This is a genomic window from Acidiplasma sp. MBA-1, from assembly GCF_000949015.1.
GTDB classification, from domain to species: Archaea; Thermoplasmatota; Thermoplasmata; order Thermoplasmatales; family Thermoplasmataceae; genus Acidiplasma; species Acidiplasma aeolicum.
In genome coordinates this window covers 1-57,671 of sequence record NZ_JYHS01000004.1, presented here as the reverse complement: position 1 = coordinate 57,671, position 57,671 = coordinate 1, and the positions used below count along the sequence as shown (strand labels likewise).

General features: G+C 32.3%; 57 protein-coding genes (1 of these 57 running past the window's edge). 32 read left to right on the top strand and 25 right to left on the bottom strand.

Going from position 1 to position 57,671, the window contains the following annotated elements; all coding sequences use genetic code 11:
* Window positions 1-225: the 5' portion of a hypothetical protein gene (locus TZ01_RS07730; protein ID WP_048102252.1), read on the bottom strand. Its footprint begins 60 nt before the window's first position; the window shows 225 of its 285 coding nt (coding positions 1-225); the start codon lies at window positions 223-225; its stop codon lies off the left edge, out of view.
* Between the two features lie 79 nt (window positions 226-304).
* Here TZ01_RS07730 and TZ01_RS09620 point away from each other — a divergent pair, with 79 nt between their 5' ends.
* A complete protein-coding gene (locus TZ01_RS09620) occupies window positions 305-475 on the top strand; it encodes a hypothetical protein (protein ID WP_156150341.1) in 171 nt (56 codons plus the stop codon).
* Between the two features lie 11 nt (window positions 476-486).
* Complete coding sequence (locus tag TZ01_RS07725; protein WP_048102250.1) at window positions 487-1,077, top strand: FkbM family methyltransferase; 591 nt, start codon at window positions 487-489, stop codon at window positions 1,075-1,077.
* A 5-nt stretch (window positions 1,078-1,082) separates the two neighbouring features.
* Here the strand turns inward: TZ01_RS07725 and TZ01_RS07720 are convergent, their stop codons facing one another.
* Complete coding sequence (locus tag TZ01_RS07720) at window positions 1,083-2,144, bottom strand: glycosyltransferase family 4 protein (RefSeq protein WP_048102249.1); 1,062 nt, start codon at window positions 2,142-2,144, stop codon at window positions 1,083-1,085.
* Between the two features lie 713 nt (window positions 2,145-2,857).
* Between TZ01_RS07720 and TZ01_RS09870 the strand changes: the two genes are divergently transcribed.
* On the top strand, window positions 2,858-3,121 hold the full coding sequence (locus TZ01_RS09870; RefSeq protein ID WP_054963890.1) for a hypothetical protein: 264 nt from the start codon (window positions 2,858-2,860) through the stop codon (window positions 3,119-3,121).
* 114 nt (window positions 3,122-3,235) lie between these two features.
* Window positions 3,236-4,129 carry an NAD-dependent epimerase/dehydratase family protein gene (locus TZ01_RS07710; RefSeq protein ID WP_048102247.1) on the top strand — a complete coding sequence of 298 codons (894 nt, stop codon included), beginning with the start codon at window positions 3,236-3,238 and terminating at the stop codon, window positions 4,127-4,129.
* On the opposite strand, the gene TZ01_RS07705 is transcribed toward TZ01_RS07710, so the two are convergent.
* Window positions 4,123-4,911 (bottom strand): glycosyltransferase, encoded by a 789-nt coding sequence (locus TZ01_RS07705; protein ID WP_055040871.1) that lies wholly within the window; start codon window positions 4,909-4,911, stop codon window positions 4,123-4,125. The genes TZ01_RS07710 and TZ01_RS07705 overlap by 7 nt on opposite strands.
* Window positions 4,912-5,422: 511 nt before the next feature.
* On the opposite strand from TZ01_RS07705, the gene TZ01_RS07700 reads away from it, so the two are divergent.
* The 5 genes from TZ01_RS07700 (at window position 5,423) to TZ01_RS07680 (ending at window position 12,160) form a co-directional block, all read left to right on the top strand.
* Complete coding sequence (locus TZ01_RS07700) at window positions 5,423-7,342, top strand: DUF2079 domain-containing protein (protein WP_048102246.1); 1,920 nt, start codon at window positions 5,423-5,425, stop codon at window positions 7,340-7,342.
* Window positions 7,343-7,605: 263 nt separating this feature from the next.
* Window positions 7,606-9,216: a DUF2079 domain-containing protein gene (locus TZ01_RS07695; protein ID WP_162216769.1), complete on the top strand. Its 1,611-nt coding sequence runs from the start codon at window positions 7,606-7,608 to the stop codon at window positions 9,214-9,216.
* Window positions 9,217-9,334: 118 nt separating this feature from the next.
* A complete protein-coding gene (locus tag TZ01_RS07690; RefSeq protein WP_048102243.1) occupies window positions 9,335-10,000 on the top strand; it encodes a hypothetical protein in 666 nt (221 codons plus the stop codon).
* 64 nt (window positions 10,001-10,064) lie between these two features.
* Window positions 10,065-11,540 carry a cytosine permease gene (locus TZ01_RS07685; RefSeq protein ID WP_048102242.1) on the top strand — a complete coding sequence of 492 codons (1,476 nt, stop codon included), beginning with the start codon at window positions 10,065-10,067 and terminating at the stop codon, window positions 11,538-11,540.
* Window positions 11,516-12,160, top strand: a complete 645-nt coding sequence (locus TZ01_RS07680) for a hypothetical protein (protein ID WP_048102241.1) — start codon at window positions 11,516-11,518, stop codon at window positions 12,158-12,160. Before TZ01_RS07685 ends, TZ01_RS07680 begins: the two co-directional genes overlap by 25 nt.
* Before the next feature lie 341 nt (window positions 12,161-12,501).
* Here the strand turns inward: TZ01_RS07680 and TZ01_RS07675 are convergent, their stop codons facing one another.
* From TZ01_RS07675 to TZ01_RS09240, 4 genes are all read right to left on the bottom strand, one after another.
* A complete protein-coding gene (locus TZ01_RS07675) occupies window positions 12,502-13,572 on the bottom strand; it encodes a glycosyltransferase (protein ID WP_048102240.1) in 1,071 nt (356 codons plus the stop codon).
* 133 nt (window positions 13,573-13,705) lie between these two features.
* Complete coding sequence (locus TZ01_RS09245) at window positions 13,706-14,608, bottom strand: glycosyltransferase family 2 protein (protein WP_052656850.1); 903 nt, start codon at window positions 14,606-14,608, stop codon at window positions 13,706-13,708.
* Window positions 14,609-14,664: 56 nt separating this feature from the next.
* A complete protein-coding gene (locus TZ01_RS07665; RefSeq protein ID WP_048102239.1) occupies window positions 14,665-15,768 on the bottom strand; it encodes a glycosyltransferase family 4 protein in 1,104 nt (367 codons plus the stop codon).
* Between the two features lie 53 nt (window positions 15,769-15,821).
* Window positions 15,822-17,120 carry a glycosyltransferase gene (locus TZ01_RS09240; protein WP_052656849.1) on the bottom strand — a complete coding sequence of 433 codons (1,299 nt, stop codon included), beginning with the start codon at window positions 17,118-17,120 and terminating at the stop codon, window positions 15,822-15,824.
* A gap of 694 nt (window positions 17,121-17,814) precedes the next feature.
* Between TZ01_RS09240 and TZ01_RS07655 the strand changes: the two genes are divergently transcribed.
* Window positions 17,815-18,627, top strand: a complete 813-nt coding sequence (locus tag TZ01_RS07655; RefSeq protein WP_048102238.1) for an isoaspartyl peptidase/L-asparaginase — start codon at window positions 17,815-17,817, stop codon at window positions 18,625-18,627.
* A gap of 9 nt (window positions 18,628-18,636) precedes the next feature.
* Here TZ01_RS07655 and TZ01_RS09865 read toward each other — a convergent pair whose 3' ends face one another.
* The 4 genes from TZ01_RS09865 to TZ01_RS07635 all read right to left on the bottom strand — a co-directional run bounded on the left by TZ01_RS09865 (window position 18,637) and on the right by TZ01_RS07635 (window position 23,239).
* Window positions 18,637-19,737 carry an amino acid permease gene (locus tag TZ01_RS09865; RefSeq protein ID WP_082180481.1) on the bottom strand — a complete coding sequence of 367 codons (1,101 nt, stop codon included), beginning with the start codon at window positions 19,735-19,737 and terminating at the stop codon, window positions 18,637-18,639.
* Window positions 19,703-20,998 (bottom strand): zinc ribbon domain-containing protein, encoded by a 1,296-nt coding sequence (locus TZ01_RS07645; RefSeq protein ID WP_048102237.1) that lies wholly within the window; start codon window positions 20,996-20,998, stop codon window positions 19,703-19,705. Before TZ01_RS07645 ends, TZ01_RS09865 begins: the two co-directional genes overlap by 35 nt.
* Entirely contained in the window at window positions 20,995-21,579 is a 585-nt protein-coding gene (locus tag TZ01_RS07640; protein ID WP_052656853.1) for an IS607 family transposase, read from the bottom strand. The genes TZ01_RS07645 and TZ01_RS07640 overlap by 4 nt, the downstream gene beginning before the upstream one ends.
* 352 nt (window positions 21,580-21,931) lie before the next feature.
* On the bottom strand, window positions 21,932-23,239 hold the full coding sequence (locus TZ01_RS07635; protein ID WP_048102236.1) for an MFS transporter: 1,308 nt from the start codon (window positions 23,237-23,239) through the stop codon (window positions 21,932-21,934).
* A gap of 235 nt (window positions 23,240-23,474) precedes the next feature.
* On the opposite strand from TZ01_RS07635, the gene TZ01_RS07630 reads away from it, so the two are divergent.
* Genes TZ01_RS07630 through TZ01_RS07620 form a run of 3 tightly spaced genes read left to right on the top strand, consistent with a single transcriptional unit; the run spans window position 23,475 to window position 25,169 of the window.
* The gene (locus TZ01_RS07630; RefSeq protein WP_048102235.1) at window positions 23,475-24,524 is read left to right on the top strand and encodes an NAD(P)-dependent alcohol dehydrogenase; all 1,050 of its coding nucleotides are present in this window, start codon (window positions 23,475-23,477) and stop codon (window positions 24,522-24,524) included.
* 46 nt (window positions 24,525-24,570) lie between these two features.
* Window positions 24,571-24,804, top strand: a complete 234-nt coding sequence (locus TZ01_RS07625; protein ID WP_048102234.1) for a KEOPS complex subunit Pcc1 — start codon at window positions 24,571-24,573, stop codon at window positions 24,802-24,804.
* Window positions 24,798-25,169 carry a prefoldin subunit beta gene (locus TZ01_RS07620; protein WP_048102233.1) on the top strand — a complete coding sequence of 124 codons (372 nt, stop codon included), beginning with the start codon at window positions 24,798-24,800 and terminating at the stop codon, window positions 25,167-25,169. The genes TZ01_RS07625 and TZ01_RS07620 overlap by 7 nt, the downstream gene beginning before the upstream one ends.
* On the opposite strand, the gene TZ01_RS07615 is transcribed toward TZ01_RS07620, so the two are convergent.
* Complete coding sequence (locus TZ01_RS07615; RefSeq protein WP_048102270.1) at window positions 25,166-25,585, bottom strand: adenylyltransferase/cytidyltransferase family protein; 420 nt, start codon at window positions 25,583-25,585, stop codon at window positions 25,166-25,168. The genes TZ01_RS07620 and TZ01_RS07615 overlap by 4 nt on opposite strands.
* A gap of 158 nt (window positions 25,586-25,743) precedes the next feature.
* Here TZ01_RS07615 and TZ01_RS07610 point away from each other — a divergent pair, with 158 nt between their 5' ends.
* The 3 genes from TZ01_RS07610 (at window position 25,744) to TZ01_RS07600 (ending at window position 28,546) form a co-directional block, all read left to right on the top strand.
* Window positions 25,744-26,454 carry an asparagine synthase C-terminal domain-containing protein gene (locus TZ01_RS07610; RefSeq protein WP_048102231.1) on the top strand — a complete coding sequence of 237 codons (711 nt, stop codon included), beginning with the start codon at window positions 25,744-25,746 and terminating at the stop codon, window positions 26,452-26,454.
* Between the two features lie 80 nt (window positions 26,455-26,534).
* A complete protein-coding gene (locus TZ01_RS07605) occupies window positions 26,535-27,308 on the top strand; it encodes an S-methyl-5'-thioadenosine phosphorylase (RefSeq protein WP_048102230.1) in 774 nt (257 codons plus the stop codon).
* Window positions 27,309-27,319: 11 nt separating this feature from the next.
* Window positions 27,320-28,546, top strand: a complete 1,227-nt coding sequence (locus tag TZ01_RS07600) for an MBL fold metallo-hydrolase (RefSeq protein WP_048102269.1) — start codon at window positions 27,320-27,322, stop codon at window positions 28,544-28,546.
* A 24-nt stretch (window positions 28,547-28,570) separates the two neighbouring features.
* Here TZ01_RS07600 and TZ01_RS07595 read toward each other — a convergent pair whose 3' ends face one another.
* Entirely contained in the window at window positions 28,571-29,119 is a 549-nt protein-coding gene (locus tag TZ01_RS07595; protein ID WP_048102228.1) for a hypothetical protein, read from the bottom strand.
* A gap of 87 nt (window positions 29,120-29,206) precedes the next feature.
* On the opposite strand from TZ01_RS07595, the gene TZ01_RS07590 reads away from it, so the two are divergent.
* Window positions 29,207-29,806, top strand: a complete 600-nt coding sequence (locus TZ01_RS07590) for a histidine phosphatase family protein (RefSeq protein ID WP_048102226.1) — start codon at window positions 29,207-29,209, stop codon at window positions 29,804-29,806.
* A gap of 3 nt (window positions 29,807-29,809) precedes the next feature.
* Here the strand turns inward: TZ01_RS07590 and TZ01_RS07585 are convergent, their stop codons facing one another.
* The gene (locus tag TZ01_RS07585) at window positions 29,810-31,039 is read right to left on the bottom strand and encodes an MFS transporter (protein WP_048102225.1); all 1,230 of its coding nucleotides are present in this window, start codon (window positions 31,037-31,039) and stop codon (window positions 29,810-29,812) included.
* Between the two features lie 26 nt (window positions 31,040-31,065).
* A complete protein-coding gene (locus tag TZ01_RS07580) occupies window positions 31,066-31,737 on the bottom strand; it encodes a DedA family protein (RefSeq protein ID WP_048102224.1) in 672 nt (223 codons plus the stop codon).
* 109 nt (window positions 31,738-31,846) lie between these two features.
* Between TZ01_RS07580 and TZ01_RS07575 the strand changes: the two genes are divergently transcribed.
* Both TZ01_RS07575 and queC read left to right on the top strand, forming a co-directional pair.
* Window positions 31,847-32,788, top strand: a complete 942-nt coding sequence (locus TZ01_RS07575; protein ID WP_048102222.1) for a D-glycerate dehydrogenase — start codon at window positions 31,847-31,849, stop codon at window positions 32,786-32,788.
* A gap of 33 nt (window positions 32,789-32,821) precedes the next feature.
* Window positions 32,822-33,544: a 7-cyano-7-deazaguanine synthase QueC gene (queC, locus tag TZ01_RS07570; protein WP_197065869.1), complete on the top strand. Its 723-nt coding sequence runs from the start codon at window positions 32,822-32,824 to the stop codon at window positions 33,542-33,544.
* Window positions 33,545-33,548: 4 nt separating this feature from the next.
* On the opposite strand, the gene TZ01_RS07565 is transcribed toward queC, so the two are convergent.
* A complete protein-coding gene (locus tag TZ01_RS07565) occupies window positions 33,549-33,938 on the bottom strand; it encodes a trehalose synthase (protein ID WP_231563445.1) in 390 nt (129 codons plus the stop codon).
* Window positions 33,939-34,009: 71 nt separating this feature from the next.
* Here TZ01_RS07565 and TZ01_RS07560 point away from each other — a divergent pair, with 71 nt between their 5' ends.
* Window positions 34,010-34,378 carry a NifB/NifX family molybdenum-iron cluster-binding protein gene (locus TZ01_RS07560; protein ID WP_048102221.1) on the top strand — a complete coding sequence of 123 codons (369 nt, stop codon included), beginning with the start codon at window positions 34,010-34,012 and terminating at the stop codon, window positions 34,376-34,378.
* A 29-nt stretch (window positions 34,379-34,407) separates the two neighbouring features.
* The gene (locus tag TZ01_RS07555; RefSeq protein ID WP_048102219.1) at window positions 34,408-35,193 is read left to right on the top strand and encodes a carbon-nitrogen hydrolase family protein; all 786 of its coding nucleotides are present in this window, start codon (window positions 34,408-34,410) and stop codon (window positions 35,191-35,193) included.
* A gap of 2 nt (window positions 35,194-35,195) precedes the next feature.
* Here the strand turns inward: TZ01_RS07555 and TZ01_RS07550 are convergent, their stop codons facing one another.
* The gene (locus tag TZ01_RS07550) at window positions 35,196-36,770 is read right to left on the bottom strand and encodes a polysaccharide biosynthesis C-terminal domain-containing protein (protein WP_055041194.1); all 1,575 of its coding nucleotides are present in this window, start codon (window positions 36,768-36,770) and stop codon (window positions 35,196-35,198) included.
* Window positions 36,771-36,895: 125 nt separating this feature from the next.
* Window positions 36,896-38,719: a glycosyltransferase gene (locus tag TZ01_RS07545; RefSeq protein WP_048102216.1), complete on the bottom strand. Its 1,824-nt coding sequence runs from the start codon at window positions 38,717-38,719 to the stop codon at window positions 36,896-36,898.
* A gap of 167 nt (window positions 38,720-38,886) precedes the next feature.
* Between TZ01_RS07545 and TZ01_RS07540 the strand changes: the two genes are divergently transcribed.
* The 3 genes from TZ01_RS07540 to TZ01_RS07530 all read left to right on the top strand — a co-directional run bounded on the left by TZ01_RS07540 (window position 38,887) and on the right by TZ01_RS07530 (window position 43,009).
* Entirely contained in the window at window positions 38,887-40,473 is a 1,587-nt protein-coding gene (locus TZ01_RS07540) for a thermopsin (protein WP_048102215.1), read from the top strand.
* Between the two features lie 85 nt (window positions 40,474-40,558).
* Window positions 40,559-41,716 carry an AAA family ATPase gene (locus tag TZ01_RS07535; protein WP_231563444.1) on the top strand — a complete coding sequence of 386 codons (1,158 nt, stop codon included), beginning with the start codon at window positions 40,559-40,561 and terminating at the stop codon, window positions 41,714-41,716.
* A gap of 6 nt (window positions 41,717-41,722) precedes the next feature.
* Window positions 41,723-43,009 carry a VWA domain-containing protein gene (locus tag TZ01_RS07530; RefSeq protein ID WP_048102213.1) on the top strand — a complete coding sequence of 429 codons (1,287 nt, stop codon included), beginning with the start codon at window positions 41,723-41,725 and terminating at the stop codon, window positions 43,007-43,009.
* Here TZ01_RS07530 and TZ01_RS07525 read toward each other — a convergent pair.
* Both TZ01_RS07525 and TZ01_RS07520 read right to left on the bottom strand, forming a co-directional pair.
* On the bottom strand, window positions 43,001-43,453 hold the full coding sequence (locus TZ01_RS07525) for a DUF1641 domain-containing protein (protein ID WP_052656847.1): 453 nt from the start codon (window positions 43,451-43,453) through the stop codon (window positions 43,001-43,003). The genes TZ01_RS07530 and TZ01_RS07525 overlap by 9 nt on opposite strands.
* Before the next feature lie 10 nt (window positions 43,454-43,463).
* Window positions 43,464-44,597 (bottom strand): NAD(P)/FAD-dependent oxidoreductase, encoded by a 1,134-nt coding sequence (locus TZ01_RS07520; protein ID WP_048102263.1) that lies wholly within the window; start codon window positions 44,595-44,597, stop codon window positions 43,464-43,466.
* Window positions 44,598-44,701: 104 nt separating this feature from the next.
* Here TZ01_RS07520 and cobA point away from each other — a divergent pair, with 104 nt between their 5' ends.
* The 4 genes from cobA to cobM are packed head-to-tail and all read left to right on the top strand — an operon-like array spanning window position 44,702 to window position 48,585.
* Window positions 44,702-45,994, top strand: coding sequence for a uroporphyrinogen-III C-methyltransferase (cobA, locus tag TZ01_RS09455; protein ID WP_082180478.1), 1,293 nt, complete (start codon window positions 44,702-44,704; stop codon window positions 45,992-45,994).
* Window positions 45,987-47,177 (top strand): precorrin-6y C5,15-methyltransferase (decarboxylating) subunit CbiE, encoded by a 1,191-nt coding sequence (gene cbiE, locus TZ01_RS07510; RefSeq protein WP_048102212.1) that lies wholly within the window; start codon window positions 45,987-45,989, stop codon window positions 47,175-47,177. The genes cobA and cbiE overlap by 8 nt, the downstream gene beginning before the upstream one ends.
* Complete coding sequence (locus tag TZ01_RS07505) at window positions 47,174-47,824, top strand: precorrin-2 C(20)-methyltransferase (protein ID WP_052656846.1); 651 nt, start codon at window positions 47,174-47,176, stop codon at window positions 47,822-47,824. Before cbiE ends, TZ01_RS07505 begins: the two co-directional genes overlap by 4 nt.
* Window positions 47,821-48,585, top strand: a complete 765-nt coding sequence (gene cobM, locus TZ01_RS07500; RefSeq protein WP_048102210.1) for a precorrin-4 C(11)-methyltransferase — start codon at window positions 47,821-47,823, stop codon at window positions 48,583-48,585. The genes TZ01_RS07505 and cobM overlap by 4 nt, the downstream gene beginning before the upstream one ends.
* A gap of 53 nt (window positions 48,586-48,638) precedes the next feature.
* Here the strand turns inward: cobM and TZ01_RS07495 are convergent, their stop codons facing one another.
* A complete protein-coding gene (locus TZ01_RS07495; protein WP_156150340.1) occupies window positions 48,639-49,076 on the bottom strand; it encodes a hypothetical protein in 438 nt (145 codons plus the stop codon).
* 190 nt (window positions 49,077-49,266) lie between these two features.
* On the opposite strand from TZ01_RS07495, the gene TZ01_RS09775 reads away from it, so the two are divergent.
* Genes TZ01_RS09775 through TZ01_RS07475 form a run of 4 tightly spaced genes read left to right on the top strand, consistent with a single transcriptional unit; the run spans window position 49,267 to window position 53,041 of the window.
* Window positions 49,267-50,226 carry a YrhK family protein gene (locus TZ01_RS09775; protein ID WP_197065868.1) on the top strand — a complete coding sequence of 320 codons (960 nt, stop codon included), beginning with the start codon at window positions 49,267-49,269 and terminating at the stop codon, window positions 50,224-50,226.
* Window positions 50,227-50,255: 29 nt separating this feature from the next.
* Window positions 50,256-50,498 carry a phosphoribosylformylglycinamidine synthase subunit PurS gene (gene purS, locus TZ01_RS07485; RefSeq protein WP_048102209.1) on the top strand — a complete coding sequence of 81 codons (243 nt, stop codon included), beginning with the start codon at window positions 50,256-50,258 and terminating at the stop codon, window positions 50,496-50,498.
* Window positions 50,491-52,752: a phosphoribosylformylglycinamidine synthase subunit PurL gene (gene purL / locus TZ01_RS07480; RefSeq protein ID WP_048102208.1), complete on the top strand. Its 2,262-nt coding sequence runs from the start codon at window positions 50,491-50,493 to the stop codon at window positions 52,750-52,752. Before purS ends, purL begins: the two co-directional genes overlap by 8 nt.
* A 34-nt stretch (window positions 52,753-52,786) precedes the next feature.
* On the top strand, window positions 52,787-53,041 hold the full coding sequence (locus TZ01_RS07475; protein ID WP_048102207.1) for a hypothetical protein: 255 nt from the start codon (window positions 52,787-52,789) through the stop codon (window positions 53,039-53,041).
* A 115-nt stretch (window positions 53,042-53,156) separates the two neighbouring features.
* On the opposite strand, the gene TZ01_RS07470 is transcribed toward TZ01_RS07475, so the two are convergent.
* From TZ01_RS07470 to TZ01_RS09770, 4 genes are all read right to left on the bottom strand, one after another.
* Window positions 53,157-54,776: an amidohydrolase gene (locus TZ01_RS07470; RefSeq protein ID WP_048102205.1), complete on the bottom strand. Its 1,620-nt coding sequence runs from the start codon at window positions 54,774-54,776 to the stop codon at window positions 53,157-53,159.
* Between the two features lie 4 nt (window positions 54,777-54,780).
* Complete coding sequence (locus TZ01_RS07465) at window positions 54,781-55,998, bottom strand: M20 family metallo-hydrolase (protein ID WP_156150342.1); 1,218 nt, start codon at window positions 55,996-55,998, stop codon at window positions 54,781-54,783.
* Between the two features lie 8 nt (window positions 55,999-56,006).
* Entirely contained in the window at window positions 56,007-57,344 is a 1,338-nt protein-coding gene (locus tag TZ01_RS07460; RefSeq protein WP_255350875.1) for an MFS transporter, read from the bottom strand.
* A 54-nt stretch (window positions 57,345-57,398) separates the two neighbouring features.
* Window positions 57,399-57,671: hypothetical protein (locus TZ01_RS09770; RefSeq protein ID WP_048102203.1), on the bottom strand; the 273-nt coding region annotated here is incomplete at its 5' end.

Here is a 57,671-nt window from a genome sequence, read left to right as displayed (position 1 = left end):
ATCTAATAATAAGATTTTATCATAAACTGCTTTTTTAATTCCTGTTATCTTTGCTTCAAATTTATTTAAATCCTCAATTATGAGATTTGCATTGTTTATATTGTAATCATTTATATTGCATACTGCAACTATTTTCTTTTCTATTTCAGTGTTTAAATCTAAATTATTAACTAAATTTCTTAATTCTGAAGTTTTATATGCCCTTGTTATAATCGATATTGGCATAATATGTTATATAAATGCAATATAAAAATTATTATATTATTATGGCAAAATTTTTTAAAGAATTAAATATAATCCTTTAATGATTATAGACACTAAAAGTATTTTTAAAGATTTTCCTGAATTTAAATTAGAATTAAAAAGACATGATGATTTTTCTGCATTTTATCAGGTTATTTTAGAAAATACATATAAAGAACTATTTAAAAATATTAAAAGCGGCGATACTATTATAGATGCGGTGCGAATATAGGTGCATTTACTGTGCCAGCGGCGAAATTAATAGGCAATAATGGAATAATAATATCTATAGAACCAAATAAAGAAAATTTTTTAATTCTTAAACATAATATTGAATTAAATAAATTAAAAAATGTGGTATCTGTTAATAGAGCTATTTATAATAAATCGGATGAAGATATAAATGTAAGTGGAGAAGGTGTATTCGCTAAATTGGATAAAAACGGTAATGATAATATTGTAAAAACCATAACGTTAAATGACATTGTGGAAACATATAAAGTATTTCCAAAAATTATGAAAATTGATATAGAAGGCAGTGAAATATATGCCATGCAATCGGCAGAAAAGGCATTAAAATCAATGAAGTATATAGAAATGGAGATACATAATAATATTGCAGATGATGAAGTAAGCCTTGTACTAAATGATTTTAATAAATTTTATAAAAATGCTGAAAATAATAATTATAAGGAAATAATAAAAAAGCATCCATTTTACTTCTTTAATTTAGAACTGCATAATAAATTTAAAACATCATTTAGAATGTTAAAACAAAGAAATAATGTTAATACAGATAATTATCCAAAAATTGGCTATTTTTACAGGAAATAATTAATTCAGTCATTATTTAATAACTTATACCACATTTCAGCTGTTTTATCCCATGTAAAGTCTTCAGCGAATTTTCTGGAATTTTTAATAAATAAATCCTCATTTTTAATAATATACAATATTTTATCCCTAAATTCACTAATATCATTTACCAAAAAACCATTAAAATTATTTTTTATGGTATCTATAACACCGGGAACCCTAAATGCAACAGTGGGTGTTCCTGATGCAGAAGATTCCAGTATAGAATATCCCCAGCCCTCAGTAACTGAGAAATGAAGATTAACCCATGATTCCCTTATTATTTTTGACAATTCATTATAATCTATTTTACCCAAAAAATCAATATTATAATTCTTATTTTTTACATCATCTTTCATTTTATTTAACATTGGCCCGTTTCCGGTTATAACCAATTTTAAATTTTGTATTTTATTATATAATTCCTCATAGACCCTTATTGCATACTCAGGTCTCTTATATTTTCTTAAGCCGCCAAAGTATAATAACTGAACATTTTTTGTTTTCTCCCCGGCATGAAATAAATTTAAATCAACACCGGGAGGTATTCTTACTATATTCTCCTTTTTTATTCCTAAATGAATTAAATCATCTTCTGATGTATCCGATTCTGTCACAAATATATTATTTTTATATATAAACGGATACATTTTCTCAATAAATGTAATTATCTTTGCAAGAAAAATATTTACCTGGCCCGGCAAAGATCTAGCATGCAAATGCCTGAAAAATACTATTACTTTTTTATGGGTAAACCATGGGGAGCACCATGGAATGGCGTGCCCCATATCGTCTATTATTACGTCTGGATCAATTTTTTTAATCATTTTTTTTACATTTAAATGTGCCTTAATATTTCCTTTTATTCTGTATGTTTTTATTCCATCAAAAATTTCATAATTTAATAAATGACCAGAATTTACAGTAACAAGATTTACATCAGCACCTAGTTTTACAAATCTTTTCCCCACCTCATAAATTGTCCTTTCTGCACCTCCTGCCTTTGGATGTTTTATATCACGGTGGGCGAACCATAAAATTTTCATTGATGCCTTATAGCTATTATGTTTATAAAACTCACTTCTAAACGACAAACTTATTTATACAAACATTGGATTACCTTCCATGTCAATTAGGAATAAATAAATTTTAGTTACAGGCGATGCAGGATTCATTGGCTCCAATTTGGTAAACACACTTTGAAGGGAAAACCATGTGTATGCACTTGATGACTTTCAGACAGGGTATGTGCATAATCTAGATAAGTCAATAGGAAAAGTAGAATTCATAAATCATAAAGTCAAAAATCTAAATGACTATCAAATAAATTCTGATTACATATTCCATATTGGAATATATTCATTATCTCCAATGTATAATAACAATCCATATTTTTATGGCAAATGTCATGGATGATTTAATGACAGTATTAGAGTATCCCAAGCTTAAAAGAATGCCCATAGTGCAAGCATCCACATCATCAGTATACAATGGAATAGAGAAACACGGGGGGATGTCATACCTAATGTATCTGATTACTACACTGAGGCAAGAATAGCAATGGAGAAAATAGCTAATTTATACTGTAACCTCTACGATATGAGCGTATCCGGACATGAGGTTCTTCTTAGTGTATGGATAATGAAAGATCAAAGAAAATCTATGCAAATTTAGTATCACAGTACCTCTGGTCAATGCATGACAACATGGTGAGCAGAAGAGGTATTTTGTCTTTATAGAGTATTTAGTAAATGCATTAATGCTTGTGGCAGGTAACAATAAGAAGTTCAATGTGTACAATGTTGGAATAGGAAAGAACTATACATTGAAGGAACTGGTAAGGATAAGAAATAAGCATTTAAACAAAGACATAAAGCCTGAGTACATAGAGAACCCAATGAAGGATACATACGTTTACTACACAAAGGCAGATATAAGGAAGACAGAGAAGATGATAGGCTTTAAGGCGAAGATATCACTGGATAAGGGTATTGACAAACTAACAAAATATTATAATTACTGATATTCTTATTAAAATTTGTTATTTTAGACTATTCTCATTATTATTAAAAGTTATTAGTAGCATAGAAATTTAATTATATACAAAAAAATATATGTAGATTTACAATCCCAATTTATGAAATCTCTGGTAATAGGTGGTTCAGGTTTTATTGGAAGGAACATTATAGAATTATTGAACAAAAAAGGACATTATACCATATCATATGACATAGCAAAAAAAGATAATAATGCAAATGAACACATAATTGGGAATATATCCGATTATGATAAATTAAATAATTCTATGAAAGGTATTGATTACGTTTTTAATCTTGCTGCGGTTACAGCTCCGCCAGAATTTGAGGATATAGATTCACATGGTTATGAAATTAACATAATGGGAACATATAATATACTTAAGGCGGCGTATAAAAATAATGTAAAGAAAGTTATATTAGCATCATCGTCAGCAGTATATGGAAACATAAATGTTCCTGTTAAAGAGGATATGTTGACTGATGCATATCCAAATTTATATGCAGTCACAAAGTATACAAATGAAATAACAGCAAGGTCATTCTCTCTGTTAAGGCATTTGGATTCAGTTTATTTAAGGTATTTTAATACATATGGTCTGGGAGAGAACAGCAAGGGAGCTTATTCAAGCATAATATATAAGTTTATAGAGGATTTAAAAAATAAAAGAAATCCGGTAATATTTGGGGATGGCACACAGAGAAGGGATTTTATTTATATAAAGGACAATGCAAGGGCATCCGTTCTGGCAATGGAGAAAGGTAAAACAGGAGAGGCATACAATATTGGAACAGGAATTTCAACTGATTTTAATACAATATATAAAATAATAAAGGAGGAAATGAATTCTAATATAGAGGCCAAATATGAGAAAAACCCATTTTCTAGCTATCAGATGTTTACACAGGCAGATATAGAGAAGGCAAAAAATGATTTGGGATTCACACCAGAATATGATATAAGATCGGGAGTCCGCGAAATGCTAGGTCAATAAAAATTAAACTTTGATACAACTTTATATAAAAATTTTGGAACATATTCCTTAATTCTTGAATTCATTATTTTAATTGCCAAAATTGTAACAAACATTGGAATTATTGCAGCCTTTATCGGCATATTTGAATTTTTATCATGGTTCCATGTTACAGGGACCTCATTAATTTTGTAACCTGCCCTTTTAACATGGTATAATATAGAAACATCGAATGTCCGGTTTCTTACATATACAGCGGGAAGTATTTTGTCTATAACCTTTTTATTGAAAAACTTTGCACCGCACTGGGTATCTTTAACATGAAGCCTAAAAAGTGCATTTACAAGGAAATTAAAACCCCTGCTGGATATTCTGTTAAATAATGGTTCTTTATTAATCCATTTGCTATTTTTAAGATACCTTGATGCAATGGTACAGCAGTTAGTTTTCATGCTTGAAAGTAAATTTTCAAAATCTTTTGCACTTAAGCTTCCATCTGCATCTACATATCCCATATAGCTATATTTGGCAAGCAAAAATCCCCTTTTAACGGCTCCACCTTTACCTAGCCTCATTAAAGGTTTGTAATAACTTAAATTTTTAATTCCATTTAATAAATTTTCTGTACCATCTTCTCCATCTATTACCACTATAATTTCATATTTTAGACCAGTAGATTCGAGAACAGGTATATATTTATTTAGGCTTTTCATGATCCTATTTTTTTCATGGTAAGCAGGTATAATCAATGATATTCCCTCTTCGCATTTAATAGGATTTGCATTATATTTAAAAGATTCCATTATATCCAAATAGCCAATAAATACTTGTATATAAACATTGGTATAAAAAACCTTGATTTTACAGTATTTGTAAGATAATATTGAAATATTACATAAATCAAATTATGCTATTCTTTTGAATAAATGTAATACCACGAATTGAATTAGATTCTACCATTACCGTTTATTGATAAAAGGAAAAATAGCAATGGTTTAATGTATTATTATAGAAGTTTATTAAAGAACATTAATAATGCTTACAGAAGAAAACATAATTATTATAAGATGTTGATAATAATTTCTCATGAAATGTAAAGATTTTTGTTTAATAATCAATATCCAAGATCAATATAGAAAAAGTTCAATATTAAAAAATGTCAGATAAATCCATAAAAGTGCCAAGAACTTTTAGCTTAAAAATAATCTTTTAGAATATTTAAAAACAATAGATAAGTTATATAGATCATCTCAATAATTTCTTAAAAATAAAAAAATGAAAATTTTTTAATGTCAGTTTAATATAATCATTACAATGGGTATATTTAATTCAAAATTACAACAGAAATGCAAACTGAAAAAGCACATAATTTCACTCGCAATAATTGCCATTGGTATAATATTATATAACTACATATGGGATATTATAACATCTGCAAAGATATATTCATTTGGGGCATCTGTTTTTGACCTTGGTGTTTTTTATCAAAGCCTGTGGATTACCCTCCATGATCCATTAAAGGTTTTTATTTCAAACCTTAAAAATGCCCCAATAAATTTTATGCTCTCTCCATTGTCCCTGGATGATAACATGTTCTTTTTTGTGCATCTGCAAACCCTCTGGCTATCATTGACGGCAATACCGTTATATTTTATATCAATAAAAAAATTAAATTCCAGATTTTTGGGCATACTAATATCATTATCCTTTTTGGCATTCTTTGGGTTAGCAGGTATAAACTGGTTTGATGTTCATAGGCAGTCATTATTTATACCTTTGTTTATATCAGGCTATGCATTATTAATTTATAATAAAAACAGGGGTGCAATAATTTTACTTGTATTATCAGGCCTTGTCAGGTTTCCATATATTATCTTCCCTCTTATATTTGGCCTTTCATATATTATTGAAAATTTTTATTATAAAAATTTTAATTTTAAATCAAATAAGGTGTATTATTATATATTTTTTATTTCACTGATTTTTTTTATAATAGGCATAGTGCATATCGGTTCTGCAGGTTCAGTGATATCAGAGGCGCATGGGAATACAAATTATTTTAATAATTTTAAATCCAGCCTTGATAATAAAATTTTTACGGTATTCCTATTCTTAGCACCCTTTTTTATGCTTCCAGCATTATCAAAGAGATGGTTACTATTAATGCTTCCATTCTTTTTTTTATCCTTCTTCTCAGGATATCCAGATTATGCATTCCCAAATGGCCAGTTTTACCAGTATTACAGCGCAATAATTCCATTTTTATACCTAGGTTTTATTGATGTACTGTCCAATTTAAAATTTAATGATGACCATTTAATAAAAGAAAACATTTTTAGGATAAAAAAATATGTTTCTGCAAAATATAAAATTGTAATTGCCATGTTCATTATAATTATATTACTGGCACTGTTCTATGAGCCCTACGGAATATTTAACAATGATACCCAGGCTAATTTTGACCTTAAGGGAACATTGGATTATAACCTTACAGAATATCACGACCTTAAAAATGTTGTTAACCTAATACCCGGAAATGCCCCATATATAATCTATCAGAATAGCATGCCAGAGGTTAGCTTTAGGGATCCAATGGCGCAAACTAGCTATGTTTGTTATATTCCAGATAACCATACATTTTACATTAATAATCAATGGACAAAAAACATTAATTATGTTGTAATAGATCCAAATTCCTGGTTTTGGTTTGCTAATAACGGTGCAAACAACAGCATTTACTCTGCATTTAATTATTATATTTTAAGTGGTGATTACAGGGTTAAGGCCGAAGATAATAATGTTGTGCTTCTTGAAAAAAATTATAACGGAAAGCCAGTTATTTATGATCCAGACAATTATGTAAATGCTTATAAAACTCCTCTAAAAATTAATAATACAAGCGGAAGCACATTTTTAGCAAATTACATTTCGTTACAGCCCGGAAATTATACACTTAGTTTATGTGTGTATACCAATAACATATCAGAGCAAAATTATATTGAATTAAATCTTACATATTTATATGAGTTTAATCATAAAAGCTGGACAAAAGTTCCACTATTTAATATAAGCTCTGAAAACATTAAAGTTAAAAATACGTTTGAAGACATAAAATTTAATTTAAATATACCAGTGGAAATGGCAGGTGTCAATCTATACATAAATAAATATAATGGAACAAATTATTTTGAAATAAAATCAATAAAAATGCATCAGGATAATTATATAGTGTAATATCTTTAATGTAAATTCAAATAGCCCTTTACTATCCTTAATTTACGTCCATATTTATGTATTTCCTTATCAGCCATTACTCATTTATATCCATTGCTATGACATAATTAGTCTTGATAATGAATCATTGCTTGGAAATGCACCTATGTTTTAGTCCTTCTCTTTAAATTTAATACATTCTTTTTGATGTACAAATTAAATATTAAGATCTAATGAAATTGAACGGACATAATTTTATATTTAAATTTACATACACAATTTATATGAACGGGATTTTTAACAATCAACATTTAGTTCTTAAGCGCAGGAAGTTCGATAAGAACCTAATTATAACTTTAATAACAGGAATTATATTTTCTGTAATATTCTCGGCATATTCCATTTATAAATATTATTCACTTGATGCATCTGCATATGACCTGGGCCTTCATTCAAATATATTATGGAATGCAATTCATGGAGAATCATTTTATACCGGGCTTTTGGGAGGTAATTTTTTAGCTGAACATTTTGCACCATTTGAATATCTGCAGCTTCCATTATATTATTTATATCCAAGCCCGGTTTCCCTGCTTTTATTCCAGGACATATTCCTTGCAATCTCTGTAATACCATTATATGAGATTCTTAAATTCCTTTTAAAGAATAAAATAAAAAATGATTTTCTTTATTCGATAATAATTTTCATAACATTGTTTTCGTATGAACTATCACCGTTTACTGCAAGCATTTACTCCTTTGATTTTCATAACATGGCATTTCTTCCATTCTTCATTTTTATGGCTATATATGCATATCTTTACAATAAAAAGATATTAAATATTGCAATGTTGATATTTATAGTTACACTTCATTCAAATTTTGTTTACATTTCACTAATGATTATTCTTTTTGAAATGGTATACAGCAGGAAATATAAGAATCTAAATTTAATGTTTTCAGAAATAAGACCTAAATGGTTATTATTGGTATTATTTATTTTATTTACATTAACAGGATTTGCCTATATTGAGTTTGCAGGAATAATGAAGGGAATTATTTCAGGACATGTATCATCTGTCACACTAACCACCGGCGAATCAGGAACTGTTCCCGGCGGATTAATGGGCATGGTCAGGGCATTATTCACAGACCCGGCATATTTATTTTCGTTTATATCCGCAAATTACATGCTCAAAATTTCATATTTAGTTTTATTATTTGCAACAACCGGTTTCATGCCGTTGTATTTTCCTGAAATATTAATAATAGGTCTTCCTTATTTTGGGTATGCATTTACATCTTCATATGGATCATATTACACATTGGGATACCAGTATGCCGCAATGATATATCCTGTTATGTTCTTGGGCATTGCCTTTGGAATCTCAAAAATTATTGATAATTTAAATTCAAATAATAAGAACAGGTTAACGCCAAAAAAAATATATAATTATTATAAAAGCCATGGACAGAACAACATTATAAAGGTGATAATAGTTATATTAATAATTGGATTAATTCTTGGCCTTGTATATAATCCACTGGTTCCATATGATTCAATGGCACCAAATGATATATCTGGAATACACATGACGCCTGATACAAGATTCCTATTGAATGAGAGAAAGTATATACCTGAAAATTCAACAATACTCGTTGAGAACAATTTAATGCCCTTATTTTCTGATTATAAGAATGTTTACTCACCACCGTTTTCCCCACTGCCCAACTATACAGAATTTGACTATATAATATACATGAACAATACCTTCTGGGCGGATACAGGTGGGAACAACAGTTTAATTTACATAGCAACATATCTGCTTGACCATGGTTATATAACGCCATATGCAGAGTACAATAATCAGGTAATAATCCTTAAAAAGGCTTAAAATAAATCAATGGTATTTTTATAGTATAAACAAAGATAAAATATGTATTATTTCATAATTTTACCATGATATTCCGAAAGTTTATTTATTCAAATATTAATTACATGATGGTGTTTTCTTGATAAGAATTGGCGTGATTGTTCCTGCCGATAATGATACTGTTCTTGAAGACTTAAAAATTGGCCTGAATAATAAATATGAGATAATTGACTACAGAATGGAGGAAACCGGGACCAATGGATATCCTGAAAATTGTTATGAAGAGAATAAATTCATTGATGATTTAAACAATGCCGGAAATTATTTTAAAAGAAATAATGTAAAATACATTGTTTACGGCCGTGGATATGGCACATATAATGATATGGGCAGGGAATCAATAAAGGCAATTCTTAAAAAGTATGCAGAGGGTGTTTTGCTCCCAACTGATCTTATAATGCATAGAATTATTGATTCAAATGTAAATACTATTTCAATTGTTTTACCATATACAAGGGAAAGAGGGATAACAGATATAAAGATGTTTGATGAAAAAAATATAAAAGTTGAGCATGATTTTTATTTAAACACAGATGACGGAAAAATAATCTCAGGCATTGATGGTGATAGGTTATGCAATTTATTTAAAGAAAATTCGGATTTGATAAAAAATAGCAAAATCATAGTAATACAGTGCACCGCACTTCATACTGCGGATATAATTGAAAAACTAAAATTATTGGCCGGCACTGAGGTATTATCATCAAATTCGGTCATAATTGATTATTTAAGCCAAAAAATTTAAAAATATGCAAATTTATTTAATTAATTCATTAAAAGTTTTAAGTATACATTAACTATATATCACCATGAATAAAGACCATGACAGGTTATTATGGAATCCTGATATAGCCCCGGTAAATAAAAATGTAAAGAACTGGGGATATCTACCGCTTCTTGGTGTTTGGGCAAGCATAGCCGCACCAAACTCCATGCTTGTTGGCAGTGCTGGAATAGTGTTTGGGTTTAATGTTGTCCAGGTTATTTTAATAGCCCTAGGCGGTGACCTAATAACATTGATACCCTTAATTATACAGAGCCATGGCGCTGTTAAGTATGGGCTTGCAGAGCCACAGCTTGACAGGACAAGGTTTGGTATATGGGGCACATACATCCCTTCATGGATCAGGTTCTTTGCCGCCATGGGGTATTTTGGGGTGCAGACATTTCTTGTCACGGAGGCGGTCATGGGATTTGTGCTTGAGATTACTGGAAAGGCATCAATACTTGCAGCTTATAAATCTGTTACACCCTCACTTCTTGTATCTCTATTTCCAGATCTTTTCTGGATTACATTTATATCAATAATTATTGTTCAGACGATAATTCTGATACTTGCAAAACCCATTAGGGGATCGCCATCGCTGAAAATGCTTGGCTATGTAATGCCGTGGGTTTCCATTATTGCATTGACATTCACATTCGTTTACTTTGTATCATTATATCCATCCGCCCTTGTATCGGCACTGCATCAGCCATATGCACCGATATCAATATCCATAATACCAATATTATTGATATTTCTTGTATCAAACATACATGCAACCCAGATTATTAGCTGGCCTGATATGATGAGGTTTGGCACGGATTTCAAGCACATGGTTGTTGGCCAGATAGGCCTTCCTATATTCTATACACTTGTGGTGGCCTATGGTGCAATAATGTCGGCAATAACAGAGGTTTTAACAAACAGTGCAACCTATGATCCGAGCCTTCTAATAATAAGATTCATAACTGTACCGGCAATAGCCATATTCATACTGATCTTCTATTCATTTACAATGCTTAACACAAATATATTCAGCAATGTGGTCCCGCCAATATATGACCTGAACAATACATTTCCATCCAAATTAACATGGTTCAGGGGGACAATAATCATCACGGCGCTGGGAATATTAATAGGTGCATGGTCGCTTTATTTAAAGGGCATTTATGTGTATTTCAGCACGTGGATTTTATTTATATCAGGCCTTCTCGGGCCAATAGCCGGAATTATAGTTGCAGATTATGCAGTATTAAAAAGGTTTAAATTAAATATAGATGATGTTTATAAAAGAAATGGATCATATACGTATTTAAAAGGCTTTAATCCTGTTTCAATAATCACGCTTATAATAACATTCCTCATAGTTTTTGCACCGTTGTATGGAATAAAATATTATATATTTATAATTCTTAAGGATGCCTCGTGGATATCAGGGTTTATCATAGCATTCATATTATATTTAGTATTGAGCATTATCCTGAGGGATAAAAAATGGGAAAAAGCATCGGAATTATAATATCATCGGAGCACCCAAGGTTTGATGAGGAATATAAAAAAACATTCATTAATCTTGGTTATGGAGTAAAAAAATACATCATGGATTTTGTTCCGGGCCATGGCCTTAATGATGATGAAAAAGAATTAATAAAGAACCATATGGAAATTGCAGGCAAATCATTGGCGGATTGCGATGCCATTCTCTACGCAAGATCCTACGGTGCATTTTATGATGATGGCATTAAATATATAAGATCATTTTTTGATATGCCCGTAATATTTTCCACCGAGAGCATCATCAAAAATATCAAAAAATATGGAAATAAAATATATACAATAACACCTTATGCGCAGAAAAGGCATGATCTTGAGATAAGGTGGCTCAACCATTATAAGATCAGGTCATCGGCATCAATGTCCCTTGGCCGTGATGATGGCTATCTTAAATTTATAGAGCCGGATGACCTTAACGAGGCTGTAAAAATTGCAAACAAGTCGTTAAATATTGATGCAATTTATATAGCATGCACATTTATGCCGGGGATATCCGGAAGGAATGTTATTGAGAGGGGTTCAAAAATACCCGTGATTTCCGCCAATGGTGCCATGTTAAATGACTTCCTGGAATTAAATATTTAAAATCATTTTACTCACAATTTATTTGTATGATATTCGGAAATGGATACCTTAATAAACTTATTGTTTTACAAATAACTTGCCCTGTTTTCCTTATATTCCATTAATGGTGTTGCCACAAATCTATTATTTATGGATAATGATGTGTGTTCTATCCTATAATTATAATATTCCATTCCTTTAATTGGAAAAGAATTATATACCATATTCCGTTATTATTGCTTTAGGTTTGCCATATATTTGTATTGATTTTATTAGTCTTATTAATCTCAATAATAAATAGCTCATGAAATGGAAGGATTTTTGTTTAATTATAAATAGCCAAGATCAGTTGAGCAATTAGGTTAATTTATAACATCATTTATAAAATTCAACATGCTTTCTTCAAAATTTTTTTGAGAAAATCTGTTTACAGATTCATGTATATTTTTGGCATCTTCATAATTTATGCCTTTTATAATATCAGGGCATTCGTATATATTTTTATATGAATACCCGAATTTACCCCTTGATACTATATCAATCCAGGGACCACCACTTTCCGGTACAACCGGAATGAGCCCATAGGACATTGCTTCTAAGACCGATATACCGTAATTTTCTTTGGGGTTTAAATGAAGGTAAATTGATGATTTCCTGTATAATTCTATCTTAGTATCATTATCAATATTTGGAATTATATTAACATTATTGGGCTTAACCGATAACAATGATTTATAATACGCTTCCATACCTTTATTTACCGCACCTGCTATTGTAAAGTCATAATTCTTTAGATGCCTGGCTATTTCAAATACATATTCATAATGCTTATCCGGGTGTATCCTTCCAATGCTTATAACCCTATTTTTCTGCTTAATTGAAAGGTCTATATTATGGTTTTCCACGGGAATGTATATTACCCTTGCCTTAGATGGCTTTATGCCAAGTACCGGGAATAGGTTCTTAGCGAGATTTTCTGTATAAATGCTATTATACATAAAATTTGATTTATTATATAATTTATATATGCCAAGAGTTTTAATAATAAATAACATGGTTTTATTTATAATCTGGCCCGTGGAATCAATAATCGGGTCAAGGAAGGAAAAACCATGCATGACGTTTATATTTCCTTTATAAAGGAATACATTTGGATGATTGTTGATTATAAGCTGAAATCCTTTATTATTATCTTTCATAAACCTTTTGGTTTTTAGGGCATAATAATAAAGTTTAAAAAATGGTATATTTTCATAGTATTTATATGGAGTTTTTATTATATTCTCAGCATTAAGGTATGTAGCATATCTATCACTTTCAACAAAGGTTTGGTACTGGTTTTTCACAAGGAAGTTTATAAGTATATTTGCAAATACCTGACCGCCACCGATTCTAGAAAATTCATCAATTACCATAGCCTTTTTTATTTCCATGATTTATAAAGTGATTACATGCATTAATAAATATTTTATATGGTAATAATATAAAATATGAGACTAAATCATTATTAATATATCTTAATGGAGGCCAATATACCTGAAATTTTATGTATAAAAATAAATGCATTTATATGTTTTGATTTCTTTTAAATGCTTTCTTAATAAAAGCTTTTTTAACAATTCCTGGTGATAAACTCATAATCATATATATAATTCCTATTTTATATTCATATGACTGCTTTCTTCCATGCATAAAACTAAAAATAAAACGAAAATAATATGTAAATCCAATCTTAATTTTGCTGTTATAAATTTTCATAAGAAATCTGTTTAAAAGCATATCATTTATTATTATCTTTGATAAATCTGGAAACATTTTTTTATATTCATTTAACTGTTTATAGATCATTTCTGAAACATCATACTGCATTTTTATAAATTCGTCTATATTATTATGCATTTTAACCGAGGTGCTGTTATGTAGCCTGTACATTGTAAATTTTAAATCAGTACTGCATATTCTCGCATTTTTTGATAAGGCGCAGTAAAAAATAAAATTATCTGGGCAGGTTTTTATGCTCCTTAAAAAATTCATATTTATTAATTCTTTCCTTATTGAAATCGACGATAAATTGAATGATAGATTATTTGTATTATATCTTTTAATATCCATCTCATTTGATGTAAAAACTTTTTGAGAGTTGTGTAAATAATTACACAAATTACTAAATTTTTCAAATATAATTGTTAATTTATTATGAGAAAAAAGGTCATCATCATCTAAAAATGAGATTACATCACCCTTTGAAACAGATATCCCCTTGTAGAGAAATTCTCCAATAGTGCCGTCCATTATTATATTTATAATACCATTTGAATTCAGAAAATTATCTATATTTGTATCTGTAAAATTTTTAACAACTATAATCTCATAGTATTTCCTTTCCAGATTTTGGTTTAAAACACTATTTACTGCATCAGTAAGGAATTCCTGTCTGTTATATGCAGTAATTATTACAGAGATAAACATAATTCGTTATAACTCTTATTTACTTAAATTATACTTAAAAATTTTATCTTTATTTATCAATGATTTTGGGATTGATTAAGTTCCTCCATTAAACTGTATATTCCCGGAAGAATCTTATTGCAGTAATAGTCACTTGCCCTTGAGATAACATTCGGTCTTATTTGTTTTATTATGTATTTATTATTTACAAGCCAGCTTAATTTCTGCTTTAATTCATCCTCATTGTTTACAATAAATCCATTCTCACCATCTTTTATCAGCTCATTTGTTGATGGAATGGAAAATGCAACCGGAATGCATCCATAGGACATTGCCTCTAATAGCCCAATGCTGAACCCCTCATTAATGGATGGAAATAATATAATATCCGTTATTTGATAAATTGCCTGCAGCAGATCATTATCCACGTATCCTAAATTAACAACATTTTCTTGGGGATTTTCATCATTATATCCTGCAGTTATGAGCGTTATATTATCAATGTCTTTAATAGTACGTTTTGCTATGTTTAACCCTTTTCTTACAGGATCCCTGCCAACCCAGAGCAGTAAAGTTCTGCCGGAATTTTTGAGCTCATCTATAATATCAAAGTTTTTATTTATTTTATATGGCGGTTCTATGCAGGTATTTATAACATTTATATCATTTCTACCTGTTTTTTCCTTAAAAAACCTTGCTGTATGTTCTGAAACAGAAATTACCATTTGTGATTTTCTGCACGATGCTATTTCAAAAAATCCGTCGATACTATCCAATATATATGATATTATATATTTAATTGAATGGGATTTTGTCCTTAATTTTAAAGTTTCGCTAATGCTCCCGTGCAGGGTCATTAATGTTTTAGCTCCCTTTATAAAAGGAATTAATGAGCCATTATCCCCATTAATATGGATGATATCATAGGCAGATTTGTTTTTATTTACGATAAAATAAAGTTTCAGGTTATAATAAAACTTTGCCAAGCCAATTTTCCAGACAAACTTCGGTATATAAACCTCCATTGGGCTGCAACCATTAATTTTATTTTCACTTGCGTATGCAATTTCAACAATATTTTTATTTGATTTCAAAAAATTTGCAAGTTTGTATATATAAGATTCAACACCTGCACCGTTTTTACCATAAGGGTTCCTGTAACTTATTTCAAGTATTCGCATAAATTAACATAATATATTTATATCTTTAATATTTGTTACATTACAACAATTGTTCATTTATTGAATAAATATTTATCTATTAACCTTGAATGCTCCATGGCAACATTATCCCATACATGTATTTTTATAAATTTTTTCTCCGATTCATTTAATTCTGAAAACCTTGAATCCTTGAGCATATTTAGGGCTGCTGCTGCCATGGAGTTTATATCAAATTCCTTAACCATTTTTACGTTGGAAAAGCCCTTAAAATATGAAAGACCGGGTATATCATATGCAACTACCGGAACACTATATGAAAGTGCTTCTAAGATTACCAGAGAAAAGGAATCGCTATGTGATGGGTATAACAAAAGCATTGATGTTTTAAGTTCTTCCCTTAATTCTTCATCTGGTAAATATCCTTTATATTTTATTTTTTCTGTTAATCCGAGTTTTTTAATCATTGAAAAGAATTCATCTTCCTCATACTTTGTGTTAAATTTTCCAATAACTTCTAGATATACATCAATTCTTTCACTAATTTTTTTGAATATATAAGGTATCTCAAGAAGCCCCTTCATAAAATTCAATCTGGAATAATAAATTATTTTGTTATCTTTTTTTGCAGGTGCCTCTATGTAGCCCATAAACCCACTTGATGGATATAAAACCTCAATTGGTACACGGGCTTTTAAATTTATATTCTTTTTCTGTGATGGATTTAAAAGTGCAATAAACTTTAAGTTTTTATCATAATTTAGCCGGGTTAATTGTTCTTTTATGTAAAAATAGTCATAAACAAATTCTAAATACGGGTAAAAAAAATATTTTCCCATCTTGGCAGATAGGTAAGAAAATGAATAAAAACTGTAAAATAAATGATTGTTAATATCGCCCAGCCCTTGGATGCATATGCCGTAGTTGGAATCTAATAGTTTTGAAAGGTATCTTGTATAATTTAGATAACCGCTTTTAAGTCCGTGGTATAATGCATATAAATAATCCATATTATAAATTGCGTCAACATCAGATTCTTTAATATATTTATCCATTAATTCAAATTTATTTTTTCCATTTTTTTCTATAATTTTATAAAATGCGTCTGTAATTTTCACACCGTTATCCTCAAAAAATTTTGCATTCTCTTTAAGAGTTTTGATCTTATTTTGATTTATATCTGAATATATCACAGGATCTGGAAAATATGTCACATCATATCTTTTTGCAAATCTAACTAATACCTCTTTTTGATGCCTTGACCCGCCGCTGATTTTTTTGGAAAGTATATCTGTACCGGTAACTCCAAGTTTCATTGATGTTGGATATTTATATTTAAACAAAAATCTTCCGTTTAATGAGATATTTATCATGGCCTCTTACAATAATCACTCTCTTTTTTACATTTGATATTCTCAAATGAGTTCCATAATAAATTTATTGCTTTTCATATAACGTATCTTCCTTTTCTTCATATGCCGTTGATGGTGTTACCGCAGGTCCATTATTTATAAACAATGACATATGTCGTTATGGATGGTTTAAACTTAAACATATCTAAAGAGATATTGATGATGTTCAATATTTATTATTTAATATATTCGATATCTTCCATGAGAATATACCATTTGAATACATTGAGATTATCAATTCATCAATGCTTATGGACTTATTATTGTCTCTTATTGCACTGTGGAATTTATTATTTATTTTCTCTGACCTGATAATGGGTAATCATTCCTTATTTTTATTATTAAATTCTATATATTTTTATCAATAATTTTAGTTTTTCTTCCTGTCTTCTATAATTTATTCTTTCCATATTTTAAATAATTGTAATATATTTTATTGATATACCTTACTGAAACATTGTAAATAAATATAATTTAGTTGATGATTCTCCTTTTTCTTTCTGTTTTATTATATATTTTAATTTTTTATTGTTTAACTTTACCTTTTCTTTAATTCTCTTTTCTATATTATAATGCTTATATAGGAAATCAACTCAGGACACGATATTCACAATTTATTTGGATAAATTATTAATTTTTATTATAATATAAGACCATGAAAAATTCGGTATTAATACATGGCGGTGCTGGATCGCCGTCATCAATGAGCATCATTCTAGAGGGCATATTGAATAAAATAGAATATGATGATGACCCATTAAACGTTGCCGTAAATTCGGTTGTTTCAATGGAGGATGATCCGGCATTTAATGCAGGCACGGGGTCAGTCCCAAGGCTTGATGGAACCATACAGATGGATGCTGCTGTCATGTCTGATGGTAATTTTGGATCTGTAATATGCATAGAAAATGTAAAAAACCCTGTTCTTGTTGCACGGGATGTTATGCTTAACTCGCCGCATATAATATTGTCAGGTGACGGTGCCGTAAAATTCGCAAGGTTAATGGGCTATGATTATTATGACCCGCATACAGAGAAATCAAGAAATATGATAAGGAAATTTTATTCTGAGTCCTTTAATGGGAATGTCCCTGCTATATTTAACCGTAAAAAATCTGGTGATACTGTTGGTGCAGTTGCAAGGATAAACAACAAATTTGCCGCTGCAGTTTCAACAGGTGGATCGTTTCCAATGCTCCGTGGGAGGGTTGGTGATTCCCCATTAATAGGTGCTGGCATATATTCCGGACCTAATGGTGCAGTTGTTGCAACCGGCATTGGAGAGGAAATAGCAAAAAAATTATTGAGCTATAAAATTTACTCAAAAATAAAAACGGATTCGCTTGAAAATATTGTTAAAAACGAGGTGAATTCATTTAGGACAAGCTGTGGAATTATAGCCATAACAGATGATGAATACATTGCATACTCAAATACAGACATGGCTTATGCATATAAGGAATTTTAAAAATTTTTATTATTTTTCAATTACTGTTCCGGTATCAATGGAACCTATGTTTTTTATTGATGTTATATAAACGCGGGTTCCGCCGTTTTCAATAAACCTTAAGGATGCCAGAATTTTGGGTTTAATAGTACCCTCCTCAAAGTTGATTTTATTATAATAATCAAGCATTTCATCATATTTTATTCTATTGATTTTCCCCTTTTTATTTTTGTAATCTAAATAAACATTGTCAACATCTGTTATTATAATAAATTCAGACGCACCGATGGAACTGACCAGCAGCGATGAGCTCAGGTCCTTGTCTATGACACCATCAAATCCGTTATAACCATTCTGATTGTCAGTGACAGGTATGCCGGCTCCTGACCAGTTAAACATGCCTGTGAATGCAATTGACAATATTGCATAAACAGCAACAACGATAATTACTGTAAATATCATTGCACGTGGAATTGTTTTTGCCGGATTTTTAACCTCGCCTGATGGTATGACAACCCCCTCAAATCCAGTGTATGCAAAGAAGTCAAGGGCCATGGCAAGACCGAGACCTCCCAGGCCAAACGGTAAAAATGGTGTGAAATTCGCAATTTTAAACACAAGAAAACCCACAATGGCAAATATTACAAGAGGGACTATCTTCCCAAATGTGGTGACTATTGAAAAGATTGTGCCAAATTTAACACCAAGAATATTAATAACGGTAAACACCTCCAGTGCAATAAGTGATATTGCTATGCCAAGCGGTGTTAAAACCAGACCAACAGATAATCCAGGAACATAATAACCTGTGTATGTAATAAATATATCGATAATGGCAGCCGTGCCTGTGAATGCATATATAAAATACCCCCAGCCAAGCACAAAGCCTGTATCATTGCCCAGGGCCTTTCTTGGAAGGGAGTATGGACCACCGGTCATTGTATATGTTGATCCAAGTTCTGCATAAATCAGCCCAAGAATCATAATAATAATGCCAGCACCCATAATTGCAGGAAGCGCAAAAATACCCGAGCCTATAATACCACCAACACCTATGCCAATTAAACCTATCAATCCAATATCCGTTCCTGAAATATTATGCATTGTTATGCACATACTTCTTGCAGTCATTGAAATTCTCAATAATTACATGATCTGGATGGTACATGTAATTATTCCTCATAGAATACCAAGAGGAACTGCCACTCACGGTAAACGGGGTACCGCAAAGGTATAATCCCCTAACAGAAATAGATAATGATGATAATCTATCCCTGTTAAAGGTTACACCACAGTTACTGCATTCTGATATTTTCCAGATTGGGTGCTTTAATTTACCACCACATACAGGACATTCAGAGGAAGTCCCCTCTGGATTTACATATAATGTTTTATTTTTTGATTTATAATCTATAAATCTTTGAAACAATCTGTATGGCCATGTATTTATATCTGTTCTGAACCTTTTTGATTTATTGTTTTTATTGCTTGCCTTACTGTCCTCATTATTATTTTTATTATTCCTATTATTCTTATTTTTTCTTCCCTCCTTTTTTATATTTGTTAAATTCTCGAATACAAAGGTCTTATCACTGTTATCATTGACAATTTTGGTTGTTAATTTCTGTAATTTATCCCTTATTATATTTCTCTGCCTGTGCCTTGATTCCTTTAATTTTCTATTCCTTTTTTCAGGATTCTTAATATGCCTCTGTATCTTGGTTCTCTTCCTTGCATAGTCCCTCTGAGTCTTTGCTATATCAGATGTATCTATTGTATTTGTTTCAACTATTTCATTGTCCCTTATAATTGTATAATCAATTGTTTTAAAATTTAAATCAAATCCTATTATATTGTTATTTATTAAGGGTTTGTTTAAACTTCCTATTATAAATGTAATGCATACCTTATTATCTGTTAATAACACCTCTGATATTTTATATCTGGAATATTCATTATATTTCCTATTTTTATCAACAATATCAATATATTCATACTCATTTGGCCTTATTGTGAGCCTTAGTTTATTATTGTCCATCTTTATAAGCTCAGAATCTATCCTCATTGCCAGTCTTTTAGCCTTAATAATTTTTAATTTTCCATTATTATTCTTTTTGTATGACCTTAATATTGCTATTGCATTCCTGCATGCAGGATTGATATGGTGCTTGGCGTAATCAATATTATTATCATAATAATTCTTTAATGACCTTCTTAAAACAATAGGGGATGGTAATTCATTATTATTGGATTTTGCCATTGAATATGCATTGATTATTGCCCTATTTATTAAATCCCTCATATCATTTAGATATTTTAGAATGGTGTCACTTGGTTTGTATTCGAACACTATGGTTCTTTTATCACCGGTAGATTTCCATAAATGAGTCATTCCTTTACCGCCTTTAATATATTCTTCATCTTCTGTGATCTTAATCCATATAATTTGGATGAGAATAATGTTATTATTGTTATCAAATCATTTTTTAATTCCTCATTATATGATAATATCTCCTCACCATCTACCTCTATTATTTTTGTATTATGCATCTTGCATATATTCTCTATTAAATCAAAGCCAAACCTTGCCAGTCTGTCCTTATGCGTAATGTAAATATTGTTTATCCTATTGTCCTCTATCATATTTAATAATTCAATGAATCCCTTTCTGTTGAATTTTAATCCGGATTTAATATCGCTGAATATTTGTGCATTTGGATATAATGATTTCAATCTGTTTATTTGATTATATAAATCATTCTTATTATTATTGGATGATACACGTGCATATATTGCATCTATTCTATTATTTTTTATCCCCAATATTCTGTTGATTTCCTCCTCTGGAACCCTTCTGAAGTTATTTGACAATCTTATGCAGTGTATTTTTCCCTCACGGTCCCATCTTCTCAATGTTGTTGCATCTATCTGCAGTATATCGCATGCCTCCCTGATTGTGTATATTTTACCCATATATATTGCATAATGATGCATAACTATATATAAATATTCCCATTAACAGTTTTAACCCTTTTTAGCTTACTGCTGTCAGCCATGAATAATTATATGTCATGCATATTTAAATAAAATTAATTATATGTAACCATATTTATTTTTATATTCAAATGTGTACGGATTATAAGCTATGTCATAAAAATTTATCAATAAATTAATAAATTTCGTATTTTTTTAAAAAATATGGTATAAAATATATTTATTTTAATAATTTTATGAAAAAATTTACATATTTTTTAATAAAACCATTAATAATATACCACAGTATTGCTATTTAATTTGATAAATAAAATAAAAATAATTTAAAAATTTAATCCTTAACGCCTGAGAGTATTTTTTCTGGAAGTTTCTGGCCTCTTGTTTCCTTCATTAAAAATACAAGAGGCATCACCAGCACAAATCCTATGGCGGTGTATGCCACGGCATGGCCAAACCCAACCAGAAGCGCGAGATAACCTATGATGAATATCAGTGCTGCGGCAAAATACCTTGCAAAGGTGGTTATTGCTGCAAAGCCTGAATTTCTAAATTCTGTTGGATAAAGCTCAGGGCTCCAGAGGGTAAATACCGAAAAGTCAGCACCCCCAAGGCCAAGCAATGGTATTGCCAGATAAAGATAAAATAATGAGTTCATATAGAATATTATATCGTAAATAAGAACAACACTGATGGTCATAAGCACCAGAAAGATTATCAATGTTATTCTCCTTCCAAGTTTTTCCGCCATTAATGGCATTAGTATGCATCCAATTATTGTAAATGCTGACACCTCTGCACCACCAGCTGCAACATAATATACAACGGGATATTTAAGCATGGCAATTTTGGCTGTTATATCCTCAATTATTGTTGGGACATACACAGTACCGCTGTAAAGTCCCAGTATAACGGCAGACATAACTAGGGATGCTATTACAGTGGATTTTGCATAACCTTTTTTGAATATGGAATAAAATGATTCCCTGGCCTTCAATGAATTTTTGGCAGCCCTTTTAACATTAACCCATTTTTCAGGCTCCTTTGTTTTATACCTTACATAAATTATGAAAATTACAGGAAGCCCTCCAAGTATAAGCATTCCACGGAATCCAATAAATGGCTCAAGGACAAGCTCCGCCAGTGCGGCAAATAAAAATCCAAAGTAAAAGCCCGTATGGAAAAGCCCAGCTCCCATAACCCTTCTATCCTCAGGGAAAACCTCTGCAACTGTGGTTCCGCCTGAAAACCATTCTGCACCAATCCCGAGACCTGTCAGGAATCTAAAGACCATAAATTCATATGCATTGGTTGATAAACCACTCAGAACAGACCCAACGGCAAATAAGATGATGCTTAAGGATAGTATTTTTATTCTTCCGTATTTATCACCAAGCGGGCCAAAAATAAATGATGTGCCCCATCCTATTAGAAATACTGCAAAAAATGCTGCAAGGAAAAATGATGTAAGGCTCAGGCTTATACCTGTGGCGGGAAGTAAATATCTGGTTGCGGCCAGATCTATAAATGCATAAACGAAGGTTGTAAATCCATCAAGAACCCAGCCTCCCCATGCGGCATAAAATGCTGACCACCGTATATTGCCCCAGGGCGTTTTGACCTGAACAGCATTCTGTGACATAAATATATTAAATAATTATTGAATAAATAAATTCCTGTATGAACATAAGTATAAGAAATATTATATCAATATACATTAAAACATATAATTAAATTAAACGTTAATTGTTATTATATGACAATATATCTCATATACTATTTATATATAAATTATAATATTAACTAAAAATTAATTAAATAATATTATATTATTTCCATATATAAATATATTTATAACAATTCCTTTTATAATTATTATGAAAGCATTTGTTATGAAAAAAATAGATGAAACCGGCTTTATGGATAAGCCAGTACCTGAATTCGGGCCCTATGATGCCATTATAAAAACAACCCATGCATTAATATGCACATCGGATACACATACACTCCATGGTGCCATAGGTGAGAGGCATAATCTAACGATGGGGCATGAGGCGGTTGGAACGGTTTACAAAATAGGTGACCATGTTAAATCATTTAGACCTGGTGACAGGGTTATAGTTGGTGCCATAACACCCGACTGGGGCTCCCTTGCAGCCCAGATGGGGCATCCATCACAGTCAAATTCTCCACTTGGTGGATGGAAATACGCAAACACCAAGGATGGGAGCCTCGCTGAATACTTCCATGTTAATGATGCTGATGCCAACATGGCAAAAATCCCGGATAATGTAAAAGATGAGGCTGCAGTATATGCTGCCGATATGATGTCCACCGGTTTTATGGGTGCAGAGAATGCACACATACCACTCGGGGGTGATGTTGCAATATTTGGAGGTGGCCCGGTTGGATTAATGGCCGTTGCAGGCTCCAGAATGCTTGGTGCTGGCAGTATAATACTTGTGGAAACAGTGCCGGCAAGAATAGAACTGGGAAAATACTATGGTGCCGATAATATAGTGGATTTTAAAAAGGAGGATGCTGTAAGATCCATAATGGGATTTACGGGCAACAACGGTGTGGATTCCAGCATTGAGGCTTTAGGTTCTCCGGTTACATTCGCAAATGCAATTAATGTAACAAAACCCGGGGGAACAATATCAAACATAGGTTATCATTCCCATGGTGATTCCGTGCCCATACCGAGGGATGGATGGGGCTATGGCATGGCTGAAAAAACAATAACAACAGGATTATGCACTGGTGGGAGATTAAGAATGGAGAGGCTCATGAAAATTCTCGAAAATAAAAGGATTGACCCAACAAAATTAACAACACACAGATTTAAATTTGATGATGCTGATCGGGCCTTTGAAATGATGGACAAAAAAACAGACAATGTGATTAAGCCCCTAATTACATTTTAATTTTATTATAAACTATTAAATAAGAATAAATCATTAAGTTATAAAGATGTTCACGGTTACAATAACCCTTGAAAGAACAAAATATGAGAATTACATAAAATCTGTGGAACCAGAACTGGAGTACAGCTTTGGAAGGTCTGAAATAAATTTAAATTCGGACGCATCCAGCTTTTACATTACAATAAAATCACCTGATGTTTCTTCCATGCGTGCCAGCCTTTCCTCAATTTCAAGGGTTTTAAATGTTGCCAAAAAGGTAATGGAGGTAGAAAAATGGTAGAACCAAATATAAATGCGTATTTGCAGAATCAGTTAAAGCAGGCACAGGATATACAGGCCCAGATAGAGCAGATAGCAAACCAGAGGTATCAGCTTGACATTAAGGTTAAGGAGCTGGACAGAACATTAAAGGAGCTTTCCAGCGTAAAGGACGGCACACCCATTTATAAAAACGTTGGGCCGGTACTATATAAAATAGATGATAAGAACAAGCTTGTATCGGACCTAGAGGAACAAAAGGAGTTAAGCCAGATGAGGCTTAAAACGCTTGAAAATCAGCAAAAAAGCCTTGAGGAGAAATATAAGGAGCTGGAGGAAACTATACAGAAGAGGTACGAGGAGGCAAGCAATAAAAAGCAGAATTAAAGTGTTTCCAGAATTTTTTTCCTTATAATTGATGAACTGTTATTTATGCCATCATATTTTGATGTCCTTTTAACGGTTACATTTAATCCCAGTTTTTTGCATTCATTAACTATATAATTCTCATCAAAATTCTGGTCATAACCAAGTGTAATTATATCAGGCTTTAATTCCTCAACCGTTTTGAAAATATTGTCACTGCTGTGGCCAACAACAGCATAATCAACGGGCTTTAATGCCCTTATTAATTCAAGCCTTTCATTTTCATTGAATATAAGCCTCTTGCCATGCTTTGCTGCGGTATAATCTGAGGCAACAACAACCATTAAATAATCACCAAAGGATTTTGATTCCTGAAGGTAATGCAAATGGCCAAGATGCACTATATCAAATACCCCGGTAGCCATTACCCTTATCATTTTAACAGTAAAATGCATGAATAATTATAAAGTTTGGCATTAAAATTTTATAATTATTTTTAAATGTTTTACAGCATAATTTATTAAATTATATGTTTATAATTCAGTTAAATATTCAAATAACTTTAAGTTTATATACAGATTTACAATTAATTGTTATGGAAGGCCTGGTTGGAGATGTATATGCCGCACTTAAAAATTATATGGACTCTTTAAAGGATAAATCGTGTGCCATTGCGTTTTCAGGCGGGCTTGACTCATCGCTTCTTCTTGCAATATCTGATTACAGGTTTATTCCATACACTCTGGGATTCAGGGCATCAAGGGATATTGAAAATGCCCAGAAATCGGAACTATTGTTAAATGTTAATGTTAAAAAAGTTTATCTTGATGATTTAAACATTGACGGATACATTGATGAGCTATTAAAAATAGATAAGAATATAAGCAGAATGGAAATGGGCTATGAGCTCGTGTTGTTCATTTTAATGGATTTTATTTCAGAAAAATATGTTGTAACAGGCCAGGGCGCAGATGAGATATTCTATGGATATCATAAATTTATGGAAAACCCAAGGCTTTCAAATGAAACCTACCTTAACAGATTATTTAATGTGACACTGCCGAGGGAGAAGAAGATGGCGGAGTATTACGATAAGGAATTGATAACCCCATATTTAAGCCCGGAAATTTTAAAATTACGTTCGAAAATAACAAGGAATGTTAATATAAATGGCGAAAGCAATAAGCTAATATTAAGGGAAATAGCAAAAAATATTGGCATTCCGGATTCAATATTTAACAGGAATAAAAAAGCTGCCCAGTATGGGTCAGGAATAAACAGATATTTAATAAAAAAATTAAAATAATTTTAAAAATATAATCATAAAAAATAAGAAATTAATAAATAGCATTTCACAATATAGCATATAAATTAACGGGATACATAATGACATATATAGGCATAATAGGAGGAAGTGGCCTTTACACATTAATGACGGAAACTGAGACTGTTGATGTTGATACGCCATATGGCAAAACATCAGATAAGATCGAGATTGGAAGAATAAATGGTGTTGAGGTTGCATTTATTCCAAGGCATGGTAAAAAGCACACAATTCCACCGCATAGGGTCAATTACAGGGCAAATATATGGGCATTAAAGCATATTGGCGTTGAGCGAATTATTGGGCTTAATGCAGTTGGCTCTTTAAAGGAGGACTACAGCCCTGGCGATATCGTTGTGCCCGATCAGTTTATTGACCTGACAAGAAGGCGTGATTTAACCTTTTATGATGGCCCGGATGTTTATCATATATCAATGGCAGACCCATTCTGCCCGGAGATAAGCAGAAAAATATATGAAACCGGAAAATCATTAAATTATAATATACACAGTTCCGGAACGTATGTATGCATAGAGGGCCCAAGGTTTTCAACAAGGGCTGAATCAAAATTATTTCATACATTTGGTGATATAATAGGCATGACGCTTGTTCCAGAAATAAATCTAGCAGGGGAATTATCAATGTGCTATGGCATGATAGCCACTGTTACAGATTATGATGCATGGTCTGATACTGCAGTGGAGGCCTCTGATGTTATGAATATTATGAAGGAAAATGAAAAAAAGGTTTCAGATATATTATATAATGTTATTCCTAAAATTAACGATCAAAGAAATTGCAACTGTTCTTTGAGATTAGAAAATGCGAAGGCATAGAGGTGAAAAAAATGAAAATAAAATTTCTCGGAGGTGCCGAGGAAGTCGGAAGACTGGCAATAAAAATAGAGGATAAGCAGAGCAGGATAATGGTGGATTACGGCATAGAGCCAGAAAAGCCACCAGAGTACCCATTACCACCAGAAAAGGTGGATGACATATTTGTAACGCATGCGCATCTGGATCATACTGGCGCATTACCCGTATACTACCATAGTTACAGCGCCAACCTGCATGCAACGGCAATGACTGCAAACAGCATAGTTCCAATTTTAAAGGATTCATTAAAGATAATGAACCTTGAAAATTATACAAAGATGTACAATGAGGATGATATAAGCAATTTATTTAATTCTCTTGTAACAGCAAACTATGGAGAGCCATTTGAGGTTGGCAATCTTACTGCAAAGGCATATTCAGCAGGCCATATCCCCGGATCAAGCATGTGGTGGTTCGAGGATTCAAAATCGTTTATGATAACAGGGGATTTATACACAAGGGATACAAACCTTTTAAAGGGTGCAAAGCCTGTAAAAACAGATATACTTATAATGGAAAGCACATATGCAGGAAGGGATCATGAGGACAGGGATGAGGTCATAAAAAGGCTTAAGGATAGCATAAAGGAGACAATAGACAATGGCGGCAAGGTAATTCTTCCCACATTTGCAATAGGAAGGACGCAGGAAATGGCCATGATTTTAAGGGACATGAATTACACAATATACGTTGATGGAATGGGAAACAGCATATCAAGAATTTACATGGACACACCAGGATTTCTCAGGGATCCGAAACTGTTCAGGAAATCCATGGGCAGGGTAATACAGGTAAGGAATAACAGAATGAGAAAGGAGGCCCTTGAGGAGGCAGATATAATTATAACAACATCAGGAATGCTGGACGGTGGCCCAGTTTTAGGCTATATCGATGCATTATCACAGGACCCAAAATCCGCAATATTCCTTACAGGATACCAGGTTGACGGCACAAATGGCAGAAGCCTCATGGAAAACGGTACCATAAAAATAGCCGGCGCAACAATTAAGCCGGCAATGAAGGTTGATTTCTTTGACTTATCAGCCCATGCAGGTCATTCTGATCTGGTAAAATTCATTAAGGAGATTGACCCGGAAACAATAGTGCTGTGCCATGGAGACCAGAGGGAAAAGCTTCAGGAGGCAATACCTGAATATAACTTTGTGCTTCCATTCAACGGGCATGAATTTGAATTATAATTTTTTATAATTTTTTAATTTTATTTAAAATGGGCTTTTTGCCATTTGATTTATTGTAATATTTGAAATGGCATTTATCTCACTGGTATATATTGATGGCTTTGAATAATATGTATTATTTGTTAAATATAAATTTATAATAAACTGCATATTACCCTTTTCTCCAATGCTCAGAATATCGCCTATAGAATAAAATTCCGTGTATTTAAATCCCTTTAATGTTGCATTGCTTTTAATAATTTTATAGCCATAGGTTACATTATATAAATGTATGTCATAAATATATGAATTATGAGCTATTTCTGAGCTGTTGTCCTCAAATTCCGTTATATTTAATACCATATTTTTGCTTGAAGTATTATAATATTCAACATGCTCAGATTTTATAAAATTTATTCCCGGGCCTGATGTTTCTATTTTTGTTTCATTAAGTTTTGAACCAACAATATGCCCTGCATCGCCTGAATCTGGAAAACCAAAATGCGATTCATCAACAGTTAAATAATAAATGCCTGATAAAATTACTATTATTGCTATTACTGCAGAAATGATGGCCTTTTGTTTCCCCTTCATTTAGCGCTTATTTTTTGTGTATATAAAGATTTTACGTTTTTAAATATAATTATAAATAAATATTAACACCGATGTTATATGCAATTAATGGGAAAATATATTTTTATCAGGCACGGGGAGAGCAATATAAATGTGCTCGGAGTCCTTTCCGGGGACAGTGATGTAAGCGGATTAACAGAAAAGGGAATGGCACAGGCCAGAAGAACTGCAGAGCAGTTAAGCGGGATAAAAATAGACGGAATAATATCGAGCCCATTAAAAAGGGCATTTGAAACTGCAAAAATCATAGGTGAAGTTCTTAATATTGATGTTAAAACTGATGAAAGGCTTATAGAGGTAAATCTTGGCAGGGCCAAGGAAAAGAAGATAAATGAGTTTACAAATCCGCTGTATCCGAATTCACATATAACAGGCAGCATAAGGAATTTAATAGGGATGGAGGACTGGGATGACATGATATCAAGAGTAAAATCCGCAATGGATAGTTTTAACGGAAAATACATATTTGTATCGCATTCAGACCCAATAAGGGCAATAGCATCATATTACCTTGGCTGGACAGAGGATGACAGCTTTGGCATAGATATAAAAAATGCATCAATGACAGTCATAGATTCGGATAAAAATAAGGTTTTATGCCTTGGTGCAATAAATCTTGACCCGGAAATAAAAAAATTATTTTATTAAAATTCAGGCTTTTGTTTTTTTAAGGCCTGCAACATTTCCCGGCCTCCATGTTTTAACCATAATGTAATACAGTGCCCCACCAACGGCCTGTATTGATCCCCCTATTAGAAGCGGAAATGCAAGGTTAAAATCCATTAAATATCCAGATGACCCACTTGTAAGCTGCGATGCCCTTCCGGAAACACCCTGTATGCCTGTGGATGTACCATAATCCTCCTTATTTATTCCCCTAACATTTATTGCGCCCCTCAATGGTGATCCTATCCCTGCCACAGCCATTCTAATAATATATATTCCTGCAGTTATATATAAAAATGGCACAAAGGCTATGACTGCAAATAATAATCCCTGAAGAATTCTCGCAAGGGATGCTATTTTAAGGCCATCAAAATGACCATTTAAATATCTGCCGGATATGAATGACCCAAGTGCAGTGGCAGCATACGATATGGTGTATATATCACCAACATATCCTGCCCCTATGTGATATTTAAGCTCAAACCATAATGGAAGCAACGGCATGGCTATTCCTATGGCCGCTGCATTAAGGCTGTTTGGTATTATTATTCTAAGCATGTATGAAAAGCTCTCCTTTTTCATGACCCTTGTGGTCTTCCTGGGCCTTTTATATTCCCTTAACCTTGAAAGTGCAAGTGCAGATGATATAATTAAAATCAGCGATATTGCAAAGAATATTCTGTAGAACATTAACGCGCCGGTAATCCTCGAAAGAAATGTATAAAGGCCAAGGAATATCCCGCCAAATATTGAGAAAAACGATGCTGTGGCCGTGAGCAGTGATAATTTTGTTACCCTCTGCAATTCATCCGGATAGTTATTTGCCACAAATGCAGTCATTCCCGGTGAGAAGGCACCACGCATTCCGCCAGCACTACCTGTTATCCCGGCTATGATTGCACCGGTGGCAATAAAATAAATGTTTGTTGAGACGGTAATTAATAAAAGGCCAAAAACAGGAAATATCTCGCTTAATAAAAGAACCTTTGAATATCCTATGGAATCACCCACCCTGCCAAGTATTAATATTAAAATAATATTAAATAGTGTAATTGGCACATATAAAAGTCCTATAAAAATTAAGGAATAATGCAATAAATGTAAATATAATGGCAGGGATAATGTCACAAAAATAAGGGCAGCACTCCTGGTTGCCCTTGAAACAAGAAGAAAATTAAATGATTTATTAACAATTTCAGGTGAATCGGAAAACATAATATTCTATATAGTTTACTAATATATTATTTATTTGTTTTCCCATTCTTTAAAGTTTTTATATTCCTTGATCTTAATTTGAGATAAACATAAATTACTATGGCAATAAAGATGATGACTGCAACATATGAAAACTGGTCAAAATATTTTAGTATGACCTCCCACCTGGAACCAAGGACTATGCCAATATATATCAGTATTGCATCATATATCAGGTCACCAAGGAGTGTAAAAAATGAGAACTTTTTAAGGCTCATCAGTGCCATGCCAGCAGGTATTGAAATAAATGTTCTGAAAACAGGTAAAAATCTTGTGGTAAAAACAGAAAGCTCACCATAGGCGGCAAACCATGCCTTTGTCCTGTCCACTGTATCCTTCTTGAGCATCAGATATTTTCCATATTTAAGAATGAATGGGTCACCGCCATATTTACCTATTGCATATGCTATTAATGCACCAACAAGGTCACCCACGGAGCCAATTATTAATAATAAAATGACATTGATTATTGAATTAAAACCACCCATTAAACCATAATATGCCAGATAGCCTGAAAATGTCATGACAACCTCTGAGGGTATTGGTAAAAGCATGCCCTCCAAGAGCATCAGTATAAAAACACCAGAATACCCAAGGCTTAATATCACGTTCTCAACAAGCTTTATTATATATACCGTTAATTCTGTAATTACACTCAATTTTAATCAATTACCAATTATAATTGTATATTAAAAGTTAATTGTTAAACAAAAAATGAATTAAAAGAAACTAAAAAATAATAAATAATAATTTTGGTTACACATAAACATGTACAATGTCCTTGTTACACACGATTTACCTGGAAATTATATTGATTCAATAAATGGAATAAACATCATAAGAAGGCCTGAAAGTGAGGATGCGAATGCATGGCTTCTTAAAAATATAGAAAATGCTGATGGAATTTTAATCACATTAAATGAAAAAATAGACAAAAATTTAATAGACTTGGGTAAAAAATTAAAGGTTATAAGCACCTACAGCGTTGGCTATGACCACATAGATGTTGATTATGCCCTAAAAAAGGGAATTAAAATAGGATACACACCCGAGGTGCTTACAGAGACAACAGCAGATCTTATATTTGGCATAATGCTTGCCGCGGCCAGAAGAATTGTTGAGGGTGATAAAATTGTAAGGGAAAATAAGTGGAAATCAGGCTGGAACCCTGAATTCATGCTTGGAGCCGAGGTTCATGGCGCGACTGCAGGAATTCTTGGAATGGGCAGGATAGGAAATGCAATATTAAGGCGTGCAAGGGGATTTAACATGGACGTGATTTATTACAGCAGGCATAAACATGATGTTGATGCGAATTTTATGCCACTGGATGATGTTCTTAGAAATTCTGATTTTTTATTCATATGCCTCGATTATAATAAGGATACATACCATTTTATGGACATGCCCAAATTTAAAAAGATGAAAAAAACAGCATTTATTATAAATGGCACCAGGGGAAAGGTTATAAATGAAAAAGACCTAATATCAGCCCTCAACTCCGGTATAATTGCAGGTGCTGCACTCGATGTTTTCGAAACAGAGCCAATTGATAATAATAATCCATTATTGAAAATGAATAATGTTGTATTAACCCCGCATATAGGCAGTGCAACGGATAATACCAGAAAAAAGATGGCGGAAGTTGCGGTCAGCAATCTTATTAATGGTCTGTCCGGTAAGCCGCTTATATATGCGATAAAAAAATAACATTTTTATTATACATGATAATAATTAAGCTTCATGGATAACATGAATGCTGTTTGCCTTATCTCTGGCGGCCTGGATTCGCCAACAGTCATGGCATATGCAATAAAGATGGGTTATAAGGTATACCCATTAAGCATAAATTATGGACAGAGACATTCAAAGGAATTAAACTCATCAAGGGAAATTTGCAGGTACTATAATTTAGATCTAAAGATATTAAATATAGATTTGAGGCAGATTGGAGGGTCAGCCCTAACATCTGATATAGAGGTCCCGGAAAGATCTTTAAACGATATTTCAGATGATATACCAGTAACATATGTTCCGGCAAGAAATACTATATTCCTGAGCCTTGCAGCCGCATATGCTGAAACAATTAATGCAAAATACATATTCATAGGTGCAAATGCCATAGATTATTCTGGATACCCAGATTGCAGGCCGGAATTTTTCAATGCTATGAATGATGCATTAAATCTTGGCACAGAATTTGGCATCAAGGAAAATTTTAAAATCATGGTACCGTTGCAGTATCTTTCAAAGGGTGATATAATAAAACTTGGAAGAAGCCTTGGTGTGCCATATAAATTAACATGGTCATGCTATAATGGAAGGGAAAAGGCCTGTGGAAAATGTGACTCGTGCCTGCTAAGGCTGAAAGGCTTCATGGATGCAAATGATTATGATGATATAGAATACGAATCATACCCAGATTTTTATGTGGAATACTGCAAAAGGACAGGCCATAAATTATAAGATTTTAAAGGGTTCTTTTGATTCCCAGCATGACCGCATAATTGCTGATAATTCCTATTGCGAGCAAAAAATGTAGATATGGCATATATATGGAATAAAATGTTGAATTTTTAAAAATTATAAAGCCTGAGCCAATTATGCCTGTTAGTACAATTAATCCCGAATTTACAACCGAGAGATTCCTGAGCCTTTTATTAATTCCGGATGGTTTAATTAATATTAATGCAAGTATAAAAAGCAATGTGCCGGTAATTATATGAACATACAGCATTCTGGAATTGAGAGGGTTTGAAATCTGTGAAAGATAAAAACCCAGCGTCATCTGCAGAACAGTTAGACCAGATACGGACCATAAAAGTTTTTCAAGTCCATCCATTTTATCAAATTTCAACATTATTTTTATTTTTTTGCAATTATTTACAGAATAGATGCATGTTTATATAAGTGATTTACATATTATGCTTTATGGGAGAATTACTTGCAGTACCTGTAACAGGTGATGAGGTTACCGGGCCCGGTGAGGGCATGGAAATCCATATTTACAGCATTGATGGAAAAAACGCAAAAATGATAGAATCATACGAAAACCCTGCCCTTAAGGCCTCCATGACAAGGGGCATATACATGCTTAAATCAATTCTTGAAAAAAATGTTAGGTACCTTATAGTGTCTGAAATGGGAGGTCCCGGATTCAGATTTGTTAAAAATAAAATAAAACTGTACGATTCGGGAGGTCTAAATGAAAAGGATGCGATTAATGCCTTTATTAATAATCAATTAAAGGAGATTACAGAGCCCACACATGAACCACACCATGATATGGAAAACAAATAAATTTTTATCCCATTATATATTTTTAATTTATGATAAGAATTGCCTTAACGCAGCTTACTCCTCCAAAAACCAAGGAAAAAAGCCTTGAAAATATTGAGAACTATGCCCGGCTGGCGAGCAAAAATCATGCAGACCTCGTTGTCTTTCCAGAGTACTATATGTGCTATTATAAAGGCATTAAACCGGCAGATGAGGCCGAGAACATTCATGGTGGGTATGTACAAAGCCTTGAAAAAATTTCACAAAAATATAAAATCGACATAATAACAGGGATTCATGAAAAATATGAAAATAGGATATACGATACAGCAGTTTATATAAACAAATACTCGGGCATTTCCAGTTTCTATAGAAAAACACATTTATACGATGCCTTTGGATTTAAGGAATCAGATCTATATTCACATGGAAATGGCCCTTTTGATATTTTTAAAATTAACGATTTTAAAATAGGAATGGTAATATGTTATGATATAAGATTTCCAGAAATATTCAGAAATTATTCATTAAACAGCGCAGATTTAATAGTCATAATTTCTGGGTGGTTTTCAGGCCCGGTTAAGGAGGAGCAGTGGCTTAACCTTGTTTCTGTGAGGGCGCTTGAGAATACGGTTTATGTTGCAAGTTCCAATCTTGTTGGGGGCGATTTCACAGGTATAAGCACCGTTGCAGACCCAATAGGTGTTATAATAAACAGATGTGCTGAGGCACCGGATATAATATATTCTGATCTGGACATTAACAGGATAAATGATGTGAGGGGTAAAATGCCTGTTTTAGAACAGCGCAGGCCTGAACTTTACAGGCTAAAATGAATTTATTTTATAAATCTAAACAATTTATCATTTCCAGAGGATGAATTTGTATATGAAAGCCTTTCAAGTATAAACTTTAGCATGCTGAATTTATCAGGTATAATATCAAGGACATAATTCATTTCCTCCCTGCTTATTAATTTAAAAGCCTTTATTTCCAATAAATATATGCCAAATCCAACAAGTATCAATAACAGTATATTTATTATGCTGTATGCAAGATGGAACTGAAGGATAAATACAATGCTGAACATGATAATTGATGCGAACCATATCTTTAAGATTCTGGTCCTGTCAAAATTATTTATCTGGAATTTTCTGGCATAATGATAAACAATAATAAAGTTAACAGCATTCATTGATGAATAGGAAATTGCCGCGCCAAGGATGTTAAATCTTGGTATGAGTATTATGGATAACGCAATATTTGCGACAAGTGAAAGGGCAGATGAATATATAAAAATCCTTGTCTGCCTAACACTTGAAATCCCGGATGATAATACCACCGCACCTGCGAATAATGATGTTATGAACATAATTATCATCAGCGGTATATAACCTATTGAATACTGGTCACCTGCAAACACCACCAGAATCGGCCTTGAGAGTGCTGCAATGCCAAGTGCTGCAGGAACATATATTAAATAGCCTATATTTAGGAGCATTTTAATGCTGTTTTTAAATCCATCAAGATTATTTAATGAAAAGAAAGATGATAATTTTGGTATTAAAAGATTGGATATTGGGAGAACCATAATTGATGCGGCTGAGGCCACAACAAGCGCAAAATTATAAATGCCGAGAAATCCAAGATTTATAAAATACGATACAACGATGCGGTCTATATATGTTGCACTTGTGTTCATAATCGATGCAAAGAATAATGGTATAGAATAAATTATTATATTCTTATAAGGCTCCCTGACAGCTTTTTCATTATTGACCTTTGGCATTTTAAAATAATTCCTGTAGACCATCATAATAAAGATTAATGCGTATATTGCATCTGTAAAGGCAATGCCATAGAGCAGGGATATTGTATTTTTAAGCAAAAATAGAAGCAGTAATGGGAAGAAATACAGGATGATATAATAAAAAGTATACATGATTGAATATTTTTTATACTGGTTTAAACCAAGCAGAACAGATGCAAATATATTTATTATTACTGACATTGATATTGCAATTCCGATGATTTTTACTGATTGTGCATATATTATATTATGAAAGAACAGTACTGCAACATAATCTGATATATAATAAACCGTAACAAAGGCAAGGATGGCAAGCCCAATTGCCATATATGTGGTCTTAACAATAATTTTTTTGATTGCCTGTGTATCATTTCTGGCAAGATGATATGATAAATAATGCTGAAGGCCGTTTCCAAGGCCAAAAATGAAAACAGCTGAGAGTATATTCATTATTGCATAAAGCAATGATATTGAACCAACAGTAAAAACCGGTAAAAGATGGGCAAGGGCAAAATAAAAGATGGCGGAGCCGAAAAACATGCTACCGACAGCCGAATACTGGAATACCAAACCCTGCCCAAATGATTCTGTTAAATCTGACAACATTAGCTGATATAAACTTTGTTTAAAAATTTATCTATTAAAATGTAACCATTTATATTATTTAAATGGTTAAAGATAAATTATATCTATCTTATGTATAAAATACAGATACAATTTTTAAATGCCTAAATTGGTGTATAATCATGGTTTTTGTCCGGCTTTCTTTTATGATAGGCCCTCATGCACACAACAATCTCGGTCATGTAATAATAAAATGATTTTTCATCCATAATTATTCTTTTGCAGGATAATGATGATGTTTTTACCATTTTAATATTTCTCGTCCTTGTTGATGCAAGAACATATAAAAGTGCCTTATAAACATCAGGCACCTTTTTATTTTCCCCTATTATTTTCTTATTTATTACAAAAAAATCACTCAAAATATCATCAACCTTTGTTATTCCAGGAAATATTAGATGTGTAAATTTAATAACAATGAGATCAAATGCATCCTTGATTGACCTTATTTTTCCGTTAATAAACCTGGACCCGACAATAACATCATACCCGGAATCAATGTATTTAATCAGTTCTTTTATATTATTAATATCATTTTTATCATTTAACTTAATTATATAATCACTTTTTGCATGGGAAATCAGGTTTAATTCCTCCGTCCCGGTATATGGTGATTTTTTATTATATATCCTTATATTATCCATGGCTTCTATTCTGTATTTTGTATTATTAAAAACCATAATTTCATTAACCGGTATGTTTTCATTCTTTATGTAATTTAAAAGATTGTTTAAATTGCATCTAAATTTATCAGCATTATTAACTGTATAAACTATGGTGTATGATCTTATTTCTTTTTTTTTCAGTGTATCATTTACCATATTTTCAATATTTTTTTCTATAACACTGTAATTAAAAATTGATAATGCATTATTTTTAATCTGATTTCTTATGTTTATAAAATTATCACCATAAAAATTTTTTATTCTTTTTATTTCGTTTATATAGCTAATATAATTCCTTTTAACTATGCTCATATATTCCGTCATTGATTTTATGTATTCCAGTCCAGATATTTTAGGGGCTATTATATACAGTCCTGATGCAAGCCCCTCTATTGAGGTAATGCTCAAGGATTCATATTTTGAGAGATTAATCATAACGTCCGATCTGGCCAGTATTTCTATTTTTTTATTTTCATCCACGAATCCATGGAATGTTACATTGTAATTTTTAAATTTCTTCCTTAATTTATTCATGTTTCCATAACCTATTATATCAAAATGTATATCCTTTGGAGCATGTTTGATAATTTTAAATAGGAGCTTTGAACCTTTATTTTTAGTAATTTTATTTAAGAACACAACGTTGAATCCATTATGTTCTTCAATTTTATATTTATTAAAATCTATATTATTCTGTGGTATTAGATAAACATCCTTGAAATTTTGATTTATGTAAAAGTTTTTCTGATAAATATTCTGGGCCTGTACAGATATTTTGCCTGTTATGCCTGAGAATATCATTATGTTTAATATATATTTGATTAAATTTCCAAAAAATTTATGGTTATCCAGTATTTCAAAGTAGCTACCATGATTTGCCAGTATAACTGCAGGAGGTTTATCAAGCCTTGCAAATTTTTTAACGGCGTTTCTAAAGATAAAATTTGGTGTTACAAAATAATAGAGGTCATAACCCTTTATCTTTTCCCATATTTTGTTAAATGAGAATAGGCCTATAAATCCCATGCTGATTCCATTTGTTAATTTCATTAAATGCCTGTTTGAGAATATATCATCTGAAAAGGCATTCTCTATGTAATTAAATTTAACGTTAACATTATTTTTCCTTATAAAGGGATATCCAGATCCCATCAATGTAACATCATAGCCCATTCTCATCAGTATTTCGGCTATCTGAACAGCGTTTCTCTCGCCTCCACCATCGTATTTCAGGTCAGCCGAACCAATAATAAGGGCTCTCATGAAAATAATCCTGTTAGTTATATATCTTATTATGATTAATATTTTGCTGTTTATTTTAATATTATAATTCTGAAATAATTTATTTTGTTTGTATAAATATTCATGTTAAATATAGGAATTAAAAATTAAACAGCAAGAATTTAATATACGATTTAATTAATATGGTAATGAAAGGCAGGTACAAATCATTGGCAGTAATAGCTCTGGTTTCATTATTAATATTTTCAATGGCAATTAATGTTTATAATGATAATTATGGTGAAAAAGCTACAGGTAATGTTACTGAGAGTTCCATAAATCCCTATGTGCTATACACATCGGAACCGGCGCCAATGGGAATATCTGCCATGGGTATTGGCCCTAGAAATACGCCCTATTCATTAAAAACCTCTTCCTTTGAGGGTATTATAAATATAACTGATATAAAGACATACAATGCCAGCCTGCCTTCAGGTGAAAAAAACGACGCATCAATTCAATTAAACCTTCACCTTAACTTCAGCTCTGGTGGACATACATATGATTACTGGATACAGAATGTTGCCATACTGTCAACGTCAAATAAAACACCTGGTGTAAGTATTTTAGATAATGTGTGGAACCAGACCACAAGGTATGCAAATATATACGGATCAACATTGAGTGGAAATGGAACTTTATATAATAGCAATGGCCAGCAGTTTTATATCGATGAACCCAGCATGTATATAACCACTGACAGTATAGGTCTTAGAGAGGTGTATAAAAATATTTCAGGATATCCAACAGTTTACATGGAATATAATACAGGAAGTGGATGGAATATTTATGATACTGTAAAATTTATATTCGCCAAAAATGCATCAAACGCAGATTTCATTGTACAGGGATACAGGTATACATCAAAGGGAAATCCATGTGATGCTGAATTAATTCTTGGAGGGCCGGGCAATGGTGCCAGCACAACGGATGTAAAATCAAACCTGACAATGCAGTTAAAATACTGGAATGGCCATAATTATCAGGCCATAGAAAATGCATACAATTTTGGGTCTGATACTGCTGAAACAATTTCAAATGCCAATTCCCAGATGGCAAAAAATTTTCCCGGGGTTCAAATAAGCAATGGAACCGGAAAATTAAATATGGTTTATAGCCAGAATGATTTATCATATCTAAACATAACCGCAAAATACATTATTCAGGGATATGTTCTTGCAAATAATTATAAAACGAATTTTAGGAATTATGCTATGAACATCACTCTTATTCCAGGGGAATATAACATAAGTATATATTCATCGTACGGCCAGAAGATATCCAATTTTTCGGTCAAATTGGCTGCGAAACAAACTTATTATAAAGCAACGGAAAATGTTTATCCGGTAATTTTTAAAGCCATTGGATTAATTAATGGCACCCTCTGGTTTATAAATATGAATAAATTAAATTTAAGCTCAACAGATAATGAAATTGTATTTTATGAAAAAAATGGTACATACAATTATAATATTAGCGGACTGTTTGGTTATTCAATAAAAAACCAGACAGGCACCATAACTGTTCATGGAAACTTTAATTATGTAAACGTAAGCTTTCATGCAAATCCAATAATAAGAAGCATTGAAAAATACGCATTTTATTATATAATAGCACTTGCATTAATTGCAATTATTCTTATGGGAATTTCGGGCACAGGAAGGAAGGATAGTACTAAAATGTTCAAAGAATACAATATTAATAATGATGATGAAAATAATAATTCAAAGAGATAGTTATTTAAAAATCTATAATATATATTATGCGGAATTTAGAAATGTTTATTAGGCATTATTTTAATTATTAACAGTAATGGAAAACATGGACAAGATAGGCGAGGTAAGGGATTATCTCACCAGCAGTTTTGTGGGAAGAGAGGATGTTATTGACGGTGTGCTGGCCGGTCTCATATCAGGTGAGCCAACGCTTTTAATAGGCCCCCCTGGAACAGCAAAAACATCAATAATAGATACATTGAGCAAACTTGTGAATGCCAAATACTTTTATTACCTTCTGACAAAGTTTACTGAACCTGAGGAGCTTTTAGGGCCAATTGATATAAACGCGCTTAAAGCCGGTGAGTATAAAAATATCACAAAGGGGAAGCTCCCTGATGCAAATATAATATTCCTGGATGAGATTTTTAAGGCAAGTTCAGCAATAAGAAATACACTTCTGGACATAATGCTCAACAGAAGGCTTCCAAACGGCGATTCAATGCTTTCATTAAATATACTTGGTATATATTCGGCAAGCAATGAAATATCAAATGATGAGGAGGATATGGCACTGTATGACCGTTATCCAATAAAGGTATTCCATAAATATATCGAAAAAACTCTGATAACCGATTTGCTTGAACATGGCATAGATTTAATGCAGAAATCATCTTTAGGTAAAACCATACTGGACGTTGAGGATATCATTAAAATTCAGAATATGGTAATATCCAGATTGACTGAAATGAAGAATAAGGATAGGGCACTTATGGATAGATATACAGATGCATTGATTCAGCTGGAGGAAAACAATGTTCTTTTAAGCGATAGAAGGAAGATTAAGATGCTGAAAATAGCAGCCGCATTTAGCATCTTAATGAATTCCGGAAAAATATCGGGAAATGATATTGCCTTGGCCATGAGATATTCGGCTGATTCTGAGGATGATCTTCCAAAAATAGAGGCTGCAATAATAGATTCAAAGCTTGAGAATAAATCAGAGATAATACAGAAGGCAAACACAATAATAGAGGAGACAAAATCCTTAATAGCCAGTACCGAGGAGTCAATTCACAAAAATTCACCTTATAATGAGGTTCTTGATAAATTAAATCTTTTAGAGATTTTCATAAAAAAGCTTGAGGAAATGAAAATAGATATTGGTTCGGATAATAATCCTTACCATAAGGAGGTAATTTATAAAATAAATTCAACACTTGATTTTGCCGGCAGCAAATACCAGAAGCTAAAGGGAAGGTAAATTTATATGGATCAGGATCTTATTTTTAGGAAAATAAATAGCAATATAATCGGAATTAATCCTGAAAGTAATGTTTACAAAACCACAAGGGAAAGAATAGTAAGATATGCTGGCAAGATGGATTTAACAGGTGAATTTAAGGAGGATTTAAAAACATCGGCAGCCGATATGTATTTCCTTTATTACTCAAATCTGGCATATGTTTCCAGTAATGAGAACAAAAGTCCATTCCTTGAGGGTGTTAGAAAAAAACTTGCATCCTATGTGCAATCCGATGAATTTTCAAAATTCAGGGCGTATTCAAAATTAAATGACAGGGTTTCAATGATATACAGCATTAATTTTTTGAAGGCCCTCAATGAGGAATCAAAAAAAGAAAGGCAGAAAAATGGCGATTCCCCGGGAAAAAGTGCTTCCGAAATGGTTGACAGGGCCATGAAGGAATCCATGCAGAGGACTGAAAAGGCAAGGCAGCTTGAAAAACTCATGAGGAATGAAATACCCGGAGGAAGAAGGTCAGGTAATGATGACACTGACATAGATAGGCTTATAGACCTCTCAGAAAGAATGATGTCTGTTCAGAATGCTGATAAAATTATAACAACCGCCAATAAGCTCATTGACATTATGCCCAAGTTCACAAGAAAAATGAGGGCGCGTTCCACTTCCGGTGAGCTTGGCGGCTATTATAAAACAAGAAATTTATCAAATGTTTTATCAAGGGAACTTGCAATGCCTGATGAGGTATTTTATTCAAAAATTCTTTATGGCTTCACTGGAAAGGAGAAGGTAATATTAAATGAGGGGGCCTACTATGTACTTCTTGATAAGAGTGGAAGCATGTACGAGGCTGATAAGATGGTTTGGTCCAGATCTGTTGCCCTGGCATTATTTAGATTATCCACAATAAAGCACAGAAAATACTTTTTCAGGTTTTTTGATAACAAACCACATGAAATGTACACAAGGCCATATGACATAGTAAACAATATACTTACTGTTGAGGCAAGCAAGGGAACATGCATAGAATGCGCCATACTAAGGGCAATTGATGATATTAAAAACAGCAAAATCCATGATTTAACAAGCACAATAATAGTGATTACAGATGGCGAGGATAAGGTGAATATAATGAATATAGCATCGGCCCTTGCAAAAACCAGCATAAAAATAATTACGGTAATGATTAATGGCTACAATGAGGGATTAAAAAAAATAAGTGAAAAATATTTAAATGCTGTTCTAACTGAACAGGGTGCATTAAATCTTTTAAATATAGCAAAATCATTTTAATTTTTTAAATACGGTACCAAGAACCTTAAGCATATTCATTAATGCCATTAAGCCTGCCGCTATCTCAGGATCCTTTAGCATTGACATCAATTTTAGTATTGATAATGGTTGTGCAGATGATGCACCGTCAACCATGGATTGTGCTATACCTGTTGAATTAAATGAAATTCCCTTAATAAGATCAGACATTTCTGGATTTGAAAGCATATAAAGTAACGAAAATATTGTATTGCCAGATTTGGCAACGACATCCGTGAAATCTGGAGATGTAAATGATTTTGCAAAGAAGTCAAGATTATCAGGAATAACATTCTCTGTAATATAATCAAGAGCCTGAACAAGCCCTGCACCTTTTAACTTCTCTATTAACCTTGAAAATGCATCAAGCACATCCTTATTCTTCTCAAGCTCTGACATAATCTTCTGCATATCTGTTTCATCCATGTAAATCACCCTATAATATACCCCTTAAAATTGACGAGAAGTATGTATCTGCTGATATATACTTCAGGAAATAATCTGAATGACTGGCAAAATTTAAAAATGGCTTTGATGAATAATCAAAGGATAATGTGAATGCGGTATGGTCAGTAAATACGGTTGAACAGCCCATGAAGCCATCAAAGGATGTTTCTGAATAATTTCCATTTATCTGTGAGGCAATTTTGGATGCAACATATGCTGCCATTGAATGCCCCATTGCCCCCACCTTCATTGGAAAATCAACAGCATCACCAACAACGTAAACATTGTCATAGTCCCCGTAATTTAATTTTGTTTTATCAACCGTTACATAACCTGTATTTTCTGATAATCCAGATTTTATTAAAAATTCCTGACCCTTGTGCGGGGGTATTAAAACAAGCATATCATAATTCAATTTTTCACCGGATTCTGATGTTATTGTTTTCGATTTTCCATCAACAGTAACATTCTTAAATTTCGGTATGAAATTTATTTTATTTTCCTCAAATCCGGATCTAACAACATCTGAAACATTTTTGAACGGTAGAACATCGTCCATGGGCATTATCAAGGTTATATCTGATTTATCCCTTAAACCCCTTGATTTTAAAATCTTATCGATGCCAAAGACAAATTCGGAAGGTGCCACAGGGCACTGGAATGGAACGCTTGCAGGGCCAACCACAATTTTGCCACCATTGAATGATTCCAGACCTTCCTTTAATTTTAAAACATTGTTTAAATCATAAAAATGATAGATACCATCATTATATCCCGGGACATCCTCTGGAACAAGCCGGTCTCCGGTGGCTATTACCAGGTAATCATATGATATGCTCTTGCCATTATCAAGGTCAACGTAATGATCATTCAAATTTATTTTGGTTGCAAGTGCCTTTATTCTATTTATTCCATAATTCAAAACAAAATCTGTCTTTTTAAATGTTTCTTTATAGTTTATTTCATTAAATGGTATTAAAACGCCGTCAGGCTTAAAATATGTGTATTCTGATTTGCCAACAACTGTAATATCCACATCGTTGTCTGTATGCATCCTCAATTTATTTGCTGTTATTATTCCAGCATTGGCATCACCCAAAATTAAAACCCTCTTCTGCACCATTCTTTTTATATAACACCCTTCTATTAAAATTTTATTTAAATTAATTAAATTTGCACCAAAATAAATAAACATAAAAACAAATAGGAAAATAAAATTATCCTGTAATGGGAAAGGTTTATCTGGTTGGTACCGGCCCGGGTGATACGGGCTTGCTCACATTAAAGGCCCTAAAAATAATAAAGAGGGCGGATGCAGTTATTTACGATCACCTTATAAATCCAGAGGTTTTAAATCTTCTTAAGCCCGGATGCGAAAGAATATATGCTGGCAAAAAACCATATGTGTCGTCAATAAGGCAGAACGAAATTAATAAAATAATTCTGGATGCATCTAATAAATTTGATATTACTGTTAGGCTAAAGGGGGGTGACCCATTCCTTTTTGGCAGGGGAGGTGAGGAGGCGGAACTTCTCAAGGAAAACAATATAGACTTTGAGGTTATACCGGGTGTATCAGCATTAATAGCTGTTCCGGAGTATGCCGGAATACCTGTAACACACCGGGACGTTAGCCATGGAATAATAGCCGCCACAGGGCATAACGTTGAAAAATTAAATATACCATCACTTGGTGAAAATAAATCATCATACACCCTTGTTATATTCATGGGTTCAAAACATATTAATGAAATAATAGATAAGTTACTTTTTCTTGGATACAGTGAAAATACAAAAATAGCTGTTATTGAAAATGGGACACATAAGGATCAGAGGGTTTTTACAGGAACATTAAAAACCATAAATTATGAGTACAGTGAGGACCCGGCTCTGATTGTAGTCGGGGATGTTGTTTCATACCATGAAAAATTTGGAAGAAAAAATAATAAATTTAAAAAAATGCTTATCTTTTATGAATTTAAAAAAATCAATGTTAATTATGAAAATTATGGCGTGAATATAATAAATTTTAGGATCAGTGATATTTTCATAAATAATGATGTAAAATTTAGATTTAATAGGAATCTGGTCATATCTGGCAATTATATAGGATACTTTATGAAACTAATTAAAAAAATGCATATTGACATAAGGAATTTTAATAGTATAATCACAGATGACCCGGAAGAACTTCATCGGGCAGGCATTTTTAATATTATAGATTTAAATAATTATAATATAAGTGATGATGATAATATTATAGGATTTAATCATAAAAATGAATTAAACATAATTAAAAAAACACTGATTAAAATTGATAATTACATAATAGATTTAATAAACAGTTCAGATTATATTGTCTTTGCAGATGGTACATTTTCATATTATGATATTATTAAAAAATATATTAAGAATCAAATAGTTTGTGCCTTTGGAATATCTGATAATATAAATGGCATTATGAAAATGAATAAAAAAGAGGATTTAATAAAATTGCTGGAGGCAGAAAAAATTGAATAAAATTAATGTTGTTGGTTCAATGCCCGGCTTTGGCCTTACTGATGTGGAAAAAATGATTATTGAAAATGCCGATGTTATTTTTGCAGGAACCAGAAATATTGAACTTTTAAACGTTAATAAAAAAATTTTTAGGCCAATAAAAAAACTAGACACTGCATTGGATGAAATTAAAAATGAGTTTAATAAGAATAAAAATATAGTTGTTATTGCCTCTGGAAATCCCTTATTTTATGGTATTGGTACAGCATTAATCAGGAATTTTGGCGCTGAATATATAAATATTGTTCCACACATTGGTTCCATTGATGTCGCATTATCAAAACTTAAAATTCCAATAAATACCGTACATGCAATAAGCGTGCATGGAAGACCTATTAAGGGCCTTGCACAGAGAATAAAACATTATAAAAGGGTTATAATTTTAACCGATAAAATAAACTCACCAGATAAAATAGCAGGTTATATGATTGAATATGGATTGACCAATTTTCGCTTTATAGTTCTTGAAAGGCTTGGATATAATGATGAGAAAATAAGATGTTTTAATATTAAAGATGCACTCAACTCAAAATTCTCGGATCCAAATTTAATTTTTATTGATGAGATTGAAAATTTTTCACCAGATGATTTAAGTGATAAAAATTTTTCAATGATTAATGAGAATATCACAAAGGAGGAGATAAGGCATATCTCTGTTTCAAAAATGGCAGTTAAAAATGGTGATATTATATGGGATATAGGGTCAGGGACAGGATCTGTATCAATAGAGGCATGCCGGTATAATTATGATGGTGGCATATACTGCATAGAAAAAAATAGCATGGCCTGCAGTAATATAGAAAAAAATATGAAGAAATTTTCATGCGATTTAAACATTATAAATGGGGAGGCTCCTGACGCACTTTATAATCTTCCAGATCCAGATATTGTATTCATTGGTGGTTCCGGAGGGAAAATCGCTGAAATTCTTGATTATTCATATAAGAGACTGAAAAAAAATGGAAGAATTGTAATAAATACTGTTTTAATAGGCAATTTAAACAAAATTATTTCATACCTTAATAATAATAAAATAGGGTATGATCTTACCCAGGCACTTATAAATAGAAACCACACAATTAAAAATGATATGATGCTTAAACCTGTAGACCCTGTATTTATATTAACGGCGGTGAAAAAATGAATGAATTATATGTTGTTGGCCTTGGGCCGGGAGACCCGGATTTAATAACAGTAAAGGGATATAAAATACTAATGGATGCAGATTTAATCTATTATCCATACACATCTTTTAAATACGCAGAGAATATTCTAATATCCCTGGGCATTGACAAAAAGAAAATGCAGCCCCTTGAATTTCCGATAAGATCCTTGGATTTATTAAAAAAAATAAGGGAAAATGCATGCCGGATAAAAAATTCACTTGAGTTTTATGATAGTGTTGTCTACGCTGTTGAGGGTGATCCGATGCTTTACAGCACATTCCTTGATTTATACAGGTATCTGGACTGTAAGGTTAGGTTCATACCGGGGATTAGCTCAATAAATGCTGCCGCCGCGATATTTGGAATTCCCATGGCAGAAAAAGATGAGATATTTACAATAATTCCGGCAGTTAATGATTATGAATACATGAAAAAAATGATAATGGGGACAAAAAATGGGGCAATAATAAAGGCCATTGGGGCAAAGGATGTATTAAAAAAATTACTGGATGATGAGCATTTGAAAAAGTATTATATTATGGAAAATGTATCCCTAAAATCCCAGAAAATATATAATAATATAAATGATATAGACTCATATATGGCACTGGTGATTTTAAAATGATTCATATAATAGGCGCGGGTCCAGGAGACCCCGATTTAATAACAGTTAAGGCTGCAAGAATTATAGAAAAAACGGATGTCATTTTATATGCCGATTCACTTGTAAATCCTGATATTTTAAAGAATGCGTCCACAGATAGAATATATGGAACCTCTGGCATGAACATAAATGAAATTAATGAAATTATTCAGAAGTTTTATAATGAGGGCATGGACATAACAGTAATACACAGCGGTGATCCGTCAATATACGGTGCAATTAACGATGTAACGTCATTTATGTTAAAAAATAACATGAATTATGAAATAATCCCAGGCATTTCATCACTTTTTGCCGCTGCAGCAGCAATGGGCATGGAATTAACGTCCCCGGGAAGCACACAGACAATAATTATTACCAGGGTGCCGAGGCGTACTGAAAAATTTGAATCCGAGGATCTTTCGGTTATGGCCAGGCATGGAGCCACCCTTGGCATTTTTTTAAGTGCATCAAATGCCGGTGCGGTAACAAAAAAACTTCTTGATGCAGGGTATTCCCCGGATGACCGGGTTATAATAGCATACAGAATTTCATGGCCAGATCAAAAAATAATAGAAACAACCGTAAATGATCTTGAAAAGACGTTGTTTGAGAATAGAATAAACAGACAGGCATTAATACTTACCGGTGGTGTATTTACACATAATAGTGATGTTAAATCATTTCTTTATAACCCAAATTTTGTTCATTTATTCAGAAATAATAAAAATAAGGTACAGTAATTACCATTTTTAGGATATATTTTAAAAAAATTTGTAAATATTATAAAAATTTATTATTTTAAATTATTAATGTTTTTATACAGGTCATTTAGTGTGGTTTTATCCATAAAATGAGAAATCCATTCAAAATTAATATTTTTTAATAATAATATCACATCATTTTTATTTGCACTGTTATTTTTCCATTCTTCAAATACTTTTAATGAGAGTTCAGTGGAATTATAAAGGTTTTTATAGCCTTTATCCTCAAGCAGTCTTGCAACCCTAAGCATTTCATTTTTCGGAACCGCACATTTTGTATCATTTCTATTATAATTATATTTCATTGCAAGTGACTGCAAAAGTCTCCGCAATGACTTATATGCCCTGAAGGCTGCAAGGTTTATGACATTTTTATTTAATCTTAGACATGCAACATTTGCATCATTTACAGACATTTCTGCATACTGCCTCTCAGACCTTATTGGCAGGTGACGGTTTCCTTTATACATATTAATATTCACCGTTTTAAGCTATTATTTAATTAATGATTAAATTTTTTGGATACAAACAGATCTTATTTATTCCTGCAAATGCTTCATGTACTTTTTTTATCATATTATAAACTCGGTGATTTTCTGCCATTCTTATTGGTAAAAATATATTCAATAAATATTTTAAATAATTTTAACTATACAAGCAATGGACGAAAAATTAAGAATTTCCAAAGCCATATATTTGCTTTACCTTATACAGAGAAACAGAATAGGAATTAACGTCAAATGGGCGGTGTTAAAGCCTCTAATGTCATTCCTTTTTGGTGAAAATATATTTAACGAATTAAAAGACAATCTTGTAATAAGCACATTTAATGAGGATGCAACACTGGAGGTTATAAACATCAATGACCTTTCATATGATATTGATCAGCAGGCAAAGGAGGATTTATTTCAGAGCGTAATTTCATATTTTGCAAAATTTGATGAGGTATCAGGAATTATGCATGTTGTATATTTATACAGGAAGCTTGCAACAATGATAGTTGAGACAATAATACTTAACATGAATATTAACTGCAAATCTTGCAATCCTGAATTAAAACTTGCCATGCCAATAATAGTTTCCGATGATTTTTATTATTCAAAGGCATTTGCTGATTATTCAAAAAATGAAATAAAAAAACTAAAATTTGATATCAACAGTTTTACGGAATATTTAAATCAGAAATGGTTTATAAAATTAATTATAATGGTTAAGGATGGAGAATACGGAAATTACAGCTATTCAAAAACGTCAGAAAACATAGACCCTGAGTTTTATAATGGTGTTATTTTCTTAATTAAAAATGATGGGCTTGCATCCATAGTCATGCATCTTGATGAATTTTTAAGCAATAAAAAGATAAATAATGCCATAACAAAATATAATTATAAAAACCTTAGAAAGGAAAAAATAAGAAGATTCTATGACTGGTTGAGCATTGCCAATGATATAGCAGTTGGAATGGAGTTCCTTGTCGGTAGTTTTTTATTCCTTCCGAATCATAATGAGCTTGATGGTGTTTATCTTTTTATAATAGGAAGCTCCCAGCTTTTAATAAGGCCAATGATTAATATTGTGCGCAGGGCACATTTATTTTTATTATCAAAAATTAACAGATAAATTTAATTTTATATTATACATAAAGGTTTATGAAAATAAGAGTGGAAATTAAATACCTGCCAAATGTTGAGGATCCCGAGGCGCTCAGCATAAAGAGAAACCTATCCATGCTTGGATATTCCGGTATAGATGATGTTAAAACATACAAAATTTATGAGTTTACAACATCAATAAATGAGGAGGATTCAATGCGCCAGATTCAGGATATATCTGAAAATATACTTACCAATCCGGTTATTCAGGAATATAAAATAGAGAAGATAAGTGATTGAATTGTTTAACATTCTGGATGCGGATGATGAGAATTTAAAAAAAATGGGCAATTCGCTTGGATTATCCTTAGATGAGATGATTGTATTAAAAAACTATTTTTCTGGACTTAAAAGGAATCCAGAGGATATAGAGATTCAGGCAATTGCACAGGCATGGAGTGAACACTCGTGCTATAAAAGTTCAAAGATATACCTTAAAAGGTATTTTTCAGGCCTAAAAAGCCCTTATACGATTTTAACAATGGAAGATGACGCCGCTGTTGTATCATTTAATGATGATTATGCGTATGTTGTTAAAATGGAAAGCCATAACCACCCCAGTGCTGTTGAACCATATGGTGGTGCTGCCACCGGTGTTGGGGGAATTATAAGGGATGTTCTTTGCATGGGTGCCCAGCCGGTTGCCCTCATAGATTCATTATACTTTGGAAATCCAGAAAATACCAGTGGCATATTAACAGAGAGATTTATTATTAACAGGGTTGTTGCAGGAATCAGGGACTATGGAAACAGGGTTGGCATACCAACTGTTGCCGGTTCAGTAGATTTTGATGACAGCTACAATACAATACCACTTGTAAATGCAGGCTGCATTGGCATAGTTAAAAAGGATAAAATTGTAAGAAGCAGGGTTGAAAAGGAAAATGATATATTAATAGTCTGTGGTGGAAGAACAGGCAGGGACGGCATTCATGGGGTTAATTTTGCATCAAAAACGCTCAATGAAAATGATTCAGAGAACAGGAATGCTGTGCAGCTTGGAAATCCCATTATAAAGGAGCCATTGATACATGCAATACTTGAAATAAATGACCTTGGTATAATAGATGGCATGAAGGATCTTGGCGGTGGCGGTTTTTCAAGTGCAGTAAGCGAGCTGCTGTATGCAGGCGGGCTTTCTGGCATCATAAACCTGGATAATGTGCTTTTAAAGGATGCAAACATGGAACCCTGGGAGATATGGGTAAGTGAATCACAGGAAAGAATGCTTCTGGCCATGGAAGAAAAAAATTTAAAGCTTGCAGATGAGATTTTCAAAAAATGGGGTATAGAGTATTCAGTAATAGGCAGAACAGTAAAAAGTGACAATTTAATCATAACATATAAGGGCAAAAAGATTTTGGATATGAATTTAAAATTTCTAACGTCAGGACCGGTATATGCAAGAGATTACCGTCCGGTGAGTAATAATAAATCAGATATTGCAATTAGGGAGCCAGAAAATTATGAAAAATTCATAAGGGATTTTATTTCAAGGCCAAACATATGTTCCAGGTTTAATATTGTTAGGCAGTATGATTTTACCGTTAGGGGATGTACAATAACAAAGCCATTCACCGGATTTCCGAATCATGAAACGCATTCAGACGCATCAATTATTAAGCCTCTGGAAAATTCAATGTCAGGCTTATCGATAACTTCAGGTTCTAGGGGCAAAATTGTAAGTATAGATGCATACAATGGCACAATGTGGGTGCTTGCAGAGGCATACAAAAACACAATAAGCTCCGGTTCAATGCCGCACAGCATTATCGATGCCCTTAATTTTGGAAATCCTGAAAACCCTGAAACAATGTTTAAATTTAAGGAATCTGTGAGGGCCATATCAGATTTCTGCAGGTATATGGGTCTTCCATTGGTTTCTGGTAATGTCAGCTTTTATAACCAGTCTAAATATGGTGAAATAAAGCCCACACCCAATATACTTATGATAGGCATTATGGATAACATAGTAAAAAGGATAACACCAGATTTAAAATCCACTAATTCAGGGTTATATGTAATAGGTAATATTATTAATACGCTGGCAGGAAGCGAATACTCAGAAATGTTTAAAGCAGAATATTCATACATACCGCCTGTGAACCTCAATGACCTAAAGATATTGATGGAATTATTAAAAAATAACAGGGAAATAATTAATTCTGCACATGATGTTTCCCAGGGTGGATTAATAATGGCACTTTTAGAGATGGCATTTGGTGGGTCCATAGGCATTGATGCTGATTTATCCCAAATAGATGGCAAGTTGAACGAAAAATTATTTTCAGAGCTTGGCACGGCCATTGTTATAGAGGTTAAAAATGGCATGGAAAAAGCGTTTGAGGAGAAATTTAAATCGGTTAATCCTGTTAGGCTTGGAAAAACGATAAATAATAAAATAATCATAAAAAATCTTGGGAAGGTTGTAATAAATGAGGAAATAGACAATTTAAGGCATATATGGGAGCATGGCCTTGATAAATATATATAATCAAAAATTTTATAATTGTTTTACATAACATATTATGGGAGATTTTATAAAAAAATTTGAATATCTGGAGGATTTAAATATAACACTGGAACTTGCATACAGATTAAATTATAACTTCAAGGGATGCGGATACATAAAGGTGTATTCAGGAAAAATAGACCCGGAAGAGGAAAATTATGAAATTTATATGGAAAGCCTTGACTGCGGAATGTCAGAGGATGAGGTTAATTCAAAATATAATAAGATGATTAGTGAAATAAGGTCCGGTGATATAGACATTTTATTTTGATTATTAATTTAAAAAGCTTTATAAATAATAATGATTTAAAAGTTCATACCAGGTATTATTGTATTTAAACGTCAGTTATAATAGCACATTGATTTAGATAAGATTAAAAAATATTTTATAATTTATAAATTTGACCATTATATATCATAATATTTATTAAGGAGAAATCGTCTGAATAAGTTTCGAAACTCATTGGTATATTATTCCATACAACAATATCTGCTTTAGATCCTACCTTTAAAGCCCCAATTGTATACCATCCCATAACTGAAGCACAATTTATAGTAAAACTTTTAAGCGTCTCTTCAAGAGTTAGAGATTGATCTGGATTAAGTTTTTTATACTTGTTGTTTGATGTTTTCATTTCCCTTGAAATAGAAGAAATTATTCCGTATATTGGTTTGTACAATGTAACGGGACTATCAGAGCCATTGCACATGTTTATGCCCATATCAAACATTTCCCTAAATGGAAATAATCTATGCTCTCTTGATTTTCCAAAATTTGCTATATACTCATTTCCAAAAAAATAAATAAATGCTCCTTGGGTTTCAACACTAATATTATTTAACTTCATATTTAGCAGATCCTCTTGCGAGGGGGACGTACAATGAACTATTGCATAATTTGCCTTGGTATTAGATGTTTTTTTGATATCTATAATAGAATTAATAGTCTCCTTGATAGCCCTATCACCTATAGCATGTATACTTATTGTATTATCTGCTTGTGAAAGGTATCGTAAGGTTTTCTTAAATTCATCTATATCCCATAAAGGATGCCCATAATTATTTTTGTCAACTTCAATGTAGTTCTTATTCCATACTTCGTTCATCCAGGCATTCCTTGAAAGACCACTCCCATCAAGGAACATTTTAAAACCGGTAAATTTTAAATTGTCGCTATTATTTATTTTATCTGAAAGTTTTAATTTATCATACGCATCATTGAAGGAAAACACCGGTATTGATATTCCAACCTTTATCTTTAATTCCCCATTTTTGTCCACCTCATTTAATGCCTCTATTCGTAATTCTTCATCAATGTCTTTGCCTGTCCCACCTATATCCTTTACCGCTGTAATCCCTGATTTTAAATATTGTTCAGACGCATATGATATTGCTTCCTCATATTCATATATAGAATACTCTGGAATTTTAGATTTAATAAGATCCATGGCACTTGGTTCATATAATATTCCATTAATATTACCAGAAGCATCCCTACCGATTATTCCACCAGATGGGTTTGACATTTTATCTATGTTTCCAATATGAATGGCCTCAGAATTACATATAGCATAATGTTCTGAGAAATGTGTTATAAATACAGGTATTTTCAAATTAAGCTTATCTAAATCATTAATATCGGGCATTCGTTTTTCTTTCAATTGAAATTCATTTAAATTATAACCTAATATCCAGCCTTTATGCATTTTATTAGAATTTTTCTTAATAGTATTTATAATATCAGAGATAGATCTTGCCTTACCTAAATCTATCTGATATTTCATTTTAAGTGCGGTCATTGTAAAATGATTGTGAGAATCTATGATTCCGGGTGTAATTATCTTGCCTCTTAAGTCCAAAATCTCCGGAGATGTACTTTCATAGGTATTTATTTTGTTTATTTCATTGACGCTTTCTATTTTTCCTTCATTAATTTCCATAGAGAATAGTCCTTTTTTAAATTCATATCCGTCAAAAAAATTGTCTAAAAGTATTTTATATTTCATGCTATCACATCAAATTTAACACTGTTTTGTAAAGAACATTAAAACCATTTATTAAATCCTGATCACTTGTAAATTCCTCTTTTGTATGACTTCTTCCGTTATGCGATGGAACCATAATCATTGCAGTATCTGTTATTCTATTCATATACTGGGCATCATGGCCGGGCCAACTGTAAATGTATTTATATTTCATATCTAGACTTTTACAAATTTTCTCGATAGTTTTTTTTAGTTCTTCGTTAAATATTGTTGTTTCTGTAACCCATAAATTCCTATGTTTGACTTCAGTTCCCTCTTCTTTAGAAATTTTATCAGCTATTTCGTAGGCTCTTTTAGAATATTCAAAGGCTATATCCTTGTCAGGACTCCTTATGTCAAGATTTAACATAACTTTTCCTGGAATAACATTATAGGCATTTGGGTCATTTTTAATTTTTCCAACAGTCATTACTAAACCATTGCCGTTTTTCCTAGCTGTATCTCTCACTTCTGTTATAAATCTAGATGCCGAGACAAGAGCATCTTTTCTCATCTCCATTGGTGTAGGACCTGCCTGATTAGATTCCCCAAAAAACTCATATTCGTCTACAACCATTGTGACAATCCCTATGGGTATACCTATCTGATAGCCCTCATGTTCTAATACTGGCCCCTGTTCTATATGTAATTCTAGATACTTACCTGGTTTTACCCTTTTTGCTCTATTCTCTTCGCTACCCATAAAACCAGATTTGCTTACTGCGTCTTTAAAGCTAATTCCTTGATCATCCTCCCTAGAATAAACAAATTCTTTAGTAAAAACTTCAGTGGTTAAACCTGAGCCTAGTAAAGAGGGTTGAAATCTTGCCCCTTCTTCATTTGTAAAATCAACTGCGCTTATTTTTTTATTTATCTGCCCATTATTTTTCAATTTTTTTAATACATTTAATGCAGAAACGACACCATACATTCCATCGAACCTCCCTCCATTTGGTACCGAATCCATATGGGAACCAATAAATATGGATTCCTCTTTATTTCCCCCCAAGCTACCAAATATTGTGCCACCATCATCATAGCTTATATTAGCGTTTATAGAATTAAATTCCTTAATTAAACGTGTTCTAGCCTCAATATCATATTTATTCAATGCTAATCTGTTTACACCTACCTTTTTGTCATAACCAATACTAGTTATCGTATGAAAATTTTTAATAAATACATCATTCTCGTATATTTTTATCACCTCCCCTAATTCGACTCCTCATCCTTAAACACAATGGTTTCGCTAATATCTTCTAGCCTACGATTTTTGGTTTTTGGGCCAAGAGCTATCACTATTATGCCGGCAATTAATGCCGTAAGACCCATAAAAATAAATGACCAGCTATATCCAGTTATTGAAAAGATTCCTACAGACAATGCAATTGGTAGAATTAAATAAGGAGCAATAGCACCCCCTATGTGCCCAATTCCATCTGTAAATCCCATGGCCGCTGATCTACCTTCTGTTGGAAATAATTCTGCTGTATATGCATACATAACTGGTAACCACAGTCCCTGAGTAAAGAATACTAAAGCACCAGCGATTATTATTAATGCAGGGAATTTTACTATACCCCACATAATGAAAAATATAAAGCTCAATCCCATTGTAATAAAGCTTAATGTTTTTCTTTCTATTCTATCTGATAATGCCATACCAGTCAGTGAGCCTATAGGGTCACCTATAGAAGTTAGAAAGAAATATAATATGGTTGTACTTATAACTATGCCATGCTGAACAAAAAGTGTTGGAACAACAGATACCAGACCATAATCGCCTATGTAATAAAAAAACCAAACCGCAAGTATGATAAAAATTCTATTCCTAATTTTTTTATCCTTGAATAATGCTTTTATACCTAAATTTTGTTCCTCTATTTCTTCAGGAACCTTATCGGTTGAGACCCTATCAACTTTTCCAAATTTTTTCTTTATATATGCTTCCATTTTTTGAATTTCATGTTCAGCCTGTTCCTTTTTACCCACTTTTAGGAGCCATCTTGGCGATTCAGGCATATACGTGTATCTCATGATTATTGCCGGTATCGCAACTATGGCACCTAATCCAAGCATCAGTCTCCAGCCCCAACTTATAGTTGGTATTACAAAATATGCCATAGCACCAACAGGCAGGATTTCTATCATTCCTACAGCCGTTGAAATACCTACAATTGAACCCCTCATGGAAAATGGCGTAATTTCCGACATATAAGTCGAAATTAATCCAATTTCTGCACCTATTGATATTCCAACAATAAATCTAAATATTGAAAGTTCAACAAAATTCTGAGAAATGGCAGATAGTATTGAACCTACAGCTGCTATAACTAAAGTTATTAATAGAGATGTTTTCCTACCAATCAACTGTGCATAATAACCTAACCCTAATTCTCCAAATATATAACCTACTAAACCAGTAGTAACAGGTAATGCATATAAAAAATTTGATACAGGAACACCAAGCTGAGCGGATGCCACAGGTAAAACAAAGCCAATATTATATACATCCCAAAAGACTAAGAAAAAACTAATGGCAGCTAAGATAATAACTGCATTGCTATAAGGTCTTTCCTTTAAACTCCTATGAAAAACCTTTACTTAACAATCTTTTATGCCTCCATTGTATTTTAAATTTGCTGAATCCCCCTTTATATCATTATTGCCTTTTAATAATGTATATTCCATAGCCCTTCTTTTCCTTATTGCAAGGCTTTCCAATTTATCATAATAAGAATAATCAATATTTTTTAGATCTGTTTTATTCCTTTCATAGTCAATGTAACCTGTATTATTTTTAAGCATGGTAAATATTGTCTCTGCTAATATCCTTGCTATTGCTATTATGGACCTCTTCTTTCCTAATCTTCTTAC

Excerpts from the sequence above, each read along its gene's own strand:
- TZ01_RS07685 (WP_048102242.1), top strand. The coding sequence starts at position 10,065 with ATGAATAAAGACCATGACAGGTTATTATGGAATCCTGATATAGCCCCG.
- TZ01_RS07625 (WP_048102234.1), top strand. The coding sequence starts at position 24,571 with ATGTTCACGGTTACAATAACCCTTGAAAGAACAAAATATGAGAATTAC.
- TZ01_RS07535 (WP_231563444.1), top strand. The coding sequence starts at position 40,559 with ATGGACAAGATAGGCGAGGTAAGGGATTATCTCACCAGCAGTTTTGTG.
- TZ01_RS09775 (WP_197065868.1), top strand. The coding sequence starts at position 49,267 with ATGGACGAAAAATTAAGAATTTCCAAAGCCATATATTTGCTTTACCTT.
- TZ01_RS07665 (WP_048102239.1), bottom strand. The coding sequence starts at position 15,768 with ATGCGAATACTTGAAATAAGTTACAGGAACCCTTATGGTAAAAACGGT.
- TZ01_RS07470 (WP_048102205.1), bottom strand. The coding sequence starts at position 54,776 with ATGAAATATAAAATACTTTTAGACAATTTTTTTGACGGATATGAATTT.
- TZ01_RS07545 (WP_048102216.1), bottom strand. The coding sequence starts at position 38,719 with ATGAGAGCCCTTATTATTGGTTCGGCTGACCTGAAATACGATGGTGGA.
- TZ01_RS07605 (WP_048102230.1), top strand. The coding sequence starts at position 26,535 with ATGACATATATAGGCATAATAGGAGGAAGTGGCCTTTACACATTAATG.
- TZ01_RS07575 (WP_048102222.1), top strand. The coding sequence starts at position 31,847 with ATGTACAATGTCCTTGTTACACACGATTTACCTGGAAATTATATTGAT.
- cobM (WP_048102210.1), top strand. The coding sequence starts at position 47,821 with ATGATTCATATAATAGGCGCGGGTCCAGGAGACCCCGATTTAATAACA.
- TZ01_RS07520 (WP_048102263.1), bottom strand. The coding sequence starts at position 44,597 with ATGGTGCAGAAGAGGGTTTTAATTTTGGGTGATGCCAATGCTGGAATA.
- TZ01_RS09620 (WP_156150341.1), top strand. The coding sequence starts at position 305 with ATGATTATAGACACTAAAAGTATTTTTAAAGATTTTCCTGAATTTAAA.
- TZ01_RS07615 (WP_048102270.1), bottom strand. The coding sequence starts at position 25,585 with ATGATAAGGGTAATGGCTACCGGGGTATTTGATATAGTGCATCTTGGC.
- TZ01_RS09240 (WP_052656849.1), bottom strand. The coding sequence starts at position 17,120 with ATGATAAATATCTCATTAAACGGAAGATTTTTGTTTAAATATAAATAT.
- TZ01_RS07495 (WP_156150340.1), bottom strand. The coding sequence starts at position 49,076 with ATGTATAAAGGAAACCGTCACCTGCCAATAAGGTCTGAGAGGCAGTAT.
- TZ01_RS07720 (WP_048102249.1), bottom strand. The coding sequence starts at position 2,144 with ATGAAAATTTTATGGTTCGCCCACCGTGATATAAAACATCCAAAGGCA.
- TZ01_RS07680 (WP_048102241.1), top strand. The coding sequence starts at position 11,516 with ATGGGAAAAAGCATCGGAATTATAATATCATCGGAGCACCCAAGGTTT.
- TZ01_RS07610 (WP_048102231.1), top strand. The coding sequence starts at position 25,744 with ATGGAAGGCCTGGTTGGAGATGTATATGCCGCACTTAAAAATTATATG.
- TZ01_RS09870 (WP_054963890.1), top strand. The coding sequence starts at position 2,858 with ATGCTTGTGGCAGGTAACAATAAGAAGTTCAATGTGTACAATGTTGGA.
- TZ01_RS07540 (WP_048102215.1), top strand. The coding sequence starts at position 38,887 with ATGAAAGGCAGGTACAAATCATTGGCAGTAATAGCTCTGGTTTCATTA.
- TZ01_RS07595 (WP_048102228.1), bottom strand. The coding sequence starts at position 29,119 with ATGAAGGGGAAACAAAAGGCCATCATTTCTGCAGTAATAGCAATAATA.
- TZ01_RS07620 (WP_048102233.1), top strand. The coding sequence starts at position 24,798 with ATGGTAGAACCAAATATAAATGCGTATTTGCAGAATCAGTTAAAGCAG.
- TZ01_RS07640 (WP_052656853.1), bottom strand. The coding sequence starts at position 21,579 with ATGGGTAAAATATACACAATCAGGGAGGCATGCGATATACTGCAGATA.
- TZ01_RS07560 (WP_048102221.1), top strand. The coding sequence starts at position 34,010 with ATGGGAGAATTACTTGCAGTACCTGTAACAGGTGATGAGGTTACCGGG.
- TZ01_RS07710 (WP_048102247.1), top strand. The coding sequence starts at position 3,236 with ATGAAATCTCTGGTAATAGGTGGTTCAGGTTTTATTGGAAGGAACATT.
- TZ01_RS09865 (WP_082180481.1), bottom strand. The coding sequence starts at position 19,737 with ATGACTGCAAGAAGTATGTGCATAACAATGCATAATATTTCAGGAACG.
- cobA (WP_082180478.1), top strand. The coding sequence starts at position 44,702 with ATGGGAAAGGTTTATCTGGTTGGTACCGGCCCGGGTGATACGGGCTTG.
- TZ01_RS07530 (WP_048102213.1), top strand. The coding sequence starts at position 41,723 with ATGGATCAGGATCTTATTTTTAGGAAAATAAATAGCAATATAATCGGA.
- TZ01_RS07555 (WP_048102219.1), top strand. The coding sequence starts at position 34,408 with ATGATAAGAATTGCCTTAACGCAGCTTACTCCTCCAAAAACCAAGGAA.
- TZ01_RS07600 (WP_048102269.1), top strand. The coding sequence starts at position 27,320 with ATGAAAATAAAATTTCTCGGAGGTGCCGAGGAAGTCGGAAGACTGGCA.
- TZ01_RS07565 (WP_231563445.1), bottom strand. The coding sequence starts at position 33,938 with ATGTTGAAATTTGATAAAATGGATGGACTTGAAAAACTTTTATGGTCC.
- TZ01_RS07505 (WP_052656846.1), top strand. The coding sequence starts at position 47,174 with ATGAATGAATTATATGTTGTTGGCCTTGGGCCGGGAGACCCGGATTTA.
- TZ01_RS07630 (WP_048102235.1), top strand. The coding sequence starts at position 23,475 with ATGAAAGCATTTGTTATGAAAAAAATAGATGAAACCGGCTTTATGGAT.
- TZ01_RS07675 (WP_048102240.1), bottom strand. The coding sequence starts at position 13,572 with ATGGAAATAAAAAAGGCTATGGTAATTGATGAATTTTCTAGAATCGGT.
- TZ01_RS07590 (WP_048102226.1), top strand. The coding sequence starts at position 29,207 with ATGGGAAAATATATTTTTATCAGGCACGGGGAGAGCAATATAAATGTG.
- TZ01_RS07695 (WP_162216769.1), top strand. The coding sequence starts at position 7,606 with ATGAACGGGATTTTTAACAATCAACATTTAGTTCTTAAGCGCAGGAAG.
- TZ01_RS07525 (WP_052656847.1), bottom strand. The coding sequence starts at position 43,453 with ATGGATGAAACAGATATGCAGAAGATTATGTCAGAGCTTGAGAAGAAT.
- queC (WP_197065869.1), top strand. The coding sequence starts at position 32,822 with ATGGATAACATGAATGCTGTTTGCCTTATCTCTGGCGGCCTGGATTCG.
- TZ01_RS07700 (WP_048102246.1), top strand. The coding sequence starts at position 5,423 with ATGGGTATATTTAATTCAAAATTACAACAGAAATGCAAACTGAAAAAG.
- TZ01_RS07475 (WP_048102207.1), top strand. The coding sequence starts at position 52,787 with ATGGGAGATTTTATAAAAAAATTTGAATATCTGGAGGATTTAAATATA.
- TZ01_RS07705 (WP_055040871.1), bottom strand. The coding sequence starts at position 4,911 with ATGGAATCTTTTAAATATAATGCAAATCCTATTAAATGCGAAGAGGGA.
- purS (WP_048102209.1), top strand. The coding sequence starts at position 50,256 with ATGAAAATAAGAGTGGAAATTAAATACCTGCCAAATGTTGAGGATCCC.
- TZ01_RS07645 (WP_048102237.1), bottom strand. The coding sequence starts at position 20,998 with ATGACTCATTTATGGAAATCTACCGGTGATAAAAGAACCATAGTGTTC.
- TZ01_RS07655 (WP_048102238.1), top strand. The coding sequence starts at position 17,815 with ATGAAAAATTCGGTATTAATACATGGCGGTGCTGGATCGCCGTCATCA.
- TZ01_RS07585 (WP_048102225.1), bottom strand. The coding sequence starts at position 31,039 with ATGTTTTCCGATTCACCTGAAATTGTTAATAAATCATTTAATTTTCTT.
- TZ01_RS07635 (WP_048102236.1), bottom strand. The coding sequence starts at position 23,239 with ATGTCACAGAATGCTGTTCAGGTCAAAACGCCCTGGGGCAATATACGG.
- TZ01_RS09245 (WP_052656850.1), bottom strand. The coding sequence starts at position 14,608 with ATGTTTATCTCTGTAATAATTACTGCATATAACAGACAGGAATTCCTT.